Annotated in this window: 54 protein-coding genes and 1 pseudogene (2 of these 55 only partly in view); 27 read left to right on the forward strand and 28 right to left on the reverse strand. The window is 71.9% G+C overall.

Going from position 1 to position 55,077, the window contains the following annotated elements; genetic code table 11:
* Both ACIP2X_RS12110 and ACIP2X_RS12115 read right to left on the reverse strand, forming a co-directional pair.
* A protein-coding gene (locus tag ACIP2X_RS12110; protein ID WP_401670925.1) for an N-acetylmuramoyl-L-alanine amidase crosses the window boundary here: on the reverse strand, positions 1–805 show its 5' portion. 1,181 nt of this gene lie to the left of the window's left edge; 805 of the gene's 1,986 nt are visible here — the first part of the coding sequence; the start codon lies at positions 803–805; its stop codon lies beyond the left edge, outside the window.
* A 226-nt stretch (positions 806–1,031) separates the two neighbouring features.
* Positions 1,032–2,594, reverse strand: coding sequence for a M1 family metallopeptidase (locus tag ACIP2X_RS12115; RefSeq protein ID WP_401670927.1), 1,563 nt, complete (start codon positions 2,592–2,594; stop codon positions 1,032–1,034).
* Positions 2,595–3,143: 549 nt separating this feature from the next.
* Between ACIP2X_RS12115 and ACIP2X_RS12120 the strand changes: the two genes are divergently transcribed.
* Both ACIP2X_RS12120 and ACIP2X_RS12125 read left to right on the forward strand, forming a co-directional pair.
* Entirely contained in the window at positions 3,144–3,845 is a 702-nt protein-coding gene (locus ACIP2X_RS12120; RefSeq protein WP_401670930.1) for a CAP domain-containing protein, read from the forward strand.
* Between the two features lie 412 nt (positions 3,846–4,257).
* Positions 4,258–4,677, forward strand: a complete 420-nt coding sequence (locus ACIP2X_RS12125; RefSeq protein WP_401670932.1) for a hypothetical protein — start codon at positions 4,258–4,260, stop codon at positions 4,675–4,677.
* A 66-nt stretch (positions 4,678–4,743) separates the two neighbouring features.
* Here ACIP2X_RS12125 and ACIP2X_RS12130 read toward each other — a convergent pair whose 3' ends face one another.
* Together ACIP2X_RS12130 and ACIP2X_RS12135 are read right to left on the reverse strand one after the other, a co-directional pair.
* Positions 4,744–5,445, reverse strand: coding sequence for a ribonuclease H (locus tag ACIP2X_RS12130; RefSeq protein ID WP_401670934.1), 702 nt, complete (start codon positions 5,443–5,445; stop codon positions 4,744–4,746).
* Positions 5,446–5,481: 36 nt separating this feature from the next.
* Positions 5,482–6,282: a VOC family protein gene (locus ACIP2X_RS12135; RefSeq protein WP_401670937.1), complete on the reverse strand. Its 801-nt coding sequence runs from the start codon at positions 6,280–6,282 to the stop codon at positions 5,482–5,484.
* A gap of 186 nt (positions 6,283–6,468) precedes the next feature.
* Between ACIP2X_RS12135 and ACIP2X_RS12140 the strand changes: the two genes are divergently transcribed.
* Positions 6,469–7,473, forward strand: a complete 1,005-nt coding sequence (locus ACIP2X_RS12140; protein WP_401672313.1) for a zinc-binding alcohol dehydrogenase family protein — start codon at positions 6,469–6,471, stop codon at positions 7,471–7,473.
* Between the two features lie 42 nt (positions 7,474–7,515).
* On the opposite strand, the gene ACIP2X_RS12145 is transcribed toward ACIP2X_RS12140, so the two are convergent.
* The gene (locus ACIP2X_RS12145; RefSeq protein WP_401670940.1) at positions 7,516–8,715 is read right to left on the reverse strand and encodes an esterase-like activity of phytase family protein; all 1,200 of its coding nucleotides are present in this window, start codon (positions 8,713–8,715) and stop codon (positions 7,516–7,518) included.
* A 161-nt stretch (positions 8,716–8,876) separates the two neighbouring features.
* Here ACIP2X_RS12145 and ACIP2X_RS12150 point away from each other — a divergent pair, with 161 nt between their 5' ends.
* Positions 8,877–9,833 (forward strand): SGNH/GDSL hydrolase family protein, encoded by a 957-nt coding sequence (locus ACIP2X_RS12150; protein ID WP_401670943.1) that lies wholly within the window; start codon positions 8,877–8,879, stop codon positions 9,831–9,833.
* A gap of 94 nt (positions 9,834–9,927) precedes the next feature.
* Positions 9,928–10,818, forward strand: coding sequence for an aminoglycoside phosphotransferase family protein (locus ACIP2X_RS12155; RefSeq protein ID WP_401670946.1), 891 nt, complete (start codon positions 9,928–9,930; stop codon positions 10,816–10,818).
* A gap of 64 nt (positions 10,819–10,882) precedes the next feature.
* Here ACIP2X_RS12155 and ACIP2X_RS12160 read toward each other — a convergent pair whose 3' ends face one another.
* Entirely contained in the window at positions 10,883–11,365 is a 483-nt protein-coding gene (locus tag ACIP2X_RS12160; protein ID WP_401670949.1) for a VOC family protein, read from the reverse strand.
* 123 nt (positions 11,366–11,488) lie between these two features.
* Between ACIP2X_RS12160 and ACIP2X_RS12165 the strand changes: the two genes are divergently transcribed.
* From ACIP2X_RS12165 to ACIP2X_RS12175, 3 genes are all read left to right on the forward strand, one after another.
* Complete coding sequence (locus ACIP2X_RS12165) at positions 11,489–12,703, forward strand: epoxide hydrolase family protein (RefSeq protein ID WP_401670951.1); 1,215 nt, start codon at positions 11,489–11,491, stop codon at positions 12,701–12,703.
* Positions 12,704–12,891: 188 nt separating this feature from the next.
* Positions 12,892–13,533 (forward strand): ATP-dependent Clp protease proteolytic subunit, encoded by a 642-nt coding sequence (locus ACIP2X_RS12170; protein ID WP_401670954.1) that lies wholly within the window; start codon positions 12,892–12,894, stop codon positions 13,531–13,533.
* A gap of 2 nt (positions 13,534–13,535) precedes the next feature.
* On the forward strand, positions 13,536–14,138 hold the full coding sequence (locus ACIP2X_RS12175) for a ClpP family protease (RefSeq protein WP_401670956.1): 603 nt from the start codon (positions 13,536–13,538) through the stop codon (positions 14,136–14,138).
* Between the two features lie 15 nt (positions 14,139–14,153).
* Here the strand turns inward: ACIP2X_RS12175 and ACIP2X_RS12180 are convergent, their stop codons facing one another.
* A complete protein-coding gene (locus ACIP2X_RS12180; protein ID WP_401672315.1) occupies positions 14,154–14,528 on the reverse strand; it encodes a helix-turn-helix domain-containing protein in 375 nt (124 codons plus the stop codon).
* A 280-nt stretch (positions 14,529–14,808) separates the two neighbouring features.
* Here ACIP2X_RS12180 and ACIP2X_RS12185 point away from each other — a divergent pair, with 280 nt between their 5' ends.
* The gene (locus ACIP2X_RS12185) at positions 14,809–15,696 is read left to right on the forward strand and encodes an RNA polymerase sigma factor SigF (protein ID WP_401672317.1); all 888 of its coding nucleotides are present in this window, start codon (positions 14,809–14,811) and stop codon (positions 15,694–15,696) included.
* 88 nt (positions 15,697–15,784) lie between these two features.
* Here the strand turns inward: ACIP2X_RS12185 and ACIP2X_RS12190 are convergent, their stop codons facing one another.
* Entirely contained in the window at positions 15,785–16,243 is a 459-nt protein-coding gene (locus ACIP2X_RS12190) for an ATP-binding protein (protein ID WP_401670959.1), read from the reverse strand.
* A 270-nt stretch (positions 16,244–16,513) separates the two neighbouring features.
* Between ACIP2X_RS12190 and ACIP2X_RS12195 the strand changes: the two genes are divergently transcribed.
* From ACIP2X_RS12195 to ACIP2X_RS12220, 6 genes are all read left to right on the forward strand, one after another.
* Positions 16,514–17,776 carry a streptophobe family protein gene (locus ACIP2X_RS12195; RefSeq protein WP_401670962.1) on the forward strand — a complete coding sequence of 421 codons (1,263 nt, stop codon included), beginning with the start codon at positions 16,514–16,516 and terminating at the stop codon, positions 17,774–17,776.
* Positions 17,777–17,902: 126 nt separating this feature from the next.
* Entirely contained in the window at positions 17,903–18,562 is a 660-nt protein-coding gene (locus ACIP2X_RS12200; protein ID WP_401670964.1) for a helix-turn-helix domain-containing protein, read from the forward strand.
* A gap of 147 nt (positions 18,563–18,709) precedes the next feature.
* Complete coding sequence (locus ACIP2X_RS12205) at positions 18,710–20,044, forward strand: aminotransferase class III-fold pyridoxal phosphate-dependent enzyme (RefSeq protein WP_401670967.1); 1,335 nt, start codon at positions 18,710–18,712, stop codon at positions 20,042–20,044.
* 76 nt (positions 20,045–20,120) lie between these two features.
* A complete protein-coding gene (locus ACIP2X_RS12210; protein WP_401670969.1) occupies positions 20,121–21,209 on the forward strand; it encodes an AMP-binding protein in 1,089 nt (362 codons plus the stop codon).
* Complete coding sequence (locus ACIP2X_RS12215; protein WP_401670971.1) at positions 21,209–22,678, forward strand: aldehyde dehydrogenase family protein; 1,470 nt, start codon at positions 21,209–21,211, stop codon at positions 22,676–22,678. The genes ACIP2X_RS12210 and ACIP2X_RS12215 overlap by 1 nt, the downstream gene beginning before the upstream one ends.
* 11 nt (positions 22,679–22,689) lie before the next feature.
* On the forward strand, positions 22,690–24,198 hold the full coding sequence (locus ACIP2X_RS12220) for a GMC family oxidoreductase (protein WP_401670975.1): 1,509 nt from the start codon (positions 22,690–22,692) through the stop codon (positions 24,196–24,198).
* A 24-nt stretch (positions 24,199–24,222) separates the two neighbouring features.
* Here ACIP2X_RS12220 and ACIP2X_RS12225 read toward each other — a convergent pair.
* Positions 24,223–24,660: pseudogene (locus ACIP2X_RS12225) on the reverse strand (glycoside hydrolase); the annotation flags it as partial.
* A 107-nt stretch (positions 24,661–24,767) separates the two neighbouring features.
* The gene (locus tag ACIP2X_RS12230) at positions 24,768–25,178 is read right to left on the reverse strand and encodes a hypothetical protein (RefSeq protein ID WP_401670977.1); all 411 of its coding nucleotides are present in this window, start codon (positions 25,176–25,178) and stop codon (positions 24,768–24,770) included.
* Positions 25,179–25,483: 305 nt separating this feature from the next.
* Here ACIP2X_RS12230 and ACIP2X_RS12235 point away from each other — a divergent pair, with 305 nt between their 5' ends.
* Entirely contained in the window at positions 25,484–25,771 is a 288-nt protein-coding gene (locus ACIP2X_RS12235) for a DUF1905 domain-containing protein (protein WP_401670979.1), read from the forward strand.
* A gap of 86 nt (positions 25,772–25,857) precedes the next feature.
* On the opposite strand, the gene mgrA is transcribed toward ACIP2X_RS12235, so the two are convergent.
* Complete coding sequence (mgrA, locus tag ACIP2X_RS12240; RefSeq protein ID WP_401670981.1) at positions 25,858–26,847, reverse strand: L-glyceraldehyde 3-phosphate reductase; 990 nt, start codon at positions 26,845–26,847, stop codon at positions 25,858–25,860.
* A gap of 115 nt (positions 26,848–26,962) precedes the next feature.
* Here mgrA and ACIP2X_RS12245 point away from each other — a divergent pair, with 115 nt between their 5' ends.
* Both ACIP2X_RS12245 and ACIP2X_RS12250 read left to right on the forward strand, forming a co-directional pair.
* Positions 26,963–27,847, forward strand: coding sequence for a LysR family transcriptional regulator (locus tag ACIP2X_RS12245; RefSeq protein ID WP_401670984.1), 885 nt, complete (start codon positions 26,963–26,965; stop codon positions 27,845–27,847).
* Positions 27,848–28,075: 228 nt separating this feature from the next.
* Positions 28,076–28,585 (forward strand): DinB family protein, encoded by a 510-nt coding sequence (locus tag ACIP2X_RS12250; protein WP_401670986.1) that lies wholly within the window; start codon positions 28,076–28,078, stop codon positions 28,583–28,585.
* On the opposite strand, the gene ACIP2X_RS12255 is transcribed toward ACIP2X_RS12250, so the two are convergent.
* The 6 genes from ACIP2X_RS12255 to ACIP2X_RS12280 form a co-directional block, all read right to left on the reverse strand.
* Entirely contained in the window at positions 28,573–29,637 is a 1,065-nt protein-coding gene (locus tag ACIP2X_RS12255; RefSeq protein WP_401670988.1) for an adenosine deaminase, read from the reverse strand. The two genes, ACIP2X_RS12250 and ACIP2X_RS12255, sit on opposite strands and share 13 nt — an antisense overlap.
* Positions 29,638–29,711: 74 nt before the next feature.
* Entirely contained in the window at positions 29,712–30,104 is a 393-nt protein-coding gene (locus ACIP2X_RS12260; protein ID WP_401670990.1) for a VOC family protein, read from the reverse strand.
* A 94-nt stretch (positions 30,105–30,198) separates the two neighbouring features.
* Positions 30,199–31,965 carry a SpoIIE family protein phosphatase gene (locus tag ACIP2X_RS12265; RefSeq protein ID WP_401670993.1) on the reverse strand — a complete coding sequence of 589 codons (1,767 nt, stop codon included), beginning with the start codon at positions 31,963–31,965 and terminating at the stop codon, positions 30,199–30,201.
* A 73-nt stretch (positions 31,966–32,038) separates the two neighbouring features.
* Positions 32,039–34,273 (reverse strand): xanthine dehydrogenase family protein molybdopterin-binding subunit, encoded by a 2,235-nt coding sequence (locus ACIP2X_RS12270; RefSeq protein WP_401670995.1) that lies wholly within the window; start codon positions 34,271–34,273, stop codon positions 32,039–32,041.
* Positions 34,270–35,298: an FAD binding domain-containing protein gene (locus tag ACIP2X_RS12275; RefSeq protein WP_401670997.1), complete on the reverse strand. Its 1,029-nt coding sequence runs from the start codon at positions 35,296–35,298 to the stop codon at positions 34,270–34,272. The genes ACIP2X_RS12270 and ACIP2X_RS12275 overlap by 4 nt, the downstream gene beginning before the upstream one ends.
* A gap of 10 nt (positions 35,299–35,308) precedes the next feature.
* Positions 35,309–35,833 (reverse strand): (2Fe-2S)-binding protein, encoded by a 525-nt coding sequence (locus ACIP2X_RS12280; protein WP_401670999.1) that lies wholly within the window; start codon positions 35,831–35,833, stop codon positions 35,309–35,311.
* Between the two features lie 72 nt (positions 35,834–35,905).
* On the opposite strand from ACIP2X_RS12280, the gene ACIP2X_RS12285 reads away from it, so the two are divergent.
* On the forward strand, positions 35,906–36,475 hold the full coding sequence (locus tag ACIP2X_RS12285) for an antibiotic biosynthesis monooxygenase (protein ID WP_401671001.1): 570 nt from the start codon (positions 35,906–35,908) through the stop codon (positions 36,473–36,475).
* A gap of 63 nt (positions 36,476–36,538) precedes the next feature.
* Here ACIP2X_RS12285 and ACIP2X_RS12290 read toward each other — a convergent pair whose 3' ends face one another.
* On the reverse strand, positions 36,539–37,369 hold the full coding sequence (locus ACIP2X_RS12290; RefSeq protein ID WP_401671003.1) for an alpha/beta fold hydrolase: 831 nt from the start codon (positions 37,367–37,369) through the stop codon (positions 36,539–36,541).
* A 321-nt stretch (positions 37,370–37,690) separates the two neighbouring features.
* Here ACIP2X_RS12290 and sph point away from each other — a divergent pair, with 321 nt between their 5' ends.
* Complete coding sequence (sph, locus tag ACIP2X_RS12295) at positions 37,691–38,671, forward strand: sphingomyelin phosphodiesterase (protein WP_401671005.1); 981 nt, start codon at positions 37,691–37,693, stop codon at positions 38,669–38,671.
* A 47-nt stretch (positions 38,672–38,718) separates the two neighbouring features.
* Here the strand turns inward: sph and ACIP2X_RS12300 are convergent, their stop codons facing one another.
* From ACIP2X_RS12300 to polX, 3 genes are all read right to left on the reverse strand, one after another.
* Complete coding sequence (locus ACIP2X_RS12300; protein ID WP_401671008.1) at positions 38,719–40,092, reverse strand: phospholipase; 1,374 nt, start codon at positions 40,090–40,092, stop codon at positions 38,719–38,721.
* Positions 40,093–40,156: 64 nt separating this feature from the next.
* Entirely contained in the window at positions 40,157–40,873 is a 717-nt protein-coding gene (locus tag ACIP2X_RS12305; RefSeq protein ID WP_401671010.1) for a chitinase, read from the reverse strand.
* Positions 40,874–41,076: 203 nt separating this feature from the next.
* Positions 41,077–42,834, reverse strand: a complete 1,758-nt coding sequence (polX, locus tag ACIP2X_RS12310; RefSeq protein WP_401671013.1) for a DNA polymerase/3'-5' exonuclease PolX — start codon at positions 42,832–42,834, stop codon at positions 41,077–41,079.
* Between the two features lie 95 nt (positions 42,835–42,929).
* On the opposite strand from polX, the gene ACIP2X_RS12315 reads away from it, so the two are divergent.
* Positions 42,930–43,961, forward strand: coding sequence for an acyl-CoA dehydrogenase family protein (locus ACIP2X_RS12315; RefSeq protein WP_401671016.1), 1,032 nt, complete (start codon positions 42,930–42,932; stop codon positions 43,959–43,961).
* Positions 43,962–44,001: 40 nt separating this feature from the next.
* On the opposite strand, the gene ssuE is transcribed toward ACIP2X_RS12315, so the two are convergent.
* The 4 genes from ssuE to ACIP2X_RS12335 form a co-directional block, all read right to left on the reverse strand.
* The gene (gene ssuE, locus ACIP2X_RS12320; protein WP_401671018.1) at positions 44,002–44,556 is read right to left on the reverse strand and encodes an NADPH-dependent FMN reductase; all 555 of its coding nucleotides are present in this window, start codon (positions 44,554–44,556) and stop codon (positions 44,002–44,004) included.
* 298 nt (positions 44,557–44,854) lie between these two features.
* On the reverse strand, positions 44,855–44,938 hold the full coding sequence (locus tag ACIP2X_RS12325) for a putative leader peptide (protein ID WP_401672320.1): 84 nt from the start codon (positions 44,936–44,938) through the stop codon (positions 44,855–44,857).
* 227 nt (positions 44,939–45,165) lie between these two features.
* Positions 45,166–45,333, reverse strand: a complete 168-nt coding sequence (locus ACIP2X_RS12330) for a hypothetical protein (RefSeq protein WP_401671021.1) — start codon at positions 45,331–45,333, stop codon at positions 45,166–45,168.
* Positions 45,334–45,497: 164 nt separating this feature from the next.
* Positions 45,498–45,998: a MarR family winged helix-turn-helix transcriptional regulator gene (locus ACIP2X_RS12335; RefSeq protein ID WP_401671024.1), complete on the reverse strand. Its 501-nt coding sequence runs from the start codon at positions 45,996–45,998 to the stop codon at positions 45,498–45,500.
* Between the two features lie 121 nt (positions 45,999–46,119).
* Here ACIP2X_RS12335 and ACIP2X_RS12340 point away from each other — a divergent pair, with 121 nt between their 5' ends.
* The gene (locus ACIP2X_RS12340) at positions 46,120–46,560 is read left to right on the forward strand and encodes an SPW repeat protein (RefSeq protein ID WP_401671027.1); all 441 of its coding nucleotides are present in this window, start codon (positions 46,120–46,122) and stop codon (positions 46,558–46,560) included.
* An 80-nt stretch (positions 46,561–46,640) separates the two neighbouring features.
* Here ACIP2X_RS12340 and ACIP2X_RS12345 read toward each other — a convergent pair whose 3' ends face one another.
* The gene (locus ACIP2X_RS12345; protein WP_401672322.1) at positions 46,641–47,417 is read right to left on the reverse strand and encodes an ArsR/SmtB family transcription factor; all 777 of its coding nucleotides are present in this window, start codon (positions 47,415–47,417) and stop codon (positions 46,641–46,643) included.
* 177 nt (positions 47,418–47,594) lie between these two features.
* On the opposite strand from ACIP2X_RS12345, the gene ACIP2X_RS12350 reads away from it, so the two are divergent.
* On the forward strand, positions 47,595–48,077 hold the full coding sequence (locus ACIP2X_RS12350) for a nucleoside deaminase (RefSeq protein ID WP_401671030.1): 483 nt from the start codon (positions 47,595–47,597) through the stop codon (positions 48,075–48,077).
* Positions 48,078–49,113: 1,036 nt separating this feature from the next.
* Here the strand turns inward: ACIP2X_RS12350 and ACIP2X_RS12355 are convergent.
* A complete protein-coding gene (locus ACIP2X_RS12355; protein WP_401671032.1) occupies positions 49,114–49,770 on the reverse strand; it encodes a chaplin in 657 nt (218 codons plus the stop codon).
* 303 nt (positions 49,771–50,073) lie between these two features.
* Here ACIP2X_RS12355 and ACIP2X_RS12360 point away from each other — a divergent pair, with 303 nt between their 5' ends.
* The 3 genes from ACIP2X_RS12360 to ACIP2X_RS12370 all read left to right on the forward strand — a co-directional run bounded on the left by ACIP2X_RS12360 (position 50,074) and on the right by ACIP2X_RS12370 (position 53,922).
* Positions 50,074–51,687 carry an alpha/beta hydrolase gene (locus ACIP2X_RS12360; protein ID WP_401671034.1) on the forward strand — a complete coding sequence of 538 codons (1,614 nt, stop codon included), beginning with the start codon at positions 50,074–50,076 and terminating at the stop codon, positions 51,685–51,687.
* 53 nt (positions 51,688–51,740) lie between these two features.
* Complete coding sequence (locus tag ACIP2X_RS12365) at positions 51,741–52,835, forward strand: chemotaxis protein (RefSeq protein WP_401671036.1); 1,095 nt, start codon at positions 51,741–51,743, stop codon at positions 52,833–52,835.
* Positions 52,836–52,896: 61 nt separating this feature from the next.
* Positions 52,897–53,922: a Gfo/Idh/MocA family protein gene (locus tag ACIP2X_RS12370; RefSeq protein ID WP_401671039.1), complete on the forward strand. Its 1,026-nt coding sequence runs from the start codon at positions 52,897–52,899 to the stop codon at positions 53,920–53,922.
* Between the two features lie 27 nt (positions 53,923–53,949).
* On the opposite strand, the gene ACIP2X_RS12375 is transcribed toward ACIP2X_RS12370, so the two are convergent.
* Complete coding sequence (locus tag ACIP2X_RS12375) at positions 53,950–54,363, reverse strand: SsgA family sporulation/cell division regulator (RefSeq protein ID WP_401671041.1); 414 nt, start codon at positions 54,361–54,363, stop codon at positions 53,950–53,952.
* A 348-nt stretch (positions 54,364–54,711) separates the two neighbouring features.
* On the opposite strand from ACIP2X_RS12375, the gene ACIP2X_RS12380 reads away from it, so the two are divergent.
* Positions 54,712–55,077: the 5' end (the start) of a PP2C family protein-serine/threonine phosphatase gene (locus ACIP2X_RS12380; RefSeq protein WP_401671043.1), read on the forward strand. 1,080 nt of this gene lie beyond the right edge of the window; 366 of the gene's 1,446 nt are visible here — the first part of the coding sequence; it begins with the start codon at positions 54,712–54,714; its stop codon lies beyond the right edge, outside the window.

Here is a 55,077-nt window from a genome sequence, read left to right on the forward strand (position 1 = left end):
CGTGCGGCGCCCGGACCCAGGAGCAGGACAACTCCGGCGGGCACTCGATGTCCTTCGCCCGTTTCGGGTCCTTCGGCGGGGCCTTCACGCCGGGGCTCGCGGGCAGGGTGATCTGCTGTCCCGCGTCGGTGGTGCGGCGCGCGCCGCGCCGGATCACGGTGAAGACGTCGCTGGCGAAGGTGTTCGCCGACACGGTGTCGCCCATGCCGGGGAAGCGCGCCACCGCCTCCCACCAGTCCGAGGGGTCGGCGCTGAGCGGCTTGCCGAGCTCGCGCTGCATCGCCGCCAGCAGTGCCGCGCCGCCGCGCACGTTGGCGGCCGGGTCGGTGCGCAGCTGCTCCACCGGCACCCCGACGAGGCGGGCTGCGCGTTGCAGGTCCGCGGGCTGCAGGGAGCGGCTGCCCCGGCCGTTCTGCTTGCCCGGCCCGGACTGCGGGCCCGCGAGGCCGCCCGTTCCCGGCAGCGCGCCCTGGACGTGGGGCCGGTCCACCAGGTGCATCGGGCCGTAGCCGCCGGCGACGCTGGGCGCGCCGAGGTGGGAGTCCCACCGAGACTGCTGGTAGGACACGCCCATCAGCACACTGGGCGGCACGCCGTACTCGGCCGCCGCGGCAGTGAAGACGTCCTGCAGACGGCGGTCCTTCGTCGCGCTGTTCTCGACCTCCGGGCCGCTGTCGGAATGCGGCAGGCTCAGCAGCGTGACCAGCAGCGGAACCTGCAGCGCCACCGACGCGGTCACGCAGACGACCCGTCGGCGGCGCCGCCGTACTGCGTCGGGGACACGGGGGGTGGCGGGATCTGTCATTGCAAGGGCCTCCGGTGATGCTCGGCGCTACCACGACAGCGGAGTCGCTCTCCACGTCACCCCTCGTACGCTTCCGTGCCCGGAGCGCCACGTCGCGCCAAGGGTCACCGAGCTGGACCAGCCGCCCGTCACAGGCCACCCGGTCAGCGGCAGTCCGCCCGTCCGGGCGGCGGAAGCCCCGAGCTCCCCCTACCGACGGGTACCGCCCGGCGCCCACGCACCCCGCTCAGTCCTGGACCCGGTCCACCTCCCAGTCGGGGTGCCCCGGCATCGGCGGGGTGCGGTCCCCGTACAGCCAGGACGTCAGAAACGCCGTCAGGTCCTCGCCCGCCACCTCCGACGCGAGCGCGACGAAGTCGCGGGTGCCGGCGACCCGGCCGCGGTACTTCGTCACCCAGGCCCGCTCGATCCTGTCGAAGGTCTCCTCGCCGACCTTCTCCCGCAGGGCGTAGAGCACCAGTGCCGAGCCGTCGTAGCGCATCACCTTGAAGAGGGTCGGTTCGGTGGGTTCGGCGGGGGCCCCGTCGTCGTGCCGCCACTGGTCGTGCTGTGCGTACGCCGAACGCATCGCGTCCTCGAGGGCGACGCCGCCGTGGGCGTCGGAGTAGAGCCGCTCGTAGAAGCGGGCGTGCCCTTCGCTCAGCCACAGGTCGGACCAGCGCCGGATGGCGACGCTGTTGCCGGTCCACTGATGGGCCAGCTCGTGCACGAGATCGCGTTCGGCGTCGATCCGGTCGCCCAGCAGGTCGGCCTTGGGCACCACGGACAGCGACTGCGTCTCCAGCGCCACCGGCAGATCGGTGTCGCCCACCAGGACGCCGTAGCGACGGAAGGGGTAGGGGCCGAGGCGCTCCTCCAGCCAGGTCAGATGGTCGGACGTCAGTGCGCGAGGTTCCTCGGTGTCGGTCACCAGGCCCTCGGGGACCACGTCGCGCACGGGCAGCCCCCGCGGGCCGGTGCGGTCGACGAAGGAGAACTTCCCGATCGCCAGCTGGATCAGCTGGGCCGCGAGCGGATGCTCGGAGTCGTACGTCCACCGGGTCCGGCCGTCCGGACGCCGGACGCGCTCGACGAGCCGGCCGTTGGCCACGGCGCTGAGGCCCGGCGGGGTGGTGACGCGGAAGGTGACCGGGGCCCGCAGGCTGGGGTGGTCGTTCACCGGGAAGATCATCTTGGCGCCGTTGGGCTGCGCGCAGACCACGGTGCCGTCCGGCGTGGGCACCCAGCCGTACGTCTGGATGGCGTCGCCGCGCTCCCGTTGCTGGGTCGGGTCGGCGGTGTAGCCGACCCGCACGGTGAAGGCGGCTCCCTTCTGGATCGGCTTCGCCGGGGTCACGACGAGCTCGTCGCCGTCGCGTGCGGCTCCGGCCGCCACGCCGTCGACGGTGACCGTGTGCAGCGTGTTGCCCGCGAAGTCGAGGTTGAAGCGGGACAGGGCCTGGGTGGCGGTGGCACTGATGGTGGTCCCGGCGGCGAAGGGGGTGCGCGGGGCGCGCCAGTCGAGGTCGAGCGTGTAGCGGCGCACCGTGTAGCCGCCGTTGCCGTCGAGCGGCAGCAGCGGATCGCCGGCGCCCGGCGCCCCGGGAGCCGGGCCCGGCGAGGCGCCGGACGGACCGGCCGCCGGGGTGTCGCGCCGGCCGGCGGGTGACTGATCGCCGAAGGGGAAGGTGCCCGTGAGGGCGGCGACGGCGGTGATGCCGACGGCCCCGGTGACCGCGAGGGCGAGCGCCCCGCGGCGCCGGCGTTCACCGGCCGGCTCCACCCGAAGGCGCGCGAACGGCCCCTTCACGGGTGCAACCGTCGGACGTCGCGGCAACCGGTAGTCGTGATCGTCATGGGCGCACTATGCCAGCAAGATGTCAGCAAATCTGTTGATATGCGCGCGCCTTCCATCCGTGCGGGCTACAAGGCTCCTCGGAAATGGTTGCAGCGGCACACAGTGACATCCCTCACGTGACCGTGCCGTATCCACGTGGCGCGGTAGTACATGAGCCCCGGGCGATATACGCGGACTTGCCAGCCGGAAACAGACAAACGGCACTCGCGAGAGCCTCGGACGGGACCGACTCGCCCCTTTCGCACCACCTGCCCGGCGCACACATGGCCTTGACGGCGCGTCAGGGACGGCCGTCCGCGCCCTGAGCCGGGTGTGCACACCCGCGCGCCGTGTTCAAGGGCCTTCGGCGCCTACGAGGCCGGGTAGTAGTGATGCGCGTTGCCCCCTCCTCACGCCCCTTTTAACAATGACGGCCCGACAAGGCGTCACCGCAGGTCAGACACAGCGCCCACGCCGTGCCTGCCGCGGAGGCGACCAGCGACGACGACCGAGCGAGGTCCCATGAGGAAGCACCGCAGGAAGACGCGCCATCGGCACATAGCCGTCGCCGCCGTCGCCCTCACCGCACTGGCAGTGCCGTCCGCCGCCATGGCCTGTCTGAACGACGGCAGCGCCGAGGCCGGGCAGACCCCCCGCCCCGACGGGCAGTGGCAGCACTGGAGGAACGCGGCCCATTGGCAGGGAGGGTCCGCCCCCCAGGGCGGCGCCTCGCCCTGGGGCGGCAACAGCGCACCCCAGGGCACCACGACGCCGGGCACGACGGCACCCGGAGGTGGCGCCCCCGCCGCCACGCCGTCGGGCGACTCCGGCGCACCGGCCACGGCGTCCAGCGCCGTGAAGCGCATCGTGACCCTGGTGAACAGCGAGCGCGGCAAGGCCGGTTGCTCCGCGGTGAAGCTGAACGCCGAGCTCACGGACGCGGCACAGGACCACAGCGCCGACATGGCGAGTCACCGGAAGATGTCGCACACCGGCTCGGACGGCTCGGACCCGGGCCAGCGCATCACCAAGGCCGGGTACGACTGGCGGACGTACGGCGAGAACGTTGCCTACGGCTACAGCTCCCCCGAGCAGGTCATGGACGGCTGGATGTCCAGCCCCGGCCACAAGAAGAACATTCTGAACTGCGCCTTCAAGGAGATAGGGGTCGGGCTCGCGCAGCCCGGCAACTACTGGACGCAGGACTTCGGCACCGCCCGCTGAAGCACCCGCCCGATGCCGCCCCGGGACCGTTCCCGGGGCGGCATCGCCGTGTCCGGAACAAGCCCATCCCTGCAGTCCCATACGGGTACTTGCACGGCTATGCACCCAATTTGAACGATTTCAAAAAATAGCCCGTTTCAAGATGCCGCGGTACGCGCGCGGGACTAACGTCTCTCATGAAAGCCGCAAACCGGGGCACACCCCGGTCGGCTAGGTTCCTGCACAACGAGGACCGCGACCGTAGCGCCACCCGCCTGACACAGTGCGGAAGCTGACAGCGGCGCCGGCGGCCGAGAGGTGCTTCTCCATTCTTGCGGCAACGCCCATGACCGTGCCGCTCGCTTCACTGCTGGGTGCGGCCATCCATCTCGTGCTGGGTACTGCGCGAGACGATGGAAGGAAAGGTACAACCATGCGATCACTTCGCGCGAGGCGTCTCATCGCGGCGTCTGCCACCACCGTTCTGATGGCGGGCGGCGCAGCGATCGGCGCAGCGGGCACGGCTTCGGCCGCTGTCCCGACCGGGCACACGTACAGCAACTCCTACGGCAACGACTCGTGGGACGACGACGATGACGGGTGGGGCGGCGGCTACCGCGGCTACGACAACGACGACGACTGGGGCAACGGCGGCTGGGGCAACGGCGACGGCGACGGCTACGGCAATGGCGGTGGCTACGGCGGCGGCGGTCACGGCGACGGCGGTGGCTACGGCGGCGGCGGTCACGGTGGCGGTGGCGGTCACGGCGGCGGCGGTCACGGTGGTGGCGGCGGTCACGGCGGCGGCGGTGGCGGTGGCCACGGCGGCGGCGGTGGCGGAGGCGGCCACTGACAGTCGTACTGTCCAGGCGATGCGCGGCTCCCTGGGGGAGTCGCGCATCGCGGCGTCACCGCGGTGTCACGCCGAGTCCGCCGTCCGGCACTCCGGGTGGCCCCAGCCCTGGGCGTTCTTGGCGATCTGTTCGCCGGCCGCGTAGGGGCGCCCGCAGACACAGCGGCCGGGGAACTTCGCCTTGATCGTGCGGGCGGAACCGCCGCCCTTCCGGCCCGCCTTGGCCGCCGTCGGCCGGCGGCGCGCGACGGTCGGCGGGGTGTCCGGCGAGGCCGGCGGCTCCGGTGAGCCGAGCCCGCTGCCCGCGGCCTCCTGCACGGACGCGGCCTGGCTCGCGGCCCGGTCGGCGAAGTCGTTCAGCGGGTCGCCGTCGACCTGGTGCGCCGGGACGTGGCGGAACTCGACGGCACGGCCTTCGAGGAGTGCGTCGATGCGCACGACGAGGTCCTGGTTGGCGACCGGCTTGCCGGCGGAGGTCTTCCAGCCGTTGCGCTTCCAGCCGGGCAGCCAGGTGGTGACGGCCTTCATGGCGTACTGGGAGTCCATCCTGATCTCCAGTGGTACGCCCGGGTCCGTCGCCGTCAGCAGGCGCTCCAGCGCGGTCAGTTCGGCGACGTTGTTGGTGGCCCTGCCCAGGGGCCCCGCCTCCCAGCGCGTGGGGGACTCGTTCTCGTCGGCCACGACCCAGGCCCAGCCCGCCGGTCCGGGGTTTCCCTTGGAAGCCCCGTCGCACGCGGCCACCACTCGTTCACGCATGCGTCCGATCATGCCACGAGCGGGCCGGGCCCCTGACCGGGGAGTCGCTCAGGACGGGTAGCTCAGGTCCGGCATCTCCCCCACGGTCGTCGTGGTGTCGATCACCGAGAAGTTCGCGCCCTGCGGATCGCTGAGGGCGGCGAACCGGCCGAACGGACTGTCCGTCGGCCCGTACCGCAGGACTCCGCCGAGCTTGGTGGCGCGGGCGACGGCGTCGTCGCAGTCGGCGACGGCGAAGTAGACGTTGATGTAGTGCGGCACCTCGGGCGGGAACTCGTCGGTCATCCTCATCCGGCCGAGGACGGGCCCGCCCTCCAGGTTGAAGATCCGGAAGTCGACGCCGTCGTCCTCCAGCTGCTGTGCCGTGTACGGGAAGACGGCACAGAAGAAGGTGTCCGACTTCTCGGGCTCCCGGGTGAACACCTCCGCCCAGCAGTACGCGCCCGGCTGGTCCATGGGCGCCTCGAACCCCTCGTGCGTGCCCGGTTGCCACACGCCGAAGACGACACCGCTCGGGTCGGTGGCCAGGCACATGCTGCCGAAGTCGCCGACCTGCATCGGATCCATCAGCACCTGACCGCCGTTCTCCCGGATCCGCCCGGCCGTCGCGGCCGCGTCGGGCGAGGCGAAGTACAGGCACCACTGCGACTGGCCCTCCTGGCCGGGCATCGGGGGCACGACGGCGGCGACCGCCTTCCCGCTGGAGTAGGCCTGCGTGTAGTTGCCGAACTCCGACGACTCCTCGCCGAAGGTCCAGCCGAGGACGTCGGCGTAGAAGGTCTTCGCCCCCTCCACGTCGCTGAACATCGCGTCGGCCCAGATGGGGGTTCCCTCGGGTTTTCCGGCCATGGCTGTGGCCCTTCCGGTTCGATGGGGTTGTCCGGTTCCTCACGCTAGTCATCGGGAAGTCCACCTGCGCGCCGAACGCGGGCTTCCGTCCCAGACTGGAAGGGATCCCGGTGCACGGGGCCTGGGGCCGTGGACGCGGGGGCCGTTGCGGAGAGGCGGGGCGCCATGACGGTGGTGGACACGACGATGCGGGCGTGGTCCGTGGTGACTGCGGGGCCGGTGGGAACGGGCGGACTGCGGCGCCTCGACCGGCCGGTGCCGGTCCCCGCGGAGGACGAGTTGCTCGTGCGGGTGCGGGCCTGCGGGGTGTGCCGCACCGACCTGCACGTCGCCGAGGGAGACCTGCCCGTGCACCGGCCGGGGGTCGTCCCGGGCCACGAGGTGGCCGGTGTGGTGGCCGGCGCCGGCGCCGCGGTGCGCGGCTTCGCGGCCGGGGACCGGGTGGGCGTGGCCTGGCTGCGCCGCACCGACGGCACCTGCGCCTACTGCGCGCGCGGCGCCGAGAACCTGTGCCCGGCCTCGCGGTACACGGGCTGGGACGCGGACGGCGGATACGCCCGGTACACGACCGTACCGGCGGCGTTCGCGCACCGGCTGCCGCCCGGCCTGGACGACGTGGCGGCGGCGCCGCTGCTCTGCGCCGGCATCATCGGGTACCGGGCCCTGCGGCGGGTGTCGCTGCCGCCGGGCGGCCGGCTCGGTCTGTACGGCTTCGGCGGCAGCGCCCATCTGTGCGCGCAGGTCGCGATCGCGGAGGGCGCCCGGGTGCATGTCCTCACCCGGGGTGCGGCGGCGCGCCGACTGGCCCTGGAGCTGGGGGCGGCGTCGGCGCGGGACGTGCGCGAGGCGCCGCCGGAGCCGCTGGACGGGGCGATCCTGTTCGCCCCGGTCGGCGATCTGGTCCCGGTGGCGCTGCGGGCGCTGGACCGGGGCGGGGTGCTGTCCGTCGCCGGGATCCATCTGTCGGACATCCCGCCGCTGCGCTACGAGAGCGAGCTGTTCTACGAGAAGGAGCTGCGCAGCGTCACCTCCAACACACGCAAGGACGCACGCGAGTTCCTGGCGCTGGCGGTGCGGCACGGCGTGCGGGCGACCACGCACACCTACCCCATGGCGCGGGCCGACCAGGCGCTGGCCGATCTGAAGGCGGGCGCTTTCGACGGGGCGGCGGTGCTGGTGGAGGACGGGTGACCGGCCGCACGGGGCGGCCGGTCCTGGCCGGGCGCGGGTGGGTCAGCGGAACGCGCGCCGGTCGGCGTGGAGGCGGTCCGTCAGCCGGATGGTGATGAACTCGTTGTCGTCGGCCTTGCCCGGCGTGCGGCCGGTCGAGAACGGGAAGTTGTTGTCGTTCAGGACGGCCAGCGTGCGGTCGTCGAGCAGGACGACGTCCTCGATCGTGGTGAACGGGAAGCGGAAGGTCTCGCCGAAGCCGCCGAGCCCCTTCGGGTTGGCGATGTCCAGCAGGTCGGCGACGAGCGTCTTGTCCATCACGCCGTCGTGGTCGCGGTCCCGGGTGTCGGCGAGGTAGATCCGCTTGAACTTCGCGTCGTCGCCCTGGCCGCCGTCGCGCTCGATGACCAGGAAACGGTGCCGGTCGACGGCGACGGCGTCGCCGATCGCGTTCGCGGTCGACTCCAGGCGGTAGACGAACCGCTTGCCGGTGTACGCGCGCTCGCGCAGATCGAACTCGCTGAACCGCAGGTCGCCGGGCGTGTCGCCGGTGACGGTCCCTTCCAGCAGCGGGTAGAGACGCCGGCCGTCGACGGAGCGGACCAGGCCTTCGAAGCCCTTGCTGCTGCCGATGGTCGGCTGCGCGCCGCCGAGGTAGGGGTTCTCCGGGGCCTGTACGCCGTCCAGCGCGACGGGTGCCTGCAGGAGCCGGCCCTTGGCGTCGAAGTGCAGCAGGAACGGGCCGAACTCGTCGCCCATCCAGTAGGTGCCGTCGGCGACCCGCACGATCGACTCGACGTCGAAGTCGGCGCCGGTCAGCTTCCGGTCGGCGCGGGTGAGCCCGAAGGGCACCTTGCGGTACGGGTCGCTCAGGTCGAAGCCGCCCAGCACCCGCACCTTCCCGGTCCGCACGTCCGGCTCGATGCGGTGGACGCGCAGCAGGTAGTCGGCGCTGTTGGCCTTGTTGCCGTAGCCGTTGTCGGACAGGACGTCGAAGGTGCCGTCGTGCCGGTCGACGACACCGCTGAAGCCCTGGACGGGCTGGTGGGCGAACGGCGCCGCGACGCCGTTGACGGGGCCCTCACCGATGAGCGCGCCGGACGGCTCGCTGCCCGGGACGAAGGTCTCGGCGGGCAGCGAGGCGAACCCGGTGAGGGTGGCACGCCCGAAGTCGTCGTGCGCGGGGCCGTTCCCGGCCACCGCGGGGGAGGCGAGCGCCGCGGTCAGAAGTGCGGCGCTGAGCAAGATCGAAGGTCTTCTCATGGCGGGCACCGTAGGGACACCGAATGACCAGTGCGCCAACGCGGAGAGACGAATCCGGACACGTGTGCGGTCGTGGTTCCGCTGTCCGGCGCGTGTCTTCCCCCTGCCGCCGGGCTGTGCTTGCCTGGGTGGCCTTGTCGGCGGCGGGGCGGGGGTGCCGGATGGGCGGACGGTGGGTGACGGGGATGCTGCTGGCCGGTGCCGTGCTGCTCGGCGCCTGCGGCGATCCGGCGTCCGGACCGCAGGCGGCGCGGCCCGCGCCCTCGGCGCCCGGTCAGGCGGAGGCCTCGCCACCCACGCTCCCGCCATCCGAGCCCTCGGCGCCCGGGGTGCCGGGCACCACCCGGCACAGTGCGCCGCGCGCCCCCGTCAAGGCGCCGACCGTGCTGTATATAGGGGACTCGCTGGCGACGGAGAACCAGCGGGTGCTCGGCCAGGAACTCCGCCGGGACCTGCGGGCGCACTACAGGAGCGTCCCCTACTCCGGCACCACGTTGTGCGACTACCTGGAGGGCACCGGCGAGCGGTCCCTGGTGCCGGACGCGGACAAGGCGGCGGCCTTGGTGCGCGCTGTGCGGCCCGACTTCGTGGTGCTGCAGTTCTGGGGCAACTCCTGGGGCTACACGCCGTGCATGGACGGCATCACGTACGACGCCTCCCGCGGCCGCTATCTGGCGCGGTACGCCGCCGACGCGCGGCGGCTGGCCGAGCAGATCGACGCGGCCGGCCGCGACCGCCGGCCACGCGTCGTCTGGGTGCTGCAGGGCCCGGACCCGGTCACTCCGGACCGGGTCCGGCGCGTGAATGCCGTGTACCAGGAACGGGCCGCCGCCACCGGCGACCTGGTCGCCGACGCGGGCCGGGCGGTGAGCGCCGCCGGGGCCCGCTACTCCTGGACGCAGTACCTGCCCTGCACCCCCTACGAACGTGCCCGTCCCGCCTACTGCACCCAGCCCGGCAGCGACCGCACCGCGCTCCACCGCGACGACGACCACCTGCACTTCTGTCTGGCGCCCACTACGTCCACCCCGAAGCCGTGTCCGGTGCGCTCACCCGGCGTCCTGCGGATCGCCCGGGAGATCACGCGGGCGGTCGGGGAAGCGGCCCGCTCGCGCTGACGTCCCGTCGTGGGGCCCGCCCGTCGTCGTCCGGCGGTCGCCGGCGCGCAAAACCGGTCGACACGGCCCGGCCCGTACCGGTGGGATGGCCGCCATGTGTGCCGTCAGAATGCATGCGGACGAGGTCGAACTGGACGTGCCCCTGGTCCGGCGGCTGATCGACGGCCAGTTCCCGCGGTGGGCGGAGCTGCCGTTGCGCCGGCTGGAGTCGTCCGGCACCGACAACGCGATGTTCCGGCTGGGCGACGAGCTGGTCGTACGCCTGCCCCGCCGGCCGGGCACCGTGGGGGACGTGCGGCACGAGCTGATTTGGCTGCCCGCGCTGGGTCCGCACCTTCCGGTGGACACCCCTCAGCCGGCCGGGCGGGGCGAGCCCGGCGCCGGGTTCCCCTTCCCCTGGTCGGTGTACCGCTGGCTGGAGGGGCGCAATCCCGTCGCCGGGGCGCTCGACGAGCCGGACCTGCTCGCCGCGGACCTGGCGGAGTTCGTCACCGCGCTGCGCCGGGTCGACGCCGGGGACGGGCCGCCGAACCGCCGGGGCGTGCCGCTGGCCGCCCGGGACGAGCCGACGCGGGCGGCCGTCGGACAGCTGGCGGGCCGGGTGGACACGGACGCGATGACCACCCTGTGGGAGGAGGCCCTGCGGGCGCCGCGGTACACGGGCCCGCCCGTGTGGGCGCACGGCGACCTCTCCCCCGGGAACGTACTGGTCCGCGAAGGACGGCTGAGCGGTGTGATCGACTTCGGACTCGCCGGGGTGGGGGACCCCGCCGTCGATCTGATCGTGGCGTGGAACCTGCTGCCCGCGAGGGCGCGGGAGACCTTCCGCCGCCTGGTGGGCGCGGACGACGCCGAGTGGGCGCGCGGGCGGGGCTGGGCGTTGTCGATCTCGCTGATCCAGCTGCCGTACTACTGGGAGACCAATCCGCCGCTCGCCGCGAGCTCACGGCATGTGATCAAGGAGGTCCTGGCCGAGGCGGTGTGAGGGAGCGCCCTCGCGCGGGGCCCCCGCCGCGCTGCCGGCGAGGGCGCCTGCCCCGGCACCGCGATCACTCGCCCGCGTGGGCCTTGCGCAGGGCGGCGATGTCGAGCTTGCCCATCGCCATCATGGCCTGGGTGGCACGGGCGGCCTTCTGCGGGTCCGCGTCGGTGATCAGCTCCGTCAGTCCCTCCGGGATCACCTGCCAGGACAGGCCGTACTTGTCCTTCAGCCAGCCGCACGGTCCGGGCTCGCCGCCGTTCTCGGTGAGCTTGGCCCAGTAGTGGTCGACCTCCGCCTGGTCCGCGCAGAGGACCTGGAAGGAGACCGCCTCGTTGAACGTGAATTGCGGTCCGCCGTTGAGCGCGACGAACTTCTGGCCGTTCGCCGTGAACTCCACGGTCATCACCGAGCCGACGGGCTGGAAGGTTCCCTCCCCGTAGCGGGCGAGCGCGCCGATGCTGGAGTTCTTGAAGACCGAGACGTAGAAGTGGGCGGCCTCCTCGGCCTGGTCCTCGAACCAGAGACATGTGGTGAATCCGTCGGTGGCCATGGGCACCTCCTGTGCGGGGAACGCGGTCAGCTGTATCGACCGGCGGGGACCGCGAAACTCATCGGTCGCGTCCGGCCTCCTTCCGGCGACCCCATCCGGACGGCAGGCCCTAGCATCGCGACCATGACCATGTCCTCGCCCGCCGACGGCATCCGGCCCTTCCGCCTCGACATCCCGCAGCGTGAGCTCGACGACCTGCACGACCGCCTCGACCGCACCCGGTGGCCCGAGGAGCTGCCCGGCGTCGGCTGGGCGTACGGCGTGCCCGGGGACTACCTGCGCGAGCTCGCCGCATACTGGCGGCACACCTACGACTGGCGTGCGGCGGAGGCGCGACTCAACGAGTGGCCGCAGTTCACCACCACGATCGACGGGGCGAACGTCCACTTCGCGCACGTCCGCTCCCCGGAGCCGGACGCCACGCCGCTGGTCGTGACGCACGGCTGGCCCGGCTCGATCGTGGAGTTCTCGGACGTGGTGGGGCCGTTGACCGACCCGGCCGCGCACGGCGGGGATCCCTCCGACGCCTTCCACGTCGTGCTCCCGAGCATCCCCGGCTTCGGGCTGTCCGGGCCGACGCGGGACACCGGCTGGGAGGCGGGCCGGGTCGCCGACGCGTGGGCCGAACTGATGAGCCGGCTCGGCTACGAGCGGTTCGGGGCACAGGGCGGTGACTGGGGCGCGGCGATCTCCCGCGAACTGGGCCGCGCCCATCCCGGGCGGGTGCTCGGGGTCCACCTCAACCTGCTGCCGGGCGGCTCGGCGACGACCGAGCCGACGGGTGAGGAGCTGGCCGGGCTGAGCGCCGAGGAGCGCGAGCAGACGCTCGCCTCGTGGCGCCGCTGGAGCGTGTGGTCGCGGGAGGGCACGGGGTACGCCGCGTTGCAGTCCACCCGGCCGCAGACCCTGTCGTACGCGCTGAGCGATTCGCCCGTCGGTCAGCTCGCCTGGATCGTGGAGAAGTTCTGGGAGTGGACGGACTCCCGGGAGCTGCCCGAGGAGGCCGTCGACCGGGACAGGCTGCTCACCGACGTGATGCTGTACTGGCTGACCGGGACGGCCGGTTCGTCGGCCCGTATCTACTACGAGCGGGCCCACGCGGCCGAGGGTGCGCGCAGGGCCGAGCCGCGGCAGCCGTCCACCGCGCCGACCGCCGTCGCCGTGTTCCCGGCCGAGATCCAGATCCCGCTGCGCCACCAGGCGGCCCGCACCGAGAACGTCGTGCGCTGGACGACGTTCGACCGGGGTGGGCACTTCGCGGCGATGGAGCAGCCGGACCTGTTGGTGGACGACGTCCGGGCGTTCTTCCGGCAGGTGCGGGACGAGCAGGGCGGCTGAGCCGGGGCGGGGCCGCCGCGACGGCGGGACCGCGCGCGCTCGAAGGCGCTCCGCGCCCGTGTCCGGTGCGTGCGCCTCTGCCCTGGGCCGATCTGCCGCGGGCAGAGAGGACCACCACGGGCGGGGCCGCGGGCCGAGAGTGGGGATAGGCACCATCCGCTTCCACTCCCACGACCCGAGGAGCGCGCATGTCTCCACGTACCGCCCCGCCCCTGCCCCGCGCCGAGGAGGACGGGACGCAGCCCACCCGGTTCGACGACCAACTGGCCGCCCAGCTCCTGGGCCGGCGGATCGTACTGCTGGGCACCCAGGTCGACGAGGTCTCGGCCAACCGGGTCTGCACCCAGTTGCTCATCCTGTCGGCCGAGGACCCGCGCACCGACATCAGCCTGTTCGTCAACAGCCCCGGCGGCTCGGTGCACGCCGGACTCGCCATCTACGACACCATGCGGATGATCCCCAACGACGTCTCGACGCTGGCGATGGGGTTCGCCGCCAGCATGGGGCAGTTCCTGCTCAGCGTCGGCACGCCGGGCAAGCGGTTCGCGCTCCCGAACGCGCGCATCATGATGCACCAGCCGTCGGCGGGGATCGGCGGCACCACCGCCGACATCGAGATCCAGGCGGACAACCTGGAGTACACCAAGCGGACCATCGAACGGATCACCGCCGAGCACACCGGGCAGAGCCCCGAGACCATCTCGCGCGACGGCGACCGGGACCGCTGGTTCACGGCCGAGCAGGCACGGGAGTACGGCCTCGTGGACCGGGTCGTGGAGTCGTTCGCCGACATCCGCCCGGCGGACGCACGGCGACGGACGGGGCTGTAGTCATGGGGACGTACACGATTCCGAACGTGGTCGAGCGCACCCCGCAGGGCGAGCGGTCCTACGACGTGTTCAGCCGGCTGCTGTCGGAGCGGATCATCTTCCTCGGCACCGAGATCGACGACGGCGTCGCCAACGTCGTCATCGCGCAGCTGCTGCACCTGGAGTCGGCGGCGCCGGAGAACGAGATCGCGCTCTACATCAACTCCCCCGGCGGCTCGTTCACCTCGCTGATGGCGATCTACGACACCATGACGTTCGTGCAGGCGCCGATCTCCACGTTCTGCGTCGGGCAGGCGGCCTCCACGGCGGCCGTGCTGCTGGCCGGCGGGGACCCGGGGCGGCGGTTCGTGCTGGAGCACGCGCGCGTGCTGCTCGGGCAGCCGGCCAGCGGCGGGCAGCAGGGCACGGTGTCCGATCTCGCCCTGCGGGCCAAGGAGATGGTGCGCATCCGCTCGCAGGTCGAGGAGGTGCTGGCCCGGCACACCCACCACGACCTCGCGACCCTGCGCGCCGACATGGACCGCGACAAGGTGTTCACCGCGCCGGAGGCGGTGGCGTACGGGCTGGCCGACGAGGTGCTGAGCCGGCGCCTCGTGCGGGTCTGAGGCGCCGGGGCGGTATCAGGCGGCCAGGCAGAGGCTGTTGCGGGGCGCGGTGGAGGTGGCACGGCCGCGGCTGGGCGTGTGCCGGGTGAGGTCGCTGTGCACCCGCACCAGCAGGTCGCCCAGGCCGAGCCCGAGGGCGCGGGCCGCGGCCGCGAGCACCTCCGAGGAGGCCTCCTTGCGGCCGCGCTCCACCTCCGACAGATAGGGCATCGAGATCCGGGCGGCGTCGGCGACGTCCTTCAACGTCCGCTCCTGGGCGAGGCGCTCGCGCCGCAGCACGTCACCGACGAGGTCGCGCCAGAGCGGCTCCTTGCCCGTCGGTTGCGGGCGCAGCGGGATGACGTGGGCCTCGTCCTGTGTCGTCTGCCTCTTGGGCGCTTGGTTGCTCACCATCTCAGCCTAGGTACAGGGCCCGTGAGGGGAAGCCCACGGCGTTCCGCTCTCCGTGGAATCGGACGAAACGGTACGGATCGGGAACACGGGGCCCGGCGGGCGGAGTTGGCACGGTTCGGGTCACGCGAATCGGGGGGCATGCAAACGGAAAGCCCGGGTACACGCACGAATACGTCGTCGGGTTCCGGATACCCACCGGAGCATGACAACGGGTACCACCGAGGACAACAGAAGCCGAAGCGGCAGACGTCGCACCATGACTTTCGTGGGAGAGGTAATGGACACCGCCGTGACCGGGTCGCAGGCACGGGCCGTCGAGGACAGCTCCGTGGCCAGGACGGGTGAGGGGTCAACGCCGGAAGTCGTGGACCCCCGCACCGTGGCTCCACGCGACGCGCGGGAGCTGTCCCGCCAGTTCTTCGCGCGCCTGATCGAGCTCGAGGAGGGCACGCACGAGTACCAGTACGCGCGCAACACCCTCATCGAGATGAACATGTCGTTGGTGCGGTTCGCCGCCGGGCGGTTCCGCAACCGCGGCGACGACATGGAGGACATCGTCCAGACGGGGATGATCGGCCTGATCAAGGCCATCGACCGGTTCGAGCTCTCCCGCGAGGTCGAGTTCACCTCGTTCGCGCTGCCGTACATCGTCGGTGAGATCAAGCGGTTCTTCCGCGACACCACCTGGGCCGTGCACGTGCCCCGCCGCCTCCAGGAGCTCCGCGTCGAGCTGGCCAAGGCCCGCGAGGAGCTGGCCAGCCGCCTGGACCGGGACCCCACGGTGGCGGAGCTCGCCACGCTGATGAACCTCTCGGAGAACGAGGTCATCGAGGCCCAGATCGCCGCCAACGGCTACAACTCGGCCTCCCTGGACGCCGCCCTCACCGGCGACGGCCCGGAGAACGGCGAGTCGGTCCTCGCCGACTTCATCGGTGTCGAGGAGCACGGCCTGCGACTCGTCGAGGACTTCCAGTCGCTCGCGCCGCTCATGGCCGAACTCGAAGAACGTGACCGGCAGATCCTGCACATGCGGTTCGTCGAGGAGGCCACGCAGGCCGAGATCGGCGAGCGGCTCGGCTGCTCCCAGATGCATGTGTCGCGCCTGCTCAAGCGGATCATCGTGCGGCTGCGCCAGGGCATGCTCGGCGAGCTGGGCTGCGCGTGACGCGGTAGCCCCCCGCGGTGGAGCCGCCCTCGACCCGCGACGGGAAACGGACCACCCGGAGGTGAGTCCCTGGCCACGCGTCAGGGACTCACCGCGTGTCGGCCAGGGGCACCAGCGCGCGTACCCGCTTGCCCACCGGAACCCGTTCGACGGTCACCTCGGCCGCCAGCGCGTGCACGATCTCCAGACCGTGCCGGCCGACGCGGGCCGGGTCGCGCGGGAACCGCCTGGGCAGGGCGGCACTGCTGTCGTACACGGACACCGCCAGGGCGCTGTCCGTACCCTCCAGCTCCAGGATGTACGGCCCGTTGCTGTGCCGGTCCGCGTTGGTGACCAGTTCGCTCACCACGAGGAGCACCGCTCCCTCGACGCGGTCGTCGATCTCGGCGCACCATTCGGTCCTGAGCCGGCCGAGGAACTGGGCGGCCAGGGACCGCGCCTCGGCGATGCATCCCGGCTCGCCCGTGTAGTGCGCCGCCCGCCGTAGTGGCTCCACGGGCACGTCGAAACCAGTCGGTACGACGGCCCCGTCCCCGTGCTCGATCATGCGTGTCTCTCTCCGAAGCCGGCCATGCCGGACGCTGCTGCACCAGTCCTCGTACCCCGAGCCGGGCGCCGCAGTCCATAGTGCCGGAGACGTCACACCGCCGGAGCGTTTGCGGGCGATTTGGGGCGCGTGTACGCCGAGGACGAACGCTCCCCTGCCTCTGTGGCCGAAGAATACGGGCACAATTCCGGCGCTCCAGGGCGATTCTCCCGCGAACGCGGACGGACCTCCCGGCGCGCGCCCGGCGCACGCGCTGTCTAGCGTGACGGTGTGAGCGCCCGAACCACCTCCGATCAGGCACGGGCCCGTCCTGGCTGGGTGCCGGCCGTGGCCGTGGTGCTGGCCGGGCTGGTCGCCATGGGGCTCACCGCCTCGCTGGGGCTGTGGGCGGCGGGAGCGGCGGATCTGCCGGACGGGGCGTTTCCCCGGGTGGTCGCGGCGACCCTCGTCACCTCGGTGGGGGGCGTCGTCGAGTTCTCGGGAGACGCCGGGGGCCTCGCCGAGACGACGGCGGGGCTGACCGTGATCCCCCTGTCCGTGACGCTGGCCGGCGCCCTGGTGATCGCCGCCGGCTTCCTGCGGCCGCTACGAAACCGGGCACCGGCGGGTGACCGGGAGCTGGGCTCCTGGGCGGCGAAGGTCGCGCTGCTGTGGCTGCTCGCCCTGCTCGGTCTCGCCCTCGGGGCCCGGCAGACCTTCCGGATCTCCCTCGGCGAGGGCGCGATCGCCGACATCGGTGATCTGTTCGGCCTCACTCCGCAGGTCGGCTTCGCGACGGACGTACCGCTGTCCCTGTTCTTCGGCCTGCTGTGGCTCGCGGGTGTGCTGGTCCTGGCGCTGCTGGTCTCCCGCGGCACCCCGCTGTCGGGCCGGCTGCTGCGGCTGCGGGAGCCGGCGCGTCCGGTCGCGTACGCGATGGTCGCCCTGCTCCTCGTCCACGTCCTGCTGGGCCTGGTCGTCGGCCTGGTCACCGCGGGGACGCGCGGACACCCCGCCGAGACCTTCGCGACGCTGCTGCTGGGGCTGCCGAATCTCGCGTGGCTCGGGCTCACCCTGGGTCTGGGTGCCACCTGGGACGGTCGCGTGGAGGGACCGTTCAGCCTGCCGATGCCGCACGTGCTCGACCAGGTGCTGCGCTCCGAGGACGTCCGGGCCCTGAACGTCGGCACCCTGTCCGAGCACGACGGGCGGGTGTGGTGGCTGGTGGTCGCGGCGGCGGTGCTGGTGCTCGCGGCGGCGTTCTTGGCGGCGGCTCGCTCACCCGCCGGGGTGCCGCTCTGGCAGCACGCCGTGCGGATGGCCGTCGCGCTGGCGCTCACCGTGCTCATGATCTGCCTGGTCGGGCGCGTCTCCGCGTCCTACGGCCTGTCCGTCCTCGGCATCGGCGACCTCGGCGGCGACCTCGCCGGAGAGGTGTTCCTGCGACCACGCGTCTGGGGCGCGCTGGGGCTCGCCGTCCTGTGGGGGCTGGTGACAGGCGCCCTCGGCGCACTGCTGGCCGGAGCGGCACGACGCCGGGGTCCGACGCCCTAGCCAGATCGATCAGCCATTTTGCCAGCTTTATGCGTAATGGTCGTATTATCGATGAATGTGTTTGCCCGGGGCCTAGGAGCTCGGCGGCCGTACGCAGGTATCTCCGCAGCGCTGGAGAAGCGAGATATGACGATCAATCCCTCGCAGGGAGACGAGAACCAGCCGGCCGGGGTGGTGCACAACACGTTCGCACTGGTGCGGGCCCTCAGCCAGGCATCCCGTCCGGTCGGTGTCACCGGTCTCGCGTCGGTGGTGGGCATTCCGAAGACGACAGCGCACAGGCTTCTGGAGCAGATGGCCCAGGAAGGCATCGTCGCCCGTCGCGATCACAAGTGGGCGCTGGAACCAGGCTTCACGCATCAGATGCGATCAGGCCACCGGCTCACGGGCCTGTCGGTCGTCGCACGTCCGCGACTGCACGCCATCGCGCGGGCAACGGGAGCGAGCCTGTTCCTCCACGTCGTCTCCCACGATTTCCTGGAGACCGCGTGTTGCTCGTACGGTTCCCAGATCACCGACTTCATGCCGGCCGCAGCACAACGCCTCGCCTCGGTCCATCCGGCTTCCGCGATCTGGCTCGCACTCGACGCCGGGCAACTCGCCGCCGAGTACCAGCAGGTGTACCACCAGTGCAACTGCATCGCGGCACCCGTGCTTCTCCCGTCCGGCGGCACCGCTGTCCTCGCTCTCGCCCGCCCGAAGAACGTCGAGGTCGAGTCGCTGAAGCGCCCACTGGACAGGACGGTGTCCCTGATCCTCTCCGACCTGCGACGTCTGGAGGGCTAGCCGAGCCGTTCCGCTGACCGGAACAACGGTTGAGCCGCAAAGTCCTGCGGGTTTCTCTGGGGTGAACGAACGCTCTTCACCCTGTCGTTCGGGCTTCTGAGGAGCCGCTCCCACGGCAGGCATGTGAACTCACCCAGGAGTGACGTCATGACACCTCACCACCCCACGCTGCTGGAGCCGCACACGTCGCCGTCCCTGCATACGGCACCCCATGTCATCGTCCGAGGTGAAGGGGTGAGGGTGTGGGACAGCGAGGGACGCTCGTACCTCGACGGCACCTCCGGAATGCTGTGCACCAATCTCGGTTACAGCCAGCCCCGGTTGGTACAGGCCGCCGCGCGGCAGATGGCCAAGCTCCCCTTCTTCGCGTCCTACGCGCACCGCACCAACGACGTCACTCTGGCCCTCGCCGACGATCTCGCCCGGCTGTCGCCGATACCCATGGGACGCACCTTCTTCGCCAATTCCGGTTCGGAGGCGACCGATTCCGCCATCAAGCTGGCCTGGTACTACCACGGATGCCTGGGCCGTCGGCGCCGCACCAAGATCCTCTCGCAGGAACGGGGCTACCACGGGACCACGGTGGCCGCCGGTTCGGCCACCGGGCTCGACCACGTCCACAAGGGTTTCGGCCTCCCCCTGCCCTCGTTCCTGAAGGTCGCCTGCCCCGACCCGAACGGCCCCCAGGCCGAGGGACTGACGGAGGAGCAGTTCGTCGAGCGGCTCGTGAGCGGCCTCGAGCAGCTCATCGAAGCCGAAGGAGCGAGCACGATAGCCGCGTTCATCGCAGAGCCGATCCTCGGCGCGGGTGGGGTGGTCATCCCGCCTCCGAGCTACTACCCCCGCGTGCAGGAGGTGCTCGCTCGACACGACATCCTCTTCGTCGTCGACGAGGTCGTGACCGCGTTCGGCCGCACGGGAGCAATGTTCGCCACCACGGAATTCGGCCTGAGCCCTGACCTGATCACCCTCGCCAAGGGCCTCTCCTCCGCATACGCGCCCATCTCCGCGGTCATGGTGGGACGGCGGGTCGCGGACACCATCGCCAAAGGCTCGGCGACCATCGGCGCCTTCGGTCACGGCTTCACCTACTCGGGGCATCCGCTGGCCTCGGCGGTTGCCCGTGAAGCCCTCGCCGTCCTCGTGGACGAAGACCTCCCCGGCCATGTGCGCGACACCGCGCCCCTGCTCCTGAAGGGCCTCGAGAGGCTCCGCGGCGACGCGGTGAGTGACGTCAGGGGATACGGGTTCCTGGCGGCGGTCACGTTCGCCCCTGACGCCGTCGGCCGGCCGGCCGACGGCTGGGCACCGGCCGTCATGGCCAGGGCGGCCGACAACGGCCTCCTCGTACGTGCCTCCGGCGACAGCATCGTCTTCGCACCCCCTCTGGTCAGCACCGCCGCAGAGATCCAGCTGATGCTCGACCTCTTCGAGAAGTCGTACCGATCGGTACTCATGGAGACGCGCTTCGCACCTCGATGAGGCGTCCCAGGCCGCCTCCCGTCCACGGCGGCGTCACCACACCCCCATTCGTCACCCGCATCCCCGATGAGGCGCCATGTCCGATTACTGCATCACCGAACTGCGGCCCGACGCGCAGCCTGAGCCCGGTGAATTCGTCCGCTCCGCGATGCGCTGGCACTTCTCTCCCGACACCGGATCGCCCTTCTGGCTGCGGCGGGCCACCGAGCTGCCTTTCGACCCGCTGACGGACGTGCGGGAGTTCGAGGATCTCGCGCTGTTTCCGCAGCTTGTCGACGAACTGCGCGACGTCCGGGTCGAGGATCTGATGCCGCGGGGACTGGGCCCGAACGTCGCCGGGGTCTACGAGAGCGGCGGAACGACGGGCGCCCCGAAGCGGGTGCTCTTCCACCACGGATGGTTCGAATACGCCCTTGAACGGCTCGCCGAGGCCGTGGAAGCGTGGCGCTTTCCGCGGAACGGGAACTGGCTGCTCGTCGTGCCCACCGGCCCGCACGTGGTCGGGGAGTTCTTCCGGCGGCTGGCCTTCCGACACGGCGGAATCCCCCTCTGCGTCGACATGGATCCGCGCTGGGTGAAAAAGCTCATCGTCCGTGGCGCCGCCGCGGAGACCACGGCCTATCTCGACCACCTCGTGGAACAGGCCGTTCACGTGCTGGAGACACAGAACGTCGAAGTGCTGGTGACCACCCCACGCGTGCTGGAGCGGCTGGTGCTCGACGACGCGGTGCTGAAGCTCGTGCGGCGCAAGATAAGGAGTGTCCTGTGGACCGGGGCGCACATGGACGCCGACACCCGGGACCTGCTGCGCACCTATGTGCTGCCCGAAACCGCGCTGATGGGCGCCTACGGCAGCACCATGGTTCTTGGCGCCTCCCCCGAGCGGGCCGGCCTGCCCGACAACGCGCCGTGCATCTTCGACCCCCCGTCGCCGTACACCTCGTTCCTGGTGGTGGATCCCGCAACCGGCCGGCCGGTCCTCCACGGCGAGCGCGGGCAGGTGGTGACGCACCATGTCAGCCCTTACATGCTGCTGCCCAACAACCTGGAACGGGACACCGCGGTCAGGGTCGAAGGACTCCGCGGGCAGATCGGGGACTCGGTCGCGGACGTCGCACCGCTGGCGGCCTTCGGCGGCGAGATCGTGGTCGAGGGGGTGTACTGATGAACGAGCTCATCCCCCTCGACGCACTCGGCGCCGACGGCCTGTACCGCACGCGTACCCGGCAGAGGGTCCACGACGTGACCGGCGGTGAGGTCGCCGAACTCACCCTGGTGCCCCGGCTCTTCGTGGCCCGCACGATGTCCGCTCTGCGAAGGGCACGCTCCCTCCCCGCGGACGAACGGATCGCCGCGCTGGCCCGTACCGCCACGACGTTCACCACTGCCGGCATCAACGGGCACAGCCTCGCCCAGTACCAGGACATCGTGAGCAGGGTCTCCGGCATGGGCATCTCGGCAGTGCGCTCCAGCACCGAGATGATCGCCGAGGCGGCCCGGCTGGCCCGTCACTCCGTTCTGCAGGGGCGGCCGGTCGGCGCTGCCGGCGACCTGTCCGATCCGGCACGCCGCGACCCGACCGCGGCGTGGACCCGCCGCGGCGACGTCTTCGCCGTGCACGCCGCGGGCAACCACCCCGCCACTCACGCCCTGTGGCTGGAGGCGTTGGCGCTTGGCTACCGGGTGGCACTGCGCCCTTCCGGGCGCGAGCCGTTCACTCCCCACCGGCTGGTCGGTGCGCTGCGCGCGTCGGGGTTCGGGGACGACCAGGTGGTCCTGCTGCCCACCGACCACGAGACGGCCGACGAGATCCTGCGAGAGGCGGACCTGGGCATGGTCTACGGCGGCCAGGACGTGGTCGACAAGTACCGGAACGACACTCACGTCCTGCCCCAGGGGCCGGGACGCTCGAAAATCCTGATCACCGCCGACGTCGACTGGCACGAGCACCTGGACACGATCGTCGACTCGGTGGTCGGTCAGGGTGGGACGGCGTGCACCAACGCCACCGCGGTCCTGATCGAGGGGGACCCGGCCCCACTGGCGCGGGCCCTGTCCGAGCGGCTCGCGGCCATCCCCAGCCTGTCGCCCCAGGACGACAGGGCGCTGCTCCCGGTGCGACCGGTCCGGTCCGCGCGCGCGGTGGAGGAACTCCTGCTGAGCAAGGCGGCCGGAACCCGGCCGTGGCTCGGCGGCGACGGTGTCGTCGACGAACTCCCGTCGGGCGGTGCGGTGCTGCGCCCGGCCGTGCACCAGGTGGACCGACCCGACGCCGAGCAGGTCGGCGTCGAACTGCCCTTCCCGTGCGTGTGGGTGGCGCCCTGGTCGTACGAGGCAGGCACGTCGCCGCTGCGGAACACCTTGGTGCTGAACGTGGCCACCCGGGACGAGCGGCTGATCGGGGACCTGGTGTCGGAGCCGACGGTGGCCAACGTGTACCTGGGCCGGCGGCCCACCCATTGGTATGCCCCCGGCGTGCCGCACGACGGTTACCTGTCCGACTTCCTCATGCGCACCAAGGCTGTCGTACGGGAAGCCCGCGACCAGGAGCGGGCGCCGCACCGGGCCGGGCCCGCCGACGGGTCGTCGCAGGGCCGAAGTCGCCGCTCGATCACGACGCACGCAGCCGAGTGACCCCCGATCCCATGTCCGCTTTTGACTACATCGTCGTCGGTGGTGGCACAGCGGGATGCGTGCTGGCTGCGCGCCTGTCGGAGGACCCCGGTGTGAACGTGCTGCTGCTGGAGGCCGGCCCGCTCGACCCGGTGCCCGACATGGCGGATCCCGGACGCTGGTGGCACCTCGTCGGGTCGGCCGTCGACTGGGACTACGCGACGGTGCCGCAGCCCGGTCTCGGCGGTGGGGTGCTCAAAGTGCCCCAGGGAAAGGTGCTGGGGGGATCCAGCAGCATCAACGGGGTGATGTTCATCCGCGGTGACCGGTTCAGCTTCGACGCGTGGGAAGCCGCCGGTGCCACCGGGTGGACGTACGACTCCCTGTTGCCGTATTTCAAGCGCAGTGAGCACGCCCCCGGGCGCGACCCGGACCAACGGGGCGTGGGCGGCCCCGTGCTGGTCGCGCCGCCGACGGCCACGGCTCCGCTGTGGGAGGCCTGCTTCAACGCGGCTGTAGAGGCCGGACATCGGTTCAACGAGGACTGCAACTCCGGTAACGGGGAGGGAGTGTCATTTCATGACAACAACATCCGTGACGGACGCCGGCTGAGCGCGGCGGACGCGTATCTGACTCCCGCGGCCGCCCGCACCAACCTGACCGTGCGGGGCGGCGCCCACGTCCAGCGACTGCTTCTCGAGGGTGCTGCATGCCGCGGCGTCCTCTACCGGGTGGGCCGCAAGGTGGTGCGCGCCATCGCCGACCGAGAAGTGATCCTCACTGCCGGAGCGATCCCGTCACCGGCACTGCTGCTGCGCTCCGGCATCGGGCCCGCCGATCACCTGCGGTCGGTGGGAATCGACGTCGTGGTGGATTTGCCCGGCGTGGGCGAGAATTTCCACGACCACGTGAAGTCCCAGGTCGCGTACACGGCGCGAACTCCCGTGTCCGTGGGCGACTTGGCGCGCAAGCCGCATGTGCTGCTGCGGAGCGCGCTGTCATCTCACCCTGATGTGCATCTGCTGTTCACGGACTTCCCGGTCAGGCCTCGGTGGCAGCCGCTGGCCTCCAGCGGGTACTCCGTGGTCTTCGGCCTCATGACGCCGGCCAGTCGGGGATACGTGCGGCTGGCCGGCGGGGACCCGGACCGCCCGCCGCTCGTTCACCCGAACTTCCTGGACGATCCGGGCGACCTCGAGCACATGATGCGAGGACTGGAGGCCGCGCGCGAGGTCGGGTCCGCCGCCGCCCTGGCAGGATTGCGTGATCGCGAGGTGTACCCCGGCCCTGACGCCGTCACCGACACGGAATACCGGAACTACATCAGGCACACGGCGACGAGCTACACGCACCTGGTCGGCACGTGCCGGATCGGTGCGGACGCCATGGCAGTCGTCGACCCGGCGCTGCGGGTACGCGGCGTCGAGCACGTGCGTGTCGCCGATGCCTCGGTGATGCCCTCAGTCCCTTCGGCGAATACGAATCCGGCGGTCCTCGCGATCGCCGAGCGCGCTGCCGACCTCGTCAAGGGCGGGCCGTGAGGGGCCATGCTCCAGGTCGACACGTCACGAAAGCAAGCGGCAGTACAGGGCGTCCGGGGTCCGTGCCGAGCCCAGGCGGCCCGTGTAGGCGATCCCGGCCGCGTACTCGTCGTCCGCGCACTGCCCCTTGTAGCGGCCGGCGGCGAAGTCACCGCCCTTGGGTGCCGGTCCCCGGTTGTCGCCGCGGTCGAACCGGACGGTGCGGCCGGCCGTGCCGGGCTCGCCCGCCGGGGCCGGCACGCACGGGGCGGCGGAGACGGCGGAGCCGCGGACGCTGTAGCCGGTGAGCAGGGAGCCCTCGGGGCACTGGAGCTTGGTGTAGCCGGACGCCCAGTCCTGGCCGGGGCGGACGTGCCGTTCGTCGACGACCACCTCGTGGGCGCCCGGCCGCCGGGTGAGACCGGCGTCGGTGCACAGGCCCCGGTCGCCGGTGCGGGCGAGGCCGATCAGGCGCCGACCGGCTGCGCGCACGGTCACCCTCCCGACCGTGTTGTCATGGCAACGTCACCATGGGGGACGGCGCGTCGACGGTCCAGGCCCGCAGGGCCGCGAGCCCCCGATGGCACGTGTCAGGCGACGGGAACGACGAGGGCCGGGATCGTGCGCTGCATCCGCAGGGCGTCGACGGACTCGGCGAGCAGCTCGTACTCCGTGGTGTCGTCACAGGTGGCGATCCTGACCAGCCGCCCGGCCGCCAACTGGTCGGCGATCAGCTCCTGCTGGCCCGCGTCCGCGCACCAGGCGCGCAGCACCGACGGCACGTCGGCCGTGCCGGAGCCGACCGGGATCAGCGCGTTCGGCGGATACGGCGCGTCACCGGGCTGAGGGTCGAGCCGCTCGGCGATCCAGTTGGCGCGATCGCGCAGCCACCACAGCGCGAGTGCCAGAGTGGGTGCCCGGTAGGTGCCGAGCGGTACGCCGATTCGCCGGCCGCCGCAGGTGCCGTACGCCGTTACATGGCACAGGAATTCGTCGTGCACGCTCGCCTCCCCCGTCGCGTTGCCTGCCAGCGGTGATGCCCCGCTTTCGGTGCGGCTCCTGTGCGGTGAAAACAGTCCCTGTACCTTCGAGTATCTTCACTATTGAATCACTGTCACCATGCCTTTCCGGCCACTCTCCTGGCATATTCACCGCCCGTATTGGCCGGAACGCGACGGGTGAGGAGCGCAGGCCGGACGGTACGGATCTTGGCCGGTAGCGGAGCGAGAGCCTCCGCGATGAGTTCTTCCTGTTTACGGGGTCTGATGAGTGAAGCATTTGGCGATCACGGCCGACGGAGGCAGTCATGGGAACGACCGGAAACGTCGACGCGGAATTCACCGCCGTCCTGCACAAGAGTCCGAGCAAAGGCGGATGGACGTATCTCGTCTGGCCCGAATCCGTCGCTTTCTTCGGCACCCGGGGGCTCGTCAAGATCCGCGGCACCATCGACGGCCACCCTTTCCAGAGCTCTTTCATGGCGCTGGGCGACGGCACCCACAAGCTGCCCGTCAAGGCCGAGGTGCGCCGGGCGATCGGCAAGGAGGCGGGCGACACCGTCACCGTGCGTCTTCGGGAGCGGCTCGGCGCGTAGGCCGCGTGCGCCGGTCCCGGCACGAAGACACCCGTGCCCCGGAGGCGGTGGCTCACCTCCGGGGCACGGGTGGGGAATGCGGCGGGTCAGGCCAGGGCGAGTGCGTCGATACGGGACAGCTCGTCCGCGTCGAAGTCCAGGTTGCCGATCGCGGCGACGCTGTCCTCCAGCTGCTGCGGGCTGCTCGCGCCGACCAGGGCCGAGGTCACCCGGCCACCGCGCAGCACCCAGGCGAGCGCCATCTGCGCCAGCGTCTGGCCGCGCGACTTGGCGATGTCGTTGAGACCGCGCAGCCGGTTCACCAGTTCCTCGGTCAGCGCGTCGGACTTCAGGAAGGGGCTGTCGCCCGCGGCCCGCGAGTCCTCCCGGATGCCGTCCAGGTAGCGGCCGGTGAGCAGGCCCTGGTCCAGCGGCGAGTAGGCGATGGAGCCGACCTCCAGCTCGTCCAGGGCGTCCAGCAGGCCCTCCTCCGGAAGCCGGGAGAGCATCGAGTAGCGGGGCTGGTGGATCAGCAGCGGGGTGCCCAGCTCGCCCAGGATGCGGGCGGCCTCGCGGGTCTGCTCGGGCGAGTAGTTGGAGACGCCGACGTAGAGCGCCTTGCCCTGCTGGACCGCCGAGTGCAGGGCGCCCATCGTCTCCTCCAGCGGAGTCTCCGGGTCCGGGCGGTGCGAGTAGAAGATGTCGACGTATTCCAGGCCCATCCGGCTCAGACTCTGGTCCAGCGAGGACAGCATGTACTTGCGCGAGCCCCACTCGCCGTAAGGACCGGGCCACATCAGGTAGCCCGCCTTGGTGGAGATCACCAGCTCGTCGCGGTACGGCGCGAGGTCCGCCTTGAGCGCCTCGCCGAACGCCGACTCGGCGGCGCCGGGCGGCGGGCCGTAGTTGTTGGCCAGGTCGAAGTGGGTGATGCCGAGGTCGAAGGCGCGGCGCAGGATCGCGCGCTGGGTCTGGACCGGCCGGTCGGGGCCGAAGTTGTGCCACAGGCCGAGCGACAGTGCGGGAAGCTTGAGGCCGCTGCGGCCGGTGCGCCGGTAGGGCATGTCCGCGTAGCGGTCGGGGTGTGCCGTGTACAACGCGACTCCAGAGGGGTGGGCACGGATGGTTCGGTGGGATCCCACTCTGCCGTGACCTGCGGACAGTGGTCCAACAGAAGAATCCGATGGAATTGAGCGACTAGGCTTCTCAGTCATGGAACTGCGTCATCTCCAGCACTTCGTCGCCGTCGCCGAGGACCAGCACTTCACCCGGGCGGCGGAACGGCTCATGGTGTCCCAGTCGGGACTGTCGGCCTCGATCCGGGCGCTGGAGCGCGAGTTGCAGACCCCGCTGTTCGTGCGGACCACCCGGCGGGTGACGCTCACCCCGGCCGGGCGGGCGCTGCTGGGCGAGGCGGAGCGGATCCTGGCCCAGGTGCGCTCGGCCCACGAGGCGGTGGCCGCGGTGCAGGGCGTGCTGCGCGGCATGCTCGCGCTCGGCACCGAGCAGTGCATCGCCGGGGTGAACGTGGCGCGGCTGCTCGCGGCGTTCCGGCACCGCCACCCGGATGTGGAGATCTGCCTGCGGCAGGCCGGCTCCGGAGCGCTGCTGGAGGAGGTCGCCGCGGGACGCCTGGACCTGGCCTTCGCGGTGCGCACCGAGGACGACACCGAGCAGTTGCGCTCGGTGGCGCTGACCAGTGAGCCGATGACCGTCCTGTGCCATCCCACGCACCGCCTCGCCGCCGGCGCCGCCGTCACGCCCCAGGACCTGGGCGGCGAGGTGTTCGTGGACTTCCATCCCGACTGGGGGCCGCGTCGCGCCACCGACGCCGTCTTCGCGAGGGCGGGGGTCCGGCGGACCGTGGACCTGGAGGTCAACGACGTGCACAGCCTGCTCGACCTGCTGGACGAGAACCTCGGCATCGCGGTCGTACCGCACCACTTCCGCCACAAGCGCGCCTCACTCGCCGCCCTGCCCCTCAAGGGCACCGGCGAGGCTGCGTACGAGACGGTGGCCCTGCTGCCGGCGCCCGAGGCGACGAGTCCGGCCGCCAGGGCCCTCATGTCCCTCCTCGACGGTCAGCCCGGCACCTGAACCACCCGGCGCCGAAGGCACCTCGGGGGCCGGGGGCTCACACGGCCCGGGCACCATGCATGTGCCGGCCGGCGGGAGGGGCATCGCCATCGGCCACCGCCCGCCGGTACGAGGTCGCGCGGCCGGGCGAGCGCCGGAGCGACGGGGGGGCCGCCGTCACCCCGCCCTGCGGCCGGACCGGTGCGCCCGCCGTCGTGGGGAGCGCGGTGATGGGCCATGGTGGAACGTATGCATGCCAAGGACATCCTCAGCGACGGGTACCACCGCATCCAGGAAGAGGTCCACGCCGCCGTCGACGGCCTCACGGCCGGCGACCTCAACGCCCTCCCCGGGCCCGGCGCGAACTCCGTCACCTGGCTGATCTGGCACCTCAGCCGCGTCCAGGACGACCACATCGCCGACGCCGCGGGGCTCGACCAGGTCTGGCTCGCCCAGGACTGGGACAAGCGCTTCGCGCTCGGGCTGCCCCGCCACGACACGGGGTACGGGCACGGCGCCGCGCAGGTCGCCAAGGTACGGGTCGACTCCCCCGGCCTGCTGACCGGCTACTACGACGCCGTGCACGCACAGACCTTGGGCTTCCTGCGCGGGCTGACCGCCAAGGACCTCGAACGCGTCGTCGACGAGCGCTGGGACCCCCCGGTCAGCCTCGGCACCCGGCTGGTGAGCGTCCTGTCCGACGACCTCCAGCACGTCGGACAGGCCGCCTACGTGAGAGGGCTGATTCAGGCCTCGTAGCCCGGCAGGATCACGTCGCGCAGGAGGGCGTTGCGCTCGTCGAAGGGTATGAAGGCGCTCTTGACGGCGTTCACGGTGACGGTGCGCAGGTCCTCGACGGTCCAGCCCGCCTCCTCGACCAGCAGGGACATCTCCCGGGTCATGGTCGTGCCGGAGACCAGACGGTTGTCGGTGTTGAGCGTGACGCGGAAGCCGAGGTCCTTGAGCTCCGTGATGGGGTGCTCGGCGATCGAGGTGGCGGCGCCGGTCTGGAGGTTGGAGGTCGGGCACATCTCCAGCGCGATCCGGCGGTCGCGGACCCATCCGGCGAGGCGGCCGAGCTTGCCGTCCACGATGTCGTCGGTGATCCGCACCCCGTGGCCGATGCGCTGCGCGCCGCACGTCTGGAGCGCCTGGTGGATGCTGGGCAGTCCGTGCGCCTCACCGGCGTGGACGGTGAACGGCACGTTCTCCTGGCGCAGGTGCTCGAAGGCGGCCAGGTGGTCGGCGGGCGGGAAGCCGTCCTCGGCGCCGGCGATGTCGAACCCGACGACGCCCGCGTCCCGGAAGGCGACCGCGAGGTCGGCGATCTCCCGGCTCCGGTCGAACATCCGCATCCCGCACAGCAGGGTCCCCACCCGGACCGGCGTGCCGGCGGCGGCCGCCTTGGCCATGCCGGCCGCGAGGCCCTCCTGCACGGTCTCGACGACCTCGGGCAGGGTCAGCCCGCCGTCGACCATGAGCTCCGGCGCGTAGCGGACCTCGCCGTACACGACGCCGTCCGCCGCGAGGTCGAGGACGTACTCCTCCGCGGTGCGCAGCAGGCCCTCGCGGGTCTGCATGACCGCGAGGGTGTGCTCGAAGGTGGCGATGTAGCGGACCAGGTCGCCGGAGTTGGCGGCGTCGTAGTACCAGGCGGCGAGCGCGTCGGGGTCGGTGGTGGGCAGGGTGTGCCCGACCGTCGCCGCCAGTTCAACAACGGTGGCGGGGCGCAGGCCGCCGTCGAGGTGGTCGTGCAGGACGGCCTTGGGGAGGCGACGGAGGGTCTCGGTGTCTACGCGCGTAGCGTTCATGGTGCGCCTTTCCTCGGGCGGAGCGTGCGAAGCGAGGGGATCGTGCGGGGCGGTGCGGTCCTGGGCGGTGCCGGTCAGCCGGCGGGCTGGAGCAGGTCCCACCGGTTGCCGTACAGGTCCTGGAAGACGGCGACCGTGCCGTAGGGCTCGTGCCGCGGCTCCTCCAGGAAGGTCACTCCCGCGGCGAGCGCCCGGGCGTGGTCACGGGCGAAGTCGTCGGTGTGCAGGAAGAAGCCGACCCGGCCTCCGGTCTGGTCGCCCACCCGGGCCTGCTGCGCCTCACCCTTGGCGCGGGCGAGCAGCAAAGCGGTACCGGCGCCGTCCGTCCCCGGCTCCACCACTACCCAGCGGGAGCCGTCGGGGCGGGGCGCGTCCTCCGCGAGCCGGAAGCCGAGGGCCTCGGTGTAGAAGCGGATGGCCTCGTCGTAGTCGTCGACGACGAGGGTGACCAGGGCGATACGTGCCATCGGGACCTTCCGGGAGGGCTGGTTGACGGGAGAGGTTATACGTAAAACCTCGGCGGCGCCAGTCGCTGTCGAAGGGCCTGCCGAGGGGCCGCGCTCACAGTCCTCGGGCCAGCAGGAGGGTGACGTCGTCGGCCGGGGTCGGGGAGGGCAGCGTGCCGATCACCGCCGTGCAGAGCTCCTCCAGCGACGAGGCGCCCAGGGACAGCACTCGGGCCACCCGCTCCAGGCCCACGTCGATGTCCTGATGACGCTCCTCGACGAGCCCGTCGCTGAACAGGGCGATCACGGTGCCCGCGGGGAGCTCGATCTCGGCGGCCGGGAAGGGCAGCATGCCGACGCCCAGCGGAGGGCCGTGGGGCAGGTCGGGGTAGTGCACGACGCCGTCCGGGTGGGCGACGGCGGGCGGCGGATGTCCGGCGAGGGCCAGCGTGCAGAGCGAGGTGGCCGGGTCGTAGACCGCGTAGACGCAGGTGGCGCCCATCGACGGGACACCGGCCCCGGCCGCGACCTCGTCCTCGGTCAGCCGGATGAACGTCCGGTCCAGCCGGGTCAGCAACTCGTCCGGCGGCAGATCGAGGTCGGCGAGCGTGCGGATGGACGTGCGCAGCCGGCCCATGGTCGCCGCGGCGTCGATGCCGTGCCCGACCACGTCGCCCACCACGAGCGCCAGGCGTCCGCGCGGGAGGCCGATGACGTCGTACCAGTCGCCGCCGACGCTGTCCCCTGGCGTCGCGGGCAGGTAGCGGGCGGCCACCTCCATGGCGGTTCCGCCGTCCAGGCGGCGCGGCAGCAGACTGCGCTGGAGCGCGAGGGCGAGCGTCCGCTCGCGGGTGTAGCGGCGGGCGTTGTCCAGGCTCAGCGCGGCCCGGGACACCAGTTCCTCGGCCAGCAGTTGATCGGTCTCGTCGAAGGGCGTCGGGTTGTCCGTCCGCACGAACACCGCCACGCCCAGGATCGCGCCCCGGGCCTGGACCGGGACGATCAGCAGCGAGTGCATGTGGAACTCACGGATCTTCGCCGCCCGGTCCGGATCCCGGTCCAGCCAGGTGCCCTCGGAGGTGTCGATCGTGGGGTGCAGCACGGGGCGGCCGGAGGACAGTGCCTCCATGAACGGCGACGTCTCGGGGACGTAGACCACCTCGCCCTCCGACCAGAGGGCCTCGGGGGCGCCCGGGTGGATGGAGGCCCTACCCGCTCGCCGGAACTTGGGAAGGCTCCCCTGCGAGGGACCGAACCGGTCCAGCGGCTCCTCGCCGAGCCGTACCGCCTCCGTCAGGTCGACGGTCACGTAGTCGGCGAGCAACGGCACGGTGAAGTCGGCCAGCTCCTGGGCCGTGCGCATGACGTCGAGCGTGGTCCCGATGCGGGCGCCCGCCTCGCTGACCATGGCCAGGCGGTTCCCCGCCCACCGCCGGTCCTTGATGACCAGCATCACCATGCACACACCCAGCGTGCGGCCCTCGGCGTCGTCGAGGCGCACGAAGGACGCCGAGAACGCGCGGTCGCGCGGCCGTCCCTCGGCGGCCGGCGGCCGGTACTCACGACCGGTGGCGCACGCGCCGGTCTCCAGCACCTGGACGACCACGGCTTCCAGCTCGGTGGCGTCGCCGCTCAGGGCCTCACGTGGCCGGCGCCCCAGCCGCTGGTCGCGGGGGATTCCGTCGATGCCCTCCAGCGCGTCGTTGGCCCAGACGCACCGCAGGTCGCCGTCCCAGACGGCGATCCCGACGGCCGAGTGGGTCAGCAGGGCGCGCAGCGCCTCGGCCGCCTCGCCGCCCACGTCCTCGACCAGGGCGCCCACGGCGTCCGCGCCGTCGGGGTCGCCCGCGCCCGTCACGCCGTTCGGGTCCGGTGCTCCCATAGGTGTACGACCTTCGGCCGGGACGCGACCGGGGCGGCTGCCGCCGTGTGGCCGCGGATGCCCGGCGCGACGCTCACAGCAGGTCCTCGATCGTGATCGGCAGTGTGCGGACCCGGCGCCCGGTGGCGTGGTGCACGGCGTTGGCGATCGCGGCCGCCACGCCGACCTGACCGATCTCGCCGACTCCCTTGACCCCCAGTGGATTGACGATGTCGTCCTCGATCTCGACGAGCTCGACGTCGACGTCGGGGGTGTCCGCGTTGACCGGGACGAGGTACTCGCCGAGGCTCGCGCTGACCCAGCGGCCGGTGTCGGGCTGCATGTGGTTGGCCTCCAGGAGGGCCTGGCCGAGCCCCCAGAGCATGCCGCCCATCAACTGGCTGCGCGCCGTCTTCGCGTTGAGCACCCGGCCAGGCGCGAAGGCACCGGTCATGCGCCGCACCCGGACGAGGCCGAGCTCCGCGTCGACGGCGACCTCGGCGAACTGGGCGCCGAAGGTCATCATCCCGTAGGGGATGTCGTGGGGCGGGTTCCACTGCCCCACCGCCTCGGCGTCCGGCCGGAAGTTGCGTCGCAGCAGATCGCCGTACGACTCGGACGCCGTGCCGGCGGTCATGATCCCGTCCCGGACGACGACGTCGACCGGGTCGGCGCCGTGCAGCGGTGAGCCGGGGTCGCCGACGGCGTTCATGATCAGCTGCCCGCGCAGGGCGGTCGCTGCGCTGTGCACGGCCGCGCTGATCATGCCCGCGCCCGACGAGCCCACCGCGGCCGCGATGTTGGGCAGGTCGGTGTCGCCGAACTCGAACCGGCAGCGGTCCACGCTCATCCCGAGGCCCTCCGCGGCGACCTGGGTCATGACGGTGGCGACGCCCGTGCCGAACTCGGGGGTGGCGGCCTGCACGACCGCCGTGCCGTCGGCGTAGACGCGTGCCCTGGCGCGCTGCGGGTTGGCGAGCGGGGCGACCGGGTAGACCGCGGTGGCCATGCCGGTACCGATCAGCCAGTTCCCGTCCCGGCGCACACCCGGCCGGGGGTCGCGGTCGGCCCAGCCGAAACGCCGGGCCCCACGGTCGTAGCACTCCCTGAGGCCGCCGCTGGACCAGGGCAGGCCCGACATGGCGTCGACGTCGGTGTGGTTGCGCAGCCGCAGCTCGACGGGATCCAGGCCCAGCTCGTGGGCGAGCTCGTCCATCGCGCACTCCAGCGCGTACATACCGCTCGCCTCGCCGGGCGCCCGCATGAAGGTGGGGGTCATGGTGTTGGCGCGGAACAGCCGGTACTCGCCCTCGAACGCGGGACAGGCGTAGATCTGCGAGGAGGTGCCGACGGAGGGTTCGGCCCAGTCGTCGAAGTGGGAGGTGGGCGACAGCTTGTGGTGCCGGATCCCGGTCAGCCTGCCCTCGCGCGTCGCGCCGAGGGTGATGTGCTGCTCCTGTTCCTCGCGGTGCCCGACGGAGGTGAACATCTGCTCCCGGGTGAGGGCGAGTTTGACGGGCCGGCCGATCTCACGTGCCGCCATCGCGGCGAGCGCCGAGTGGGCGTGGATCATCGCCTTGCACCCGAAGCTGCCGCCGACGTAGTGGCTGATGACCCGGATCTTCGCCATCGGCACGCCCAGCAGCCGGGACACCGTCATCTGCGTGGCGTTGACCCCTTGCGTGGAGTCGTAGAGGAGAAGCTCGTCGCCGTCCCACTGGGCCGTGGTGCAGGAGGGTTCGATCGGGTTGTGGTTGTTCGCGGCGTAGGTGTACGTGCCGTCGACGCGGACGTCGGCGTCCTGGAGGGCGGCCGACACGTCCCCGCGTTCGATACGGCCCGGTATCCAGCCGCCGAAGATCCGCTCGGGTACGTAGGACTGGTCGCGGCCCTGGTCGAGGGTGGTGACCGGCGGGGTCTCCTCGTAGGTGACACGCAGCAGCCGCGCCCCGTGCTGGGCCCGTTCCCAGGTGTCGGCGAGGACGAGCGCGATCTGCTGGCCCGCGTAGTGCACGGTGTCGTCCTGCATCGGGAAGAAGGTCTGGCCGGGGGCGGCCGTGCCGGCGAGCGAGGGGACGAGGGGCGGCTGCTCGGCGACCTTGGGCAGTGTCCGGTGGGTGAGCACCGCGAGGACGCCTTCCTCGGCGAGCGCGGCGCTCGTGTCGATCTCGGTGACCCGCCCGGCGGCGATGCGGGAGCCGACGACGCACGCGTAGGCCATGTCCGGGAGGGGGATCTCGGTGGAGTAGCGCGCGGAGCCGCTGACCTTGGCGAAGCCGTCGACCCGGTCGAGCGGCTGTCCGAGGGCGGACGGGACGGTGGCGGTCATGAGGGGCTCCCGGTCCCGGGGCGGGCCGCGGGCCCGTCTCCCGTTCCGTCGCTGAGCGTGTCGAGGGCGCGGACGATCGCGCGCTGGGCGAGTTCGACCTTGAAGGCGTTCAGCGCGGTGGGCCGGGCGCCGTCCATCTCGACACGGCCGGCCAGGGCGAAGTTGTCGCGGTTCAGGGCCGCGCCGATCAGGAAGTCCTCGGCGCGCCGGGCCCGCCAGGGCTTGGTGGCCACCCCGCCGAGGGCCATGCGTACGTCGGCGACGGTGCCGTCCACGACGGACAGGGCGGCCGCGACCGAGACGAGCGCGAACTCGTAGGACTCGCGGTCCCGGACCTTCAGATAGAGGGAGTGCCGTGCCAGGGGCGCCGGCGGCACCTCGATGGAGGTGATCAACTCCCCGTGTTCCATGGGGTGTTCGCGGTGCGGGGAGTCACCGGGCAGGAGGAAGAAGTCGTCGATCTCGTAGGTCCGCTCACCGTTGGGACCCAGGGTGTGCACCCGTGCGTCCAGGGCGACCAGCGCCACGGCCACGTCCGAGGGATGGGTGGCGATGCAGTGTTCGCTGGTACCGAGCACCGCGTGGCCACGGCTGAAGCCCTCGATCGCCGAGCAGCCCGTCCCCGGGTCGCGCTTGTTGCACGCGGACTCGGCGTCGCGGAAGTACGAACAGCGCACGCGTTGCAGCAGGTTGCCCCCCATGGACGCCATGTTGCGCAGTTGCGCGGACGCCCCGAGCTCCAGGGCCTGCGCGATCAGCGGGAAGCGTTCGCGTACCACGGGGTCGGCCGCGACCTCGCTCATGCGGGCCAGTGCGCCGATACGCAGACCGCCTTCCGGGGTGCCTTCGACGGCGGCCAGTGGCAGTTCGTTGATGTCGACGAGCCGTCGGGGGTTCAGCACGTTCTGGCGGAGCAGGTCGACCTCGGTGGTGCCCCCGGCGAGGAAGTCGCTCGTGGGGTCCGCGGTGACGGCGGCGACGGCGGTCGCCGTGTCGGTCGCGCGGAGGTAGGTGATGGGCCGCACGAGGCGCCTCCTACGTCTGGTCGCGGACGGAGCGGATCGCGGCCCGGATGTGCGGATAGGCGGCGCAGCGGCAGATGTTGCCGCTCATCCACTCCTTGATCTCGGCGTCGTCCCCGGCGTGTCCCTCCGCGAGCAGCGCGACGGCGGACATGATCTGGCCGGGTGTGCAGTAGCCGCACTGGAAGGCGTCCTGCTCGATGAAGGCCTGCTGCATCGGGTGCGGTTCCCCGTGGGCGGCAAGTCCCTCGACCGTGGTGATCTCGTGGCCCTCGCAGGTCATCGCCAGCGTGAGGCAGGCGAGCACCCGCCGTCCGTCGACCCACACCGTGCAGGCCCCGCAGGTGCCCTGGTCACAGCCCTTCTTCGCACCCGTCAGGTCGAGACGCTCGCGGAGCGCGTCCAGCAGGCTCACCCGTGGCTCGATGTCCAGGGCGTGCTCGGTGCCGTTGATCGACAGTCGCACCCGGACCGGGCCGGGGCCGCGTTCCACGGGTGCGGTGCCTGTTTCGGTGACGGCCTGGCCGGATGTGGACATGGGACACCTCCTGAGAAAGCACCCTTCATTCTCGTACGGGCGCAGACCGGCTGCAAAAGTTAGATTTGCGACATGGATCAGCATCTGCTCGCAGCCCGAGAACCGGTGACCGTGGTGTACACCTGGGAGGTGGTGCCCGGCAGGGAGCAGGAGTTCGAGCAGTGGGCGCACGGGCTGGAGCGGGAGGCGGCGGCCTTCCCCGGCCACCGGGGCGTGACCTGGCTGCGGCCGGAGGGCGACAGCCGTCGCTACCACGCGGTGGTCCGCTTCGCCGACACCCGGAGCCTGGACCGCTGGATGACCTCCCCCGAGCGGGCCAAGTGGCAGGATCGCGTCCAGCCCTTCGGCCGCTCGGCCCACCCGAAGCTCACCACCACCGGCCTGGAGACGTGGTTCAACCTCCCCGGCACCACGGTCCGGCCTCCCGCGCGCTGGAAGATGTCGCTGGTGACGATCCTCGCGGTCTACCCGTTCGCGCTGCTCTACGACGGGCTCTTCGCCGAGTACTTCCGCGACTGGCCGCTGGTGCCCCGCACCCTGGTGTTCCCCGTCGTGCTGGCTCCGCTGCTCACCTACGCGATCATGCCGCTGCTGAGCCGGCTCCTGCGGGCGTGGCTGTACCCGGACAAGCTGGGCGCTTGAGGGTCGGGAGGGGCGGACGGCCGGGAGGGGGCCGAGCGGCCCCCTCCCGCCTCCAGGGGGACGCTACGACTTCACGAACTCCAGGAGGTCGGGGTTGAGGACCTCCGGATGGGTCGTGAGCATGCCGTGGGGGTAGCCCTCGTACGACTTCAGGGTGCCGTGCGGGAGGAGTTCCGCGGACAGCGGTCCCGCGTCCGCGTAGGGCACGACCTGGTCGTCGGTGCCGTGCGCGACAAGGACCGGGACGTCGATCCGCTTCAGGTCCTCGGTGAAGTCGGTCTCCGAGAAGGCCTTGATGCACTCGTAGTGGGCGTTGGCCGCCCCCATCATCCCCTGCCGCCACCAGTTGTGGACCATGCCGTGGTTGATCTCCACACCGTCCCGGTTGAATCCGTAGAACGGCCCCGAGGGCACGTCGAGGTAGAACTGCGAACGGTTGGCGGCGAGGGCGGCGCGGAACTCGTCGAAGACCTCGATCGGCGTGCCACCGGGGTTGGTGTCCGACTTGACCATGATCGGCGGCACCGCGCCGACCAGCGCGGCCTTCGCCACCCGGCCGGGCTCGGCGCGCGCGACGTAGTGTGCGACCTCTCCGCCGCCGGTCGAGTGGCCGATGTGCACGGCCCCCTGAAGATCGAGCGCGTCGGTCAGCGCCGCGACGTCGGCGGCGTAGGTGTCCATCTCGTGGCCCGTCGCGGACTGGCTGGAGCGTCCGTGCCCGCGCCGGTCGTGGGCGATCACGCGGTAGCCGTGGGACAGGAAGAACAGCATCTGGTTGTCCCAGTCGTCGGCACTGAGCGGCCAGCCGTGGTGGAAGACGATCGGCTGCCCGTCCCGCGGCCCCCAGTCCTTGTAGAAGATGGTCGTGCCGTCGGAGGTGGTGACCGTGCCCATTGCTGATCCTTCCGCTGGAGAGGCCTCGGGAGGCTGAGGCGGCCTGCTCGTGCGACGGACGCCGGCGCGTCGTGGGGCAGCCGGCGTCCAGCCGGACGAAGGCACCGGACCGGCGGGCCGAGGGCCGCGGCCGAGTCCATGCCAGCCACGTTACGCCCGCCTCCCGGATACCTCATTTCCTGCGCGGGGGCGGCAGGGGGCACCCGACCACCGGCATACGCCCTTCCGCCACCCCTGTCGCGCACGGGTGTCACCCGGGGGTAACTCCAGGTGGTTCGATGTGCGGCGCCACTCACCTCTTCACCCCCACAGGGAGATCCAGTGACGCTTCCCGCAGCGCGCCGCGCCCCCGGCGCCGTCGTGCTCGCCTTCTCTCTGGCCGCCGCCGGGCTCGCGGGTTCGGCGCCCGCCGCGGCCGCCGCCGAGCAGACCCCGCCGCTGCGGGTGCTGTCGTACAACGTCTTCCTGTTCAGCAAGACCCTCCATCCCCACTGGGGCCAGGACCACCGGGCCGCGCGGATCGCGCAGGCGCCCTTCTTCGGCGGCAACGACGTCGTGGTCGTGCAGGAGGCGTTCGACAACTCGTCCTCGGACGCGCTGAAGAGCGCCGCGGCGGCGAGCTACCCGCATCAGACCCCCGTGGTCGGGCGCGGCAGGAGCGGCTGGGACGCGACCGGCGGCGCGTACTCGGCGACGACCCCCGAGGACGGCGGGGTGGCGATCCTCAGCAAGTGGCCGATCCTGCGCAAGGAACAGTGGGTCTACAAGGACGCGTGCGGCTCGGACTGGTGGTCCAACAAGGGCTTCGCCTACGTCGTCCTGGACGTGAACGGCAGCAAGGTGCACGTCCTCGGCACACATGCCCAGTCCACCGACCCCGGGTGCGACGCGGGCGAGGCGGCGGCGATGCGCAGCCGCCAGTTCCGGGCCGTCGACGCGTTCCTGGACGGCAAGAACATCCCGGCGGGTGAGCAGGTGCTGGTCGCCGGTGACCTGAACGTCGACTCCCGCAGTGCCGAGCACGCCTCGATGCTCACGGACGCCGGGCTGGTGGACGGCACCGCGCGCACGGGCCACCCGTACTCCTTCGACACCGCGGAGAACTCCCTCGCGCGAGGCCGCTACCCCGACGATCCGCGGGAGGACCTCGACTTCGTCCTCCACCGGGCGGGGCACGCCCGGCCGGCGCTCTGGACGAACGAGGTGGTCAGGGAGCGGAGCGCGCCCTGGACGGTGACGAGCTGGGGTACCGACTACACGTACACCAACCTCTCCGACCACTATCCGGTGCTCGGCCACTGACACGGTGAGGCGGGCCCCGGGTGACCGGGGCCCGCGCCGGCGGGGACCTACGGGTAGGTGTAGGTGTTCAGGGCGTTCACCGCGGAGGCGGCGTCGCCGAGCTCGTAGCGGTCCACCGCCAGGAAGTTGGGCTTCTTGCGGGCGGCCGGCTGGCAGAAGCGGCGGGCGCGGTCGGCGAGTTTGGTGTTGTCGGTGCGGACCGTGCCGGAGAGCGGGACGTCGCGGAAGTGGTTCATCACGAACAGCGGGCGGAAGCCGGGCTCACCGCGGGTCAGCGGGAGGTTGGTGTTCGCGTCGTACCAGCGGCTGTAGCAGGACCAGTCGGACGAGCCGAGGCCGGAACCCATCGACCAGTAGTTCTCGACGGTCCACTCCCGCTGGTACATCACGCCGAAGGTGTCCCGGGTCAGTCCCGCGGCCTCGTCGGCGGAGCGGCTGTGGTCCGTGAGGATCAGCAGCCGGTCGTTCGCCGCCACCAGGTCGGCCAGCCGGGGCCAGCCGTTGTCGCGCACGCCGGTGCGGTCGGGACGGTAGAGGATGTCCTCCAGGCCCGCGACGCGGGCGAGTTCGGAGCGCAGGACGCCCGGGTCGACGTAGTCCTCCAGGAAGACGGTGACGAACTGGTCGGGGTGGGTCCGCAGGAAGTCCACGATCCGCTGGAGGTCGACCCACAGGGCGACCGGCCGGCTGACCAGGGTGCAGCTGTTGTGGCAGAGGATCGCGCCGTCGGGGGTCTGGTGGATGTCCAGCATGAAGCCGCGGACGCCGTCGGCCAGTTGCTGGTCGATGCCGCGGGACTGGTTCGGCACGAGGTTCACGAACGGCGGGGCGAAGCCGCCGTCGACGCCGTTGGCGTAGGCGTTGTGCGAGGTGAGGAACGTGACCTGGTCGAGAGTGCGCCGGTCCTGGTCGGGCATGGGGGAGGTGACCGGCGTGACGGGGGTGAGGTACCAGGAGGCGAGGGCGCCCGGGGCGCCGACGGCCAGCGGGGCCGGGTAGTTGGCGCCGGCGGGCTTGGGGGCGAGCGTGAGGTGGCGGTCGGTACCGGGCGCCTTGAGGGTGTACTGGTCGGCGCCGGCCGGCGTGATCTCCCATGCCGCGTCGGCGCTCGCGCAGGCCACGGTGCGCGCCTGCTCGCCCGCACGGCCGAGGCAGCTGCCGGCGGCGACGGTGTTCTCGAGGACGTACGAGGTGCCGCTCGGACGGAGGTTCCACTGCTGGCGGTCCTCGTTGCCCTTGGGTCTGTGCTGCTCGACGACGCCCTGGTTGTCGGCCGCGTTGAGGCCGGTGGTGGCGCTCTGCACGTAGTACGTGCCCGGCGCCGGGGCCGCCGCGGCGGCCCCCGCCGGGGGTGTGGGGGCCACGACCGCGGCGGCCAGCGCGGCGGTCGTGGCGAGCAGGGCGTGGGGGGTGCGACGCATGACGAATGCCCTTCGTTCGCGGAGCTTTGGTCAGGTGCATGACACCATGCCCCGCGAACCCACGTCAGCAGTACAGGTTGCCGCCCGGTGAAACCCCGAGGATCTGAGTGAACCGCTGGTAGTTGTTCACCCGGCTCTGCACCTGCGCGGGGTTCTTGCCGTCGCACTCCAGGGAGCCGTTGATGCTCCGGATGGTGTGCCCGAAGCCGGCGCCGTTGACCATGGCGTTGTGGCCGGTCATGGAACCCGGGCCGGACTGGGTGTTCCAGTACCACAGGCCCGTCTTCCAGGCGACGGAGGCGTTGTTCTGCACCATCCAGGGGTCGCCCAGCAGATTCAGGCCGAGCGCGTCGCCCGCGGCCTTGTAGTTGAAGTTCCAGCTCAGCTGGATCGGACCCCGGCCGTAGTAGGCGGCCTGCCCGGCCGGACAGCCGTACGGCTGGCCCCAGTCGCAGTAGTGCGGGTAGTTGGCCTGGTTCTGCTCGACGATGTGGACGAGACCGCCGGTCTCGTGACCGACGTTGGCAAGGAAGGCCGCGGCCTCCTGCTTCTTCACGGTGTCGCTGCCCGTGTTGGCGAAGCCGGGGTACGCGCTGAGCGCGGCGGTCAGGCCGCTGTAGGTGTAGAACGAGTTCCGGCCCGGGAACATCTGGTTGAACTGCGCCTCGCTGACCACGAATCCGGCGGCTGACGCGGTGGGGGCCGGCTGCAGGGCCAGGGCTGCGCCCGCGAGGGCGAGCGAGCTCAGGAGTGCGGAGATGCGGATACGACGCCTCGACAAGGTTCGGCTCCTTTGCGGAACACGGCCGCTCCCGGGAAGGACGTCGGGGGCGGCCGTGGTGGGGGGTTGGTCCGCCACTCAACCGCGTTGGTCTGTACCAGTCAAGGGTGTAGACCAGTCAAACGCCCGGGCATCGCCGATGAGTTGAGGCAAGCAGATACCGGACCGGCGCACGGCGCCGGTCCGGCGTGGTGGTTCAGGCCCTAGCTCCTACGCCCCGTGGGCCGCCCCTGGCGCAGAAAGCGGCGCAACCGGGTCAGCGGCCAGGTGTTGATCACGTCGTCCTTGGTCAGCCAGCCGCGCTGTGCCATGCCCACGCCGTAGCGCAGATGGGCGAGATGGAGGACGGAGTGGGCGTCGCTGTCGACGGCGAACTTCACCCCGTACCGCTTGGCCCGCAGGATGTGCTCGTCGTTCAGGTCCAGCCGGTCGGGGTGGGAGTTGATCTCCAGGGCCGTGCCGGTGCGCGCGCACGCCTCGAAGAGCGCGTCCAGATCCACGTCGACGCCGGGCCGCCTGCCGATGAGGCGGGTGGTGGGGTGGCCGATGACGTGGACGTACGGGTTCTCGCAGGCGCGCAGGAACCGCCGGGTCATCGCCTCGCGGCTCTGGTTGAAGTGCGAGTGCACCGAGGCCACGCACAGGTCGAAGCCGGCCAGGAAGTCGTCCGGCCAGTCCACGCCGCCGTCGGGGTCGATGTTCAGCTCCACACCGTGCAGCAACCGCATCCCGCCGCGCCTGCCGCGCCGCCCGTACTCCTCGTCGAGCTCCCGGACGCGCTCGCGCTGCGCCAGCATCCGCTCGTCGGTCATGCGCTGCATGAAGAGGTTGGGCGCGTGGTCGGTGATCGCGTAGTAGGCGTGGCCGCGCGCGGCGGCCGCGGCGACCATCTCCTCCAGCGGGGCGAGCCCGTCCGTGAGGTCGGTGTGGGTGTGCAGATCACCCCGGAGGTCGGACTCCCGCACCAGCTCCGGCAGTTCGCCACGCGCCCCGGCCTCGATCTCGCCGCGGTCCTCGCGCAGCGCCGGCGGGATCCAGGGCAGTCCGAGGAGCGCGTAGACGTCCTCCTCCTTCTCGGAGACGATCCGCTCGCCGCTCTCGACGTCGAACAGCCCGTACTCGGAGAGCTTGAACCCCTGGTGCACGGCCCGCTCCCGGGTGCGGATGTTGTGGGCCTTGGAGCCCGTGAAGTACTGGAGTGCCGCTCCCCAGGAGTCCGGCGGGACGACCCTGAGGTCGACGGCGAGGCCCTTGGTCGTGCGGAGCGACGTCTTGGTCGTGCCGCGCGCGACGACCTCCCCGGTCTCGGGCAGTTCGGTGAAGGCCCGCATCAGGGGCTCCGAGTCCTCGGCGGCGGCCAGGACGTCGACGTCCCCGATCGTCTCGCGCCCGCGGCGCAGCGAACCGGCGTAAGCGCACCGCAGGCAGCCCGGCACCTGCGACAGCCGGGCGACGATGCCCTCGGCGACATCCGTGGCGGCGTCGATCAGGACCCGGTCCCCGGAGGAGCGCAGCAGCGCGATGCCGTGCAGGATGTTCTCCTCGGTCCTCGGCCCGAAGCCCTTCAGGTCCCGCAGCCGTTCCTCGTGGACGGCCTCGGCCAGTTCCTCGATCGAGGAGATGCCCAGCCGCTCGTGGATCGCCATGGCCTTCTTGGGACCCAGCGTCGGTATCGCGGTCAGCCGCCGCACGCCCGCGGGGATCCTCGCCCGCAGTTCCTCCACCGCCGTGACCCGGCCGGCGCCGAGGTATTCGACGATCTTCTCCGCGATCGACCTGCCGACGCCCGGGATCTCCTGGAGGCCCTTGAGGTCGAGCGTCGACACGTCGGCGTGGTGACCGCCGATCGCCCGGGCGGCCTTCTCGTACACCCGGGCCCGGAACGCGTCTCCCCCGGTGATCGAGATCAGGTCCGCGTACTCCGCGAACAGCGCGGCGACCTCATCGTTGGAACGAGCCACGTCTCCAGGGTAGGCACCACGTCGCGGGCCCCGCTCAGCTGAGCGGCCCGTCCCCGGAATCGACACCCCCGGCCACGGCAGCGGAAGATCTTGCCATGACCACCCCATCGCACCCGCTCGTCGCCCGCGCCCAGCGGCTGGCGGACGACCTCCTCGCCCCGCAGGCCGCGGCGGTCGACCGCACGGAGGTGCCCGTCGGGCACATCGAGGCGATCAAGCGGTCCGGGCTGCTCGGGCTCGGCGCGCCCGAGGAGTACGGCGGCTCGGCCGCGCCCGCCGCGGTGGCCCGTGCGACGGCGGAGATCCTCGCGGGGGCCTGCTGCTCGACCTGGTTCGTCCAGACGCAGCACCACACGCCGGTCGCGACGCTGGTGAAGGGCGAGGCACCGGTCCGGGAGCGGCTGCTGGGTCCGATGGCCCGCGGCGAGTTGCTGTCGGGCGTCGCCTACGCGCATCTGCGGGCCCACCCCCGCACTCCGGTGCGGGTGGAGCGGGCGCGCGGCGGATGGCGGTTCGAGGGGACCGTGCCCTGGTACACCGGCTGGGGCCTCAACGACGTGATGCTGCTCGCCGGGATCACCGACGGCGGCGAGGCCCTGTTCGCCTTCACCGAGGCGCGGGAGCAGCCGGGGCTGCGCCCCTCTCCCCCGATGCGGCTCGCGGCGCTCACCGCGGCGCGCACGGTGTCGCTGGAGCTGGACGGGCTGTGGCTGCCCGAGGAGGCGGTCGCCCTGCGGAAGCCGTACGAGCAGTGGGCCGCCGAGGACCGCCCGAAGACGGTGGCCGCCTCCCCCGCGGTCTTCGGCGTCACCGAGGCCGCCCTCGGCCTGCTGGACGACGACGTCGCGGGACCGCTGCGCGCCCGCCTCTCCGGGATCCGCGACCGGGCCTACGCGCTGGCCGACGAGGCGGCGCCGCACCAGCACCTGGACGAACGGCTCACGCTCAGGCTGCGGTCGTACGAGGTGATGCGCGCGGCGACCACCGCGGCCGTGGTGTCGGGCGGCGGCCGGTCGATGGCGCTGGACGGAACGGCCCAGCGGCTCGCCCGCGAGGCCCTGTTCCTGCTGGTCCAGGGCCAGACCGCCGAGTCACGCCGGGCGCACCTGGACGCCCTGGCCTCCTGAGGCGAACGGCAACCCGGCGCGCGCCGGGGGCTCCGGCCGTTCAGCCCGCCGCCGCCAGCAGGGGGGTGCGGCCCAGGGCGGCCGAGAACTGGTCGACCACCTGACCGAGCGCCTCCGCGGCGGCGGGCGCGACGGTGAGGGTGCCGTCGTCGTGCACGGTGATGTCCCTGTCGAGGGTGAACCAGCCCTGCACGATGTGGCCCGCCCCCATGGAGGACAGCACCGGGCGCAACGCGTAGTCGATGGCGAGGACATGGGCGGCGGTGCCGCCGGTCGCGAGCGGCAGCACGGTCTTGCCGGTGAGGGCGTACTGCGGCAGCAGGTCGAGGAGCGCCTTGAGGACGCCGGAGTACGACGCCTTGTACACGGGCGTGCCCACCACGACCCCGTCGGCGCGGGCGAACTGCTCGGTGACCCGGAGGATCGCCGGGTGCCGTAGGTCGGCGCCGAGCAGGGCCTCGGCGGGGACGGTGCGGATGTCGAGCGGGACGACGTCGTGGCCCTGCGCGACCAGCCGTCGGTCCAGGTGGCGCAGCAGTCGGTCGGTGCGGGAGGAGGCGGAGGGGCTGCCGGAGACGGACAGTACGGTGGCCATGGATTCTCTTTTCCGGGCGGATCGGGTTCCGGGCGGATCGGGCGGGTCCGGGGCGTCGTGGCCGTGGGGTCGGGCGGGCCGGAACTCCGTTGCCCCGGACGACCGGACGGTCATGACCGGGCGGCTACCGGTGCGTGCCCGGGCATGCGGGAACTCCTGTCACGCCCAGCCGTACGGAAAGGCCGGCCGCGCCGCAGCGCGGCACGGGTGCGCCGCACGCACACGAAGGAGACCCGGAGTGCCGGGAAGGCCCGACTGCGCTACGGCAGGGGCGAGGTGGAAGCAGCCGCGGCAGTGCTCAGCGCGCGGCGCGACAGGAGGCGCTGGAGACGCGTGCGAGGTCGACATGGCGTCGCCGCGTGAGGTCCAGTCGCATCAGCATGCCCTCGATCGTGGCAGCCGCCGGACGGGACCGTCAAGGAACTCCGGGCCGATCTCGCATCGCGGACCAGGGAGCATCGCGAGGCGGTGACAGGAAAGCACCTGAACCGGCCCCGGGATCCGTCGTGTTCGTCCTCCGGCGGTCCGCCGCCGCGCGCACCGGTCGCCTCGGGCCGCACCGGTGGCCGGAACACGTCGCCGCGACGCGAGGCTCCGGGCGGCCGGTGGTCAGTCCTCGTCGCGGGCCGGGACCACCACGAGGAACGCGTCCTGCTTCAGATCCATCACCACCGTCGCCGACTCGCCCTCGGCGCGCAGCGCGGCGGCGTACTCCTCCGCCGGCCACGAGCCGCGCGGAGCGCCGGCGGGGAAACGCTCCATCACCTTCGCACCCATAGCCGCAGACACCTCCCACGTCCTCCGTCGAGCCCTCGACGGATACGGGCAACTCCCGTACGATTCGCCTGCCCTGGAACTCCGCGATCATGTACATCGGTGTGCGCGGCGCGCGACAGGCGGTGAACGGGCGGGGGGCCGCCGCGGTTCGGGACGCGCGGGCGTCAGTCGCCGGAGGCCCGGTGCAGGGAGAGTTCCTCGTTCAGCGCCGCCAGGAAGCGCAGCGCCACGCCGAGTTCGGCCTCGGAGAAGCGGGATCGGGCGGCCGCGGTGGCCTCGGCGAGCGGGCGGTAGTACCAGTGGGCCGTCGACGGGGCTGCGGAGGCGTAGCGCAGATGGACGACGCGGCGGTCGGTGCCGCCCCTGACCCGGCGGATGAGGCCCGCGCGCTCCAGACGCTCCACGCAGGCGGAGACGGATCCGGAGGTGAGTCCGAGGTGCTTGCGCAGTCGCCCCGGCGTCATGGGGCCGTCGGTGTCCAGGATGGCCGCGAGCGCCTGCACGTCGGTGGCGTTCAGGTCGTTGCCCGCCAGTCCGTGGACCAGACGGTTGATCTCGACGTTCATCCGGCGCAGCTGCACGGCGAGGTGCCTGAGGTCGACGCCTCCCGGGGCCCCGGGAGGGCGCCGGTTACCGGGCCCGTGCGCATGATCGGTTCTCTTCACGATGATCAGAGTAGTGACGTCTACACATAAAGGCGAAATAAGAGCAGAATGGACATACGCGGCGCTTAACGCATACCGCACCAGCCGCGATCTGGCCAGCGAAGTCAGAAGGAGACGAGTCATGGCCAACGTCCAGCCCACCAGAGGTGACATAACCAGCCACCCTGATGCCTACGAGATGCGGGCCCGCTACGCGCGCATGCTCGGCGGCCGTGATGTGGCACTCGTGGACGGACCGGTGTTCCTGCTCGGTCTGTACTGTGCCGTATCACCCTGGGTGGTCCACTACGCCACCAGCCAAGCCGCACTCACGACCCACAACCTGATCATCGGGATCGCGATCGGCCTGCTGGCACTCGGGTTCACACGGGCACCCGAACGCATGTACGGCCTCAGTTGGGCCATGTGCGCGCTGGGTGTGTGGATGATCATCTCGCCGTGGATCGTCGGCTCGAACCCGGACGCGGGTGTCGTCTGGAACAACGTCATCATCGGTGCCCTGGCTGTGATCCTGGGCCTGGTGTGCGCCGGTACGGCAGCGAAGAGCGTCCCCAAGCCGTAGGTATCCCCGACAGGAAGGGAGTCGATGAGACAGCAGCGAGGCCGGCCCGCCATGCCTGGCGGACCGGCCGTTTCCGTGGCTCAGGGGCCCGGGACCAGCCAGGGTTCCTGAGGCAGCGGACTGCCGGTCTCCAGCAGCGACTTGAGGTTGGACAGCACGGCCGCCCAGCCGGACGCCGCGTCGGCACGCTCGGCCTCGTCGGCGAGGTCCTCATGGGTGACGGTCAGGCGGACGATGTCGCCGTGCTGCCGGATGTCGAAGGTGACGCGCGAATGGCCGGCCCCTTCGCCCTCGCCACCCTCGTCGCCGGGCGCCGCCCAGGTGGTGACCAGGCGCGTCGGACGCTCGCTCACGGCGACGGTGCCGACCACGTCGGCGACGCCGGAACCGTCCGTGCGCACATGGGCCCAGCGGGAGCCCTGCCGCCAGTCGGAGACGTTGCTGTGACCCCAGTAGACGGCGGTGAGGTCGGCGTCGGTGAGCGCGTCCCAGACCTTCTCCGGGGTGCTCTCGATGTAGGTGACGTACACGAACGTGGGCTTGTCGGTCATGGCTTCCTCGGCTTGTCGCTTCACGGCGCCGAGCACGCGCAGGCGCGGGTGCTCGAACTTGTCGATCCACCGCTCCTGGATCTCGTGGAGCGGCACCGGATTCAGGTAGTGCAACTTCGTCCGGCCCCGTCGCACCGTGCTGACCAGGTTGGCGTCCTCCAGGACCGCCAGATGCTGGGTCACCGACTGGCGGGTCATCGCGATGCGCTCGCACAGTTCGCCCAGGGTCTGACCGTTCTCCTCGTGCAGCCGGTCCAGCAGGCGCATGCGGGTCTCGTCGGCCAGGGCCTTGAAGACCCTGTCCATCCGGAAGTCGTCGTCTTCTGATCGCACACTCCAAGTTATGCAGCCAATTACCTGCATGTCAATGCGGGACGATTCCGGGAGGCGGCCGCCCCGCAACGGGGTGTGGACTTGACCCGCCGATGCCACCGACGGAAACAGACGGAACCAGACGGAAACAGACGGAAGAGGAGACCACGCATGGTGAGCGAAGCCGAGCTGCCGCATCTGCGCCGCTGTGTCGAGCTGGCGGGCCAGGCACTGGACGCCGGGGACGAGCCGTTCGGCTCGGTGCTGGTCGACGGGGACGGCGCGGTGCTCGCCGAGGACCGCAACCGGGTGGCCTCGGGCGACCGCACCCGGCATCCGGAGTTCGCACTCGCGCGCTGGGCCGCGGAGCATCTGCCGCCGGAGCGGCGGGCGACGGCTACGGTGTACACGTCCGGTGAGCACTGCCCGATGTGCGCGGCCGCGCACGCCTGGGTGGGCCTCGGACGCATCGTGTACGTGGCGTCCTCGCAGCAGCTCGTCTCATGGCTGGCGGAGCTGGGCGTACCGGCACCGCCGGTACGGACACTGCCGGTGAACGAGGTGGCGCCGGGCGTCACCGTGGAGGGTCCGGTCCCCGAGCTCACCGACGAGATCCGGGAGTTGCACCACCGCTTCCACCGCGCCCGTTCCTGACACCCCGGGCCCCTCGGCCATGCCACGGACGGGCCGACCTCCCGCACGCGCCGACCGACGACCCGCGCCCCAGGCCGCGCCGAGCCCGCGTGACCGCAACGGCTACCTGCCCACGCCGCCGCCTCCTGCGCGGCGGCGTTCGCGGCGAACGCGCCGATGCCGAGCAACGCGGCGACCTCGCGCCCCGGCCCGTCCCGGGGGGCTTGAGACGGCGCGCGAACCGGCCAGGGGCAGGGGAGCACGCGGGCCCCGGACGACCACCCCGAAGCCGGCCAACCGATGGCCGAGCCCGGGGCCCCGCAGGAAGACCCGCGCCAGGCCGGACGCCTGCCTACGCCGCCGCCTCCCGGGCGCGTTCGCGGCGAACGCGCCGACGCCGAGGAACACGGCGACCTCACGCCCCGGCCCGCCCCGGGGGCCAGGGGGCGCAGCCACCCGTGGACGGGCGCGCCCGCGACCCCGCAGGGCCGAACGGGCCAGGGCAAAGGGAGCACTCGCGCCCCGGACGACGACCCCGAAGCCGGCCAACCGATGGCCGAGCCCGGGGCCCCGCAGGAAAACCCGCGCCGGGCCGGACCACCTGCCTACACCGCCGCTTCCTGCGCGGCGGCGTTCGCGGCCAACACGCCGACGGCGAAGAACGCGGCGGCCCCACGCCCCGGCCCACCCCCGGGGGCCGGGGAGCGCAGCCACCCGTGGACGGGCGCCGCCGCAGGGGCGAACCGGCCAAGGGCAAGGCGGCACTCGCGCCCCGGACGACCACCCCGGAGCCGGCCGACCGTGGTCGGGCCCGGGTCCGCAGGGGGATCCGCACCCGACCGGATACCGGACAGGCAGCGGTCACGCCGCAAGAGCCCACCCCTGGGCCGGTCGACGGGCGAGCCAGATCCCGGGCACCGGCCGAGTGACGCTCACGGCCCCAGGGCCCGCCACGGAGCCGCCGGGCCGTCGGCCCGCGGTCTCATCAGGGCGCGAGGGGGCGCGGGCCCGGTGGTACTCGACCTCCTGGCCACGGCGGCCCCCGGGGCCGGAACGGCTAGCGCACGGCGTCGGGGCGGAAGCGGCGGTACAGGGCCGCCCCACCCAGCACCAGCGCGGAGGCGCCGATCGCCGTCGGCAGGGTCGCGTCCGCGCCCGTCTCCGCGAGGCCGGGCGTGGTCGGCTCCGCGACGCGCGGGGGCGTCGGCTTCGGCGCCGGGTGGGCCTTCGGCGGGGTCGACGGTCGCGGCGTCGACTCCTCGGGGCGGACCGGGCCGCCGTTCTCGGACTCGTTGCCGACGGCCGCGTTGCCGACGCCGACGACGTTCACGCTGTTGCCGGTGACGTTCACCGGCAGATCCACCGGGAGCTGCACCCCGTTGCCGGAGAGCACGCCGGGCGAATCCTTTCCGCTGCCCTCGGCGGACGCTCCCCCGCCCGCCGCGGAACCCGTGCCGGATCCCTTCGTGGCGTCGCCGGTGTTGGCGCAGCGGTTGCCCGCGGCGGGGTTCAGCAGCCCCACCACGTTCACGGTGTTCCCGCACACGTTCACCGGGACGTGCACCGGGAGCTGGATGGTGTTGCCGGAGATCAGCCCTGGCGAGCCGACCGCGGCTCCGTCGGCCGCGGAGTCCGCGTACGCCGGAAACGTCACAGCCATCGCGCCGGACGCGGCGGCGACGGCGATCACACCGTTTCGGGTAACCCGTTTCATGGGGTCCCTGCCTTCCAGACGAGGTCACGGGCACTCACCCGCACCGGATAAAACGCAGGTGAACCATCCGAGTTATGGCTTATCCGCCTTTCACCCCACCGAGTGACACGTTTGTCGAACTGGCAGTAAAGCCATCCGAATCCTTGCACACAGTCCGTAACCGAACGTACCGGACGTGTGAGCCGAACAGGTGAGAGCGGCTCCCGACGCCGTACCGGCCCCGGAGGCGGCTGTCACGAGTGCCGCTTATCGTGGGCGAGGGCGCCGTTCACCGGTCCCCCGCGGGGCCCCTTGGAGGCATCGATGCTGGCCAAGCCGTCACCGCTGCGCGCGGTACGACGCCACTCGGTCGCCGGAGCCATCGGCCTGGCGATGCTGGGCGCCGGCGTGCCGGCGACAGCCACGGACGACTCACAGCCCGACCTGACGCGGTTCTACCGGCAGAAGGTCGTGTGGAAGAAGTGCGAGGGCGGGACGGTCTCCGGCGATCTGCAGTGCGGGAAGGTCACGGTCCCCCTGGACTACGCCCGCCCGGCCGCCGGAACACTCGACCTGGCAGTCGCCCGGTACCGGGCCAGCGGCCACAAGCGCGGCTCGCTGCTGCTGAACTTCGGCGGTCCCGGCGGCCCGGGCGTCAGCGAACTCGCGCACAGCGGTGACGACTTCATGGCCCTGACCGACGGCTACGACGTGGTGAGCTTCGATCCGCGGGGCGTCGGCCGCTCCTCGCCGGTCAGTTGCGGCGACAGCCCGTACGCCGGAGCGGAGGTCACGGCCGGGACCGACGAGACGCTGCGTGATCCGAACGCGGTGCTGCGGCAGTTGAAGAGGGCGGCCGAGGAGTGCGCCAAGCACTCCGGGCCCGTGATGCCGCACATGGGCACGATCAACGTCTCCCGGGACATGGACGTCATCCGTCAGGCGCTCCGCGACGACAAGCTCAACTTCCTCGGCTTCTCCTACGGATCGCGCCTCGGCGCCGTCTACGCGGCCCAGTTCCCCGACAAGGTGGGCCGCATGGCGCTGGACGGCGTCGACACGCTGACGGAGTCGCTCGCCGAGCAGGGCGTGGCGGGCGCCGCGGGGCAGCAGACCGCGCTGGACGACTTCATCGACTGGTGCGTGAAGGACATCGCCTGCCCGTTCGGCCAGGACGCGCGGGTGGCGCGCGAGGAGGTCGTGCGCCTGGTCCGTTCGATGGACGAGGACCCGGTCCCGACCGCGTTCAGCGGCGAGTTCACCGGTCAGGACCTGGTCGGTGCGCTGAGCCAGGCGCTCTACAGCAGAGACATGTGGCCGTCGCTCGAACGCGCGCTGGCCTCGCTGGTGGAGGACGGGGACACCTCGGGCGTCGAGGCCTTCGCCACCGGTGGCCTGGCGGCCGCGGGAGCGCGCCAGGGCCGCCAGGAGGACTCGCCGTCCGCCGACGGCGGACTCGTGGACCAGGAGAACGTCCCTCTGGACAACCTCCCGGCCGCGCTGATGGCGGTCAACTGCGCCGATGACCCCGACCGGCCCACGGCCCGGCAGATCACCGGGAACCTCGGCCGGCTGCGGGCCGCCTACGAGGCGGCGTCCCCGGTCTTCGGCCCGTTCCGTCTCACCCAGGTCCTGCTGTGCTACGGCCGTCCCAAGGGCACCGATTTCATCCGTGACGAGGTGAAGGACGTCGACGGCCCGAAGATGTTGCTGGTCGGCACCCGCGGCGACCCGGCGACGCCGTACCGCTGGGCCGTCCAGACGGCGAAGCGGCTGGGTCCCTCGGCCGTACTGCTCGACAACAAGGGCGAGGGCCACACCGGTTACATGTCGTCCAAGTGCGTGCGCGGCAAGGTGGACGACTTCCTGCTGTACGGCACCCTGCCGCCGAGCGGCAGCTCCTGCGGTTCCGAGAACGGCGCGGGCGCCTCGCCGTGAGGGGGCGCATTGCCCCAAATGCCTGATACGCGAATCGGCCCTATGGTGCTGTCATGGAGCACGCACTCAGTCCCACGACCCTGTCCGAGCTGCGCCGCCCGCGCCCCTACCCGGCGGTCTCCGTGCTGACGCCGACGCACCGCAGGGAGCCGTACAACGCGCAGGACCGGGTCAGGCTGCGCAATGTGGTGTCCGAGGCCAAGAGGCAGCTGGAGGCCGATCCCGCGGTGACCCGGGAACGGCGCGCCGATGTGGCGGCCCAGCTCGACCAGGCACTCGGCGAGGTCGATCTGACCCATTCCGAGGACGGCCTGGTGATCTATGCCGCCCCTGGTGAGCACCAGGTGTGGTCCCTCGGCCGTACCGTGCCCGAGCGGGTGGTGCTCTCCGACACCTTCCTCACCCGCAACCTGGTCTCCGCCCAGGTGTCCGAGCGGGCGTTCTGGGTGCTGTCGGTCTCCGCCGACCGCGCCACCCTGTGGAACGGCGGCGGGGGCCGCGTCGCCGAGGAGCGCAGCGGGGGCTTCCCGCTCGCCCGCAGGCCGGAGAACTTCGACCCGGAGCGCCTGGAACGCGTCGGCGACATGCCGAGCACCTTCCGCGACGAGGGAACCCGGCACTTCCTGCGGGAGGCCGACGCCGCCGTCGGCGCGATCCTGCGGGAGCGCCCACGGCCGCTGTACGTGACCGGTGAGCAGGCCGCGCTGTCCTGCCTCGACGAGGTCGGGGACGCCTCACGGCGGGCCCTGCACATCGCCTACGGCGGACTCGCGCAGGGCACCCCTGAGGCCGTGTGGCAGGCGGTGGGGGCCATCGTCGAGGCCGAGGACATGCGGACCATCGACACGGTGACCAAGGAACTCGAATCGGCCCGCGGGCGCAAGGAGTTCGCGGCCGGTGTCGACGAGGTCTGGCAGAACGCCCGGGAGGCGCGGGTGCGGCTGCTCGCCGTCGAGGAGAACTACCGCGTGACCGTGCGCGACGACGGCGACCACCTCGTCCCGGCCTCCGGCGGCGACCTCGACGCCCGCGAGGACATCGTGGACGAGATCGTGGAGCAGTGCCTGGAGACCGGCGCCGACGTCCGCTTCGTCCCGGACGGCACCCTGGCCGACGCCGACGGCATCGCGGGAGTGCTGCGCTACTGACGGTGCCCGCGCCCTTGTGCCTACGCTACGCCGGGACATCCGGCGACAAGGGAGGGCGCTCGTGGGTGAGCTGCTGGGCGTGGCGGTGCTGGGCGCGGGGCACATGGGAGCCGATCACATACGGAGGCTGGACCGTGTGGTGAGCGGCGCCAGGGTGGCCGCGGTGGCCGACCCGGACCCGGAGCGTGCGAAGGAGGCGGCGGCCGGGATCGACGGGGTCTCGGTGCACGCGGAGGCGGAGGCGGCGCTGGAGGCGCCCGGCGTCGGCGCCGTACTGGTCGCCTCCCCCGGCCCCGCCCACGAGGAGGCATTGCTCGCGGCCTTCGCCCGCGGGCTGCCGGTGCTGTGCGAGAAGCCCATGGTGCCGGAGTCGGAGGGGGCGCTGCGGGTGGTGGAGGCGGAGGCGCGGCTCGGCCGGCGGCTCGCGCAGATCGGTTTCATGCGGCGCTACGACGCCGAGTACCGGCAGCTGAAGTCGTTGCTGGACAGCGGCAGGCTGGGGCGCCCGCTGATGCTGCACTGCGTCCACCGCAACGTCTCCTCGCCTCCGGGCTTCACCAGCGCGATGCTGGTCAACAGCTCGGTCTCGCACGAGATCGACGCGGCGCGCTGGCTGCTCGGCCAGGAACTGACCGCCGTCACGGTGGTGCGCCCCCGGTCCAGCGCGAACGCCCCCGAGGGTCTGCTCGATCCGCAGTTCGTGCTGTTCGAGACGGCGGGCGGCGCCGTGGTCGACGTCGAGGTCTTCGTGAACTGCGGCTTCGGCTACCAGGTGCGCTGCGAGGCCGTCTGCGAGTCCGGCAGCGCCCGGATCGGGGAGGGCCACACCCTGCTGGTCACCGCGGAGGGCGGAGCCCGCGAGGAGGTGCCGCAGGACTACCTCGTACGGTTCGCGGACGCCTACGACCGCCAGGTGCAGGACTGGGTCGACGCCACGCGACGGGGCCGCGTCACCGGCCCGAGCGCATGGGACGGCTACGCGGCCTCCGCCGTCGCCGAGGCCGGGGTGCGGGCGCTGGAGGGGGGCGGCCGGGTCACCGTGGGCCTCGCCACGCGTCCGGAGCTGTACGCGGGTCACGGCGGCTGACCCGGGCGGCACGGCCCGCGGCCCGGGTCAGACCCCGTCGAACAGCGAGTTCAGCCCGCGCTCGACGGCCGCGCCGACGTCCTCCTGGCCGGCCGCCACGACCGCGTACGTGCGCAGCAGGAAGCGGCGCAGCGCCGAGGTGTCGAACTGGACCAGCGCGAGTCCGCTCGTCGAGTGGAACTCGAGCACCGTGAGGGCCCTCCCGCACGGCCAGATGTGCACGTCGCCGCTGCCCGCCGGTCCCCGCACCCCCTCCTGAAGCAAGGCTCTCGCGAAGGTCCAGCTGAGCGCCTCGCCGTCGAGGCAGGACTCGGGCGGGAAGTCGAAGTGCACCGCGAGGGGGTCGGCGGACACGTAGCGAAGGGTGACGGGGACGGGAACTTCCCGCTCCTCCGCCGTGATCAGCCGGGCGCGGGCGGGCTGCTGGAGGGTGATGTCCATGCTTCGGTCTCCACTGCGGCGAGAGGGCGGCCGGTTCCATGCCGGTTCTCTTACGAGCGCGGTGCGCCCTCTCACGTACACCTTGGAACACCCATGCGACGAACACTCATTTGGGCGCGACCCGAAAGGGCCGAGAGCCCGTCAATTCACGTACGCGCGCTACGACTTGACCGTCCCGGCGCCTAGGCTTCGGCTACGTCGCGAGCAGTCCCGGAAGACGCTGGCATATGCCAGAAGCACCACCGTATCGTGTGTTGCCGAATCCCTTACAGGGCGTCGCGTGCTGTGCAACAGTCGTAACGGTCCCACCGCCAGCCTTGTCGTACCGTCCCCGCATCGGAGTGCGTCATGCCGTCCCATCTCTCTGCGGACCACCCAGCCGCCCCACCGCCAGGACGCGGCACGGTCGAAGCGCTGATATCGCAGGCGCGACGGCTCAAGGGCGACATGGACGCCGTGCGGCGGGACGCGCGCACCGACGACGCCGACCCGCGGGACCGCTGGCAGCGGGCACTCTACGACCTCGCGCTGCACCAGCTCAACGACCTCGACGAGCATCTGGCACAGCTGCGCGACGGCCCGCCCCCCGTCACCGGGACCCCGGAAGCCGCGCGGCCACCGGCGGCCGTCCCCCCGGCGCGCGGCGAGTCGTTGCTCAGCCGGGTCGGCAGCGCGGAGTGGAACCTGCTCACGGACCACGCCAGTTGGTCCGGG

It is taken from the genome of Streptomyces sp. NPDC089424 (assembly GCF_044749345.1).
In the GTDB taxonomy this organism is placed as follows: domain Bacteria; phylum Actinomycetota; class Actinomycetes; order Streptomycetales; family Streptomycetaceae; genus Streptomyces.

Bases quoted from the DNA above. Each gene is read 5' to 3' on its own strand.
- ACIP2X_RS12340 (WP_401671027.1), top strand. From the start codon at position 46,120: ATGGCCAACGTCCAGCCCACCAGAGGTGACATAACCAGCCACCCTGAT.
- ACIP2X_RS12220 (WP_401670975.1), top strand. From the start codon at position 22,690: ATGTCCGCTTTTGACTACATCGTCGTCGGTGGTGGCACAGCGGGATGC.
- ACIP2X_RS12125 (WP_401670932.1), top strand. From the start codon at position 4,258: ATGCGATCACTTCGCGCGAGGCGTCTCATCGCGGCGTCTGCCACCACC.
- ACIP2X_RS12300 (WP_401671008.1), bottom strand. From the start codon at position 40,092: ATGCGTCGCACCCCCCACGCCCTGCTCGCCACGACCGCCGCGCTGGCC.
- ACIP2X_RS12175 (WP_401670956.1), top strand. From the start codon at position 13,536: ATGGGGACGTACACGATTCCGAACGTGGTCGAGCGCACCCCGCAGGGC.
- ACIP2X_RS12205 (WP_401670967.1), top strand. From the start codon at position 18,710: ATGACACCTCACCACCCCACGCTGCTGGAGCCGCACACGTCGCCGTCC.
- ACIP2X_RS12135 (WP_401670937.1), bottom strand. From the start codon at position 6,282: ATGGCCGGAAAACCCGAGGGAACCCCCATCTGGGCCGACGCGATGTTC.
- ACIP2X_RS12210 (WP_401670969.1), top strand. From the start codon at position 20,121: ATGTCCGATTACTGCATCACCGAACTGCGGCCCGACGCGCAGCCTGAG.
- ACIP2X_RS12190 (WP_401670959.1), bottom strand. From the start codon at position 16,243: ATGATCGAGCACGGGGACGGGGCCGTCGTACCGACTGGTTTCGACGTG.
- ssuE (WP_401671018.1), bottom strand. From the start codon at position 44,556: ATGGCCACCGTACTGTCCGTCTCCGGCAGCCCCTCCGCCTCCTCCCGC.
- ACIP2X_RS12280 (WP_401670999.1), bottom strand. From the start codon at position 35,833: ATGTCCACATCCGGCCAGGCCGTCACCGAAACAGGCACCGCACCCGTG.
- ACIP2X_RS12160 (WP_401670949.1), bottom strand. From the start codon at position 11,365: ATGGCCACCGACGGATTCACCACATGTCTCTGGTTCGAGGACCAGGCC.
- ACIP2X_RS12250 (WP_401670986.1), top strand. From the start codon at position 28,076: ATGCATGCCAAGGACATCCTCAGCGACGGGTACCACCGCATCCAGGAA.
- ACIP2X_RS12245 (WP_401670984.1), top strand. From the start codon at position 26,963: ATGGAACTGCGTCATCTCCAGCACTTCGTCGCCGTCGCCGAGGACCAG.
- ACIP2X_RS12140 (WP_401672313.1), top strand. From the start codon at position 6,469: ATGCGGGCGTGGTCCGTGGTGACTGCGGGGCCGGTGGGAACGGGCGGA.
- ACIP2X_RS12330 (WP_401671021.1), bottom strand. From the start codon at position 45,333: ATGGGTGCGAAGGTGATGGAGCGTTTCCCCGCCGGCGCTCCGCGCGGC.
- ACIP2X_RS12355 (WP_401671032.1), bottom strand. From the start codon at position 49,770: ATGAAACGGGTTACCCGAAACGGTGTGATCGCCGTCGCCGCCGCGTCC.
- ACIP2X_RS12375 (WP_401671041.1), bottom strand. From the start codon at position 54,363: ATGGACATCACCCTCCAGCAGCCCGCCCGCGCCCGGCTGATCACGGCG.
- ACIP2X_RS12365 (WP_401671036.1), top strand. From the start codon at position 51,741: ATGGAGCACGCACTCAGTCCCACGACCCTGTCCGAGCTGCGCCGCCCG.
- ACIP2X_RS12170 (WP_401670954.1), top strand. From the start codon at position 12,892: ATGTCTCCACGTACCGCCCCGCCCCTGCCCCGCGCCGAGGAGGACGGG.
- ACIP2X_RS12165 (WP_401670951.1), top strand. From the start codon at position 11,489: ATGACCATGTCCTCGCCCGCCGACGGCATCCGGCCCTTCCGCCTCGAC.
- ACIP2X_RS12285 (WP_401671001.1), top strand. From the start codon at position 35,906: ATGGATCAGCATCTGCTCGCAGCCCGAGAACCGGTGACCGTGGTGTAC.
- ACIP2X_RS12325 (WP_401672320.1), bottom strand. From the start codon at position 44,938: ATGCTGATGCGACTGGACCTCACGCGGCGACGCCATGTCGACCTCGCA.
- ACIP2X_RS12270 (WP_401670995.1), bottom strand. From the start codon at position 34,273: ATGACCGCCACCGTCCCGTCCGCCCTCGGACAGCCGCTCGACCGGGTC.
- ACIP2X_RS12260 (WP_401670990.1), bottom strand. From the start codon at position 30,104: ATGGCACGTATCGCCCTGGTCACCCTCGTCGTCGACGACTACGACGAG.
- ACIP2X_RS12345 (WP_401672322.1), bottom strand. From the start codon at position 47,417: ATGGACAGGGTCTTCAAGGCCCTGGCCGACGAGACCCGCATGCGCCTG.
- ACIP2X_RS12350 (WP_401671030.1), top strand. From the start codon at position 47,595: ATGGTGAGCGAAGCCGAGCTGCCGCATCTGCGCCGCTGTGTCGAGCTG.
- ACIP2X_RS12155 (WP_401670946.1), top strand. From the start codon at position 9,928: ATGTGTGCCGTCAGAATGCATGCGGACGAGGTCGAACTGGACGTGCCC.
- ACIP2X_RS12265 (WP_401670993.1), bottom strand. From the start codon at position 31,965: ATGGGAGCACCGGACCCGAACGGCGTGACGGGCGCGGGCGACCCCGAC.
- ACIP2X_RS12290 (WP_401671003.1), bottom strand. From the start codon at position 37,369: ATGGGCACGGTCACCACCTCCGACGGCACGACCATCTTCTACAAGGAC.
- ACIP2X_RS12215 (WP_401670971.1), top strand. From the start codon at position 21,209: ATGAACGAGCTCATCCCCCTCGACGCACTCGGCGCCGACGGCCTGTAC.
- ACIP2X_RS12255 (WP_401670988.1), bottom strand. From the start codon at position 29,637: ATGAACGCTACGCGCGTAGACACCGAGACCCTCCGTCGCCTCCCCAAG.
- ACIP2X_RS12145 (WP_401670940.1), bottom strand. From the start codon at position 8,715: ATGAGAAGACCTTCGATCTTGCTCAGCGCCGCACTTCTGACCGCGGCG.
- ACIP2X_RS12185 (WP_401672317.1), top strand. From the start codon at position 14,809: ATGGACACCGCCGTGACCGGGTCGCAGGCACGGGCCGTCGAGGACAGC.
- ACIP2X_RS12120 (WP_401670930.1), top strand. From the start codon at position 3,144: ATGAGGAAGCACCGCAGGAAGACGCGCCATCGGCACATAGCCGTCGCC.
- ACIP2X_RS12150 (WP_401670943.1), top strand. From the start codon at position 8,877: ATGGGCGGACGGTGGGTGACGGGGATGCTGCTGGCCGGTGCCGTGCTG.
- ACIP2X_RS12130 (WP_401670934.1), bottom strand. From the start codon at position 5,445: ATGATCGGACGCATGCGTGAACGAGTGGTGGCCGCGTGCGACGGGGCT.
- ACIP2X_RS12235 (WP_401670979.1), top strand. From the start codon at position 25,484: ATGGGAACGACCGGAAACGTCGACGCGGAATTCACCGCCGTCCTGCAC.
- ACIP2X_RS12200 (WP_401670964.1), top strand. From the start codon at position 17,903: ATGACGATCAATCCCTCGCAGGGAGACGAGAACCAGCCGGCCGGGGTG.
- ACIP2X_RS12360 (WP_401671034.1), top strand. From the start codon at position 50,074: ATGCTGGCCAAGCCGTCACCGCTGCGCGCGGTACGACGCCACTCGGTC.
- ACIP2X_RS12315 (WP_401671016.1), top strand. From the start codon at position 42,930: ATGACCACCCCATCGCACCCGCTCGTCGCCCGCGCCCAGCGGCTGGCG.